The following is a 57,671-nucleotide window of genomic DNA, read 5'->3' on the forward strand; positions in this document are numbered from 1 at the left end:
TGTCCCTTCCTTTTTGCCCCGCGGCGGGCGCCGCACTCTCCCGCGCTCCGCAGAGCGCAACTCACCCTCTGGAGGACTTCCGATGCACCATAATATAAATGACGACCGGCGCACCAAACAGGGCTGTCACTGTGCTGATACTCAGCTCCGTCGGTGCAAACACCGTCCGCGCGATGAGATCGCACAGCAGGCAGAATCCCGCACCGCCGAGAAAGCACGCCGGTATCATCAGGATCGGTTTTGCCGTGCCGAACAGGCTTTTCGCAAGATGCGGAACCGCGATGCCGACGAACGAAATCGGTCCGGCAAACGCCGCTACACACGCCGAGAGCACGCTCGACAGCAGGATCAGCACCACGCGGAACGCGGTGATATTGACGCCCATACTGCGGGCATACCCCTCTCCGAGCTGGTACGCACCGATCGGCTTGGACAGCAGGAACACGCACACGAGCGACACCAGCACCACCGGCGTCATCACGCGGATATTGTCCCAGGAAATGCCCGAAAAGCTGCCCATCGACCAGTTATGCAGGTTGACAATATTGGAATCCTCGGCAAAGGTAATGACGAAATCCGTCACCGCTGAGCAGATATAACCGATCATCACGCCGCTCACGACTAGCAGCGGCATCTGCCGCACGCGCTGCGCGATGAGCAGCACAAAGCCCATCGAAAGCATGGCTCCCGCAAAGGCAGCTGTTATCATGACAGCAGAGCCGAGCACGCGCCCGCAGGACAGCGCGCCGATCATCGTCAGCGCAACCGTCAGCTTGGCGCCCGAGGAAATACCCAGCACGAACGGTCCCGCGATCGGGTTGGCGAAAAAGGTCTGCAGCAGAAAGCCGGAGACCGACAGCGCACCGCCGAGTAGAATGGCCGCGAAGATACGCGGCAGACGAATCTCCCACACGATGACCGCATTGTCGCCGCTGTGCGTCAGCAGAATCTGCGCGACCTCTCGTACTGACAGGTGCAGGCTGCCCGAGTTGACATTCCACACGAACAGCACGGCCAGCAGTGCCAGAAGCACGGCAAACGCGCCCGCATAACGCATTTTAGGCTGCGGTTTCATGGGAAATCCTCTCCTTTCAGGACAGCTTGTGTAAGTATTTCAGTGTGGACGGGTCGCCGTCTGCAATGACGGTATGGAAGTCGCGGATCAGCTCGTCCAGTTCCATTGTGGACTGGTACAGATTCTTCTCTGTACACCACACATTGCCGGTTTTCACGGCCTTGAAGTCCGCAAGCAGCGTACTTTTTTCCAACAGCTGGTCAAGCGTCTGCAGCTCACTGTCGATTGTGGCGTTGTAGATCATCACATCCGCGTCCCTGGCTCCGGCGTAAAAGCTTTCCATCTGCATATTGACGGTGGACTTTGCCGTATCGTCCGTCAGATCATCAAAAATGTATTTTCCTCCTGCCAGACTGAGCATCTCCGCGATATAATCCGTGGATTTGCGAACATTGACCGCACCGTTTGACGTAATGTAAAAGAACGAAACCGTCTTGCCGGCTGCCGGCTTCTGCAGGATGTCTACAATGCCGTCCACCTTATCCGCAAACAGCTTTTCCGCCTTGTCCTCGCAGCCGAGCAGCGTACCGTACACCTTGATCCACTCCATGCGGCCGAGTGCGTGCGGCTCGTAGCTGGAACGCTCGACAAACACCGGAATACCCAGCTTTTCGAGCTGCTCCTTGACCTCGGGCGTATGGTAGATCATGGTATTCTCAATGGCAAGATTGCAGTCAGCGGAGTAGATGGTCTCGTAATCCGGCGCGCTGTACTTGCCCGCATAGGTGATCTTGCCGTCCGCCATCGCCTGCTTGGCTTCGTCGATGTACCAGCCGTCCTGCCTGGTGCCGGACAGTGCAATACTGTCCAGCGCATCCAGTGCAACGAACTGGTCCATGACACTCGAGGAGACCAGATAAATGCTGTCCAGCGGCTGCTGCAGCACCACGATATCTGCGTCCAGACCGTCCGGCACGGACGCGTTTTCCGGAACGACCAGATAACGTGCGTCGTCCTTCACGGTAATGAGCGAATAGCCGCCGTCATAGTGATCGACCGAGAAGCACTCGGCATACTCCAAATCCACGCTGTCGGTCGGCTGCATGTCGCTCCACGAGACCGCCGCCTGCGTCTGTGCGGTCGATTGCCGGGCAGTTCCGCAGCCGGACAGACCGCCGAGCAGCAGTGCCGCACTCAGGCACCATGCTGTAATTCTTCTCATTTTGCTGCCGAAGCGATGGACGCAGAGTCAAAACGCAGCGTGTACTCGATCTCGTGCGGCTCACTCATTGCGGTAGTGTCGGCTACGACCGGCATCGCCCAGTCAAAGCCCGCAACCGGAATTTCAAACGTGGAGTGCTCATTTTCGATCACAGCATCGTACTTTTCGTCGTTCACCTTCATGTAATCGTAGTTTTTGCTGCTCCAGATAATCTTAGCCGTCACCTTGCCGCCCGAAACGGTCAGCGCTGCAGGAGATTCCACGCTTGCACGGCCGGAGCCGCCGGAAAGCGTTACGTCAGCGGTGTAGGTGCCGTCTGCGAGAGACAGGCTCTCAGCGGTGGTCATTACGCCGTCTGCCAGTGCGTCTGCCGGCAAAGAGTCCGCGCGGAACACCAGGGTGCGGTCGTACCACTTCTCCTTCTTCTTGCTGAAGGCTGCGCAGTCAATTCCCTCATCGAGCGCCTTAACCGGAACGGTAAAGCTGTGTGTGCCGTCGGCTTCCTCGGTGAACGGAATGTAGTCGGCCTCCTCGGCAGCGGCAGCCTCCTCGCCGGTGCCCATGTAGACGTACAGATAACCGGTACCGCCCATGTGCATCTTAGCGGTCATTTCGCCGTTCTTGACGGTCAGCTCGCATGCGGTAACGTTGAACATGTTGGAGCTGGAATCGACGGTTACATCGTAGGTGCCGTCCTTCACTTTGTCGCCGGTGATCGGCGTCATGCCGTCCTCAACAACGTCCTCGACACCGGCCATATCGGACGCAGAAGCGACCTGAGAGGTGGTGCTGCTGTCCTGCGCGGAGGTATCCTGCTGGGTGCTGCCGCCGCAGGCGGAAAGCAGCATGAATGCCGCAAATACGGCGCTTAACAGTGCTTTTTTGTTCTTCATTGTGGTTTCTCCTTTGTTTTGCGATATAAACGGGATTTTGATGAATGGCTGCCATTCGGGGCATTTGCGCTTGAGAAGCGAACGGAATCTTGCCTACCCGGCAGGGGCACAAGAGGGTAGACACCAAGGTTTCCACCCTCTTGTGAATCACCCCTTTCCTAAGAGAGCACAGTGGTTGTTCAGAACTGAGACTATAAAGGAACGGCAGAGGATTTTTTCTTCCACAGGACGCACGATGTGCGTTCATGTATCCGCATATTCGCAATGTCAGATACCGTACTGCTACACATGTGGGTTACTCTACGCAGCGTGCGGCATAACCGTGCCGCACAAATCGTTAATCTGGATATTACAGACGGCACCTGCGAATTACGCCTATCACGTTCTCTTCACTCTCAACGCTTCACTCTGGGTATAATTCTCCATTTTCAATTCTCAATTCTGCACACCGAAATAGACAATCAAAATTTCCACAAAAACAGGGTCCGTCCGCATTCCACGGTCCGGACCCTGCTGTTTACTTGATTTACTTCAGGGAATCAATCGCTGCCTGTGCGTGTGCAACAAACAGATCCTGGATTGCCTGCACAGAGCCAAGGCCCTCAACTACGGTGGTTACCTCGAAGCCTGCCTTCTCAAACTCGGTCTTCCAGGAGCCGTCCTCGTCGCCTGCCATATCGTTATTGGCGTGGTCGCCTGCAACGATCATCAGCGGACGCAGAACAACCTTCTTATAGCCACCTGCCTTAACGGCTGCGATTACGTCATCGAGGGACGGAGTTGCCTCAACAGTGCCGACAAAGTAGTTATCGTAGCCTGCGGCCTTGAGGGTCTCCTGCATCTTGGTGTAAACGCTGTTGGAATCCGCCTCGGTGCCGTGACCCATGAAGCAGATTGCGGTCTCGCCGTCGTCATACTCCTTGGTTGCGTCTACGATGGCATTCATAACCTTCTGGAAGTCATCGTCAGAGGTCAGCAGCGGATCACCGAGCACGATCTTCTCGAAGGAATCCGAATAGCCTGCCAGCTCATCCTTGAGGTCGTTGTACTCCAGACCGTTCATCAGATGGGTCGGCTGAACAACCAGGGTCTTTACCTTGTTAGCTACGGCGCGGTCCAGTGCCTCGGTTACGTTGTCGATCTTCTCGCCGTCACGCTTATTTACATGGTCGATGATGATCTGGCTAGTGAAGCCGCGGCGTACCGCGTAATCCGGGAACGCCTTCTGCATAGCCTTCTCGATGGCGCCGATGGTCTCACGGCGGCTGTCGTTATAGCTGGTGCCGAAGCTGACTACGAGCAGCTCGGTATCACCAATTTCATCCTGATTCAGCGGATCGTCCAAGGAAGCGTCACCCGTTTCATAGTTTTCGTCCGGATCGGTCTGATCCTGCGCATCGGTCTGTGCAGTGGTGTTATTGTCCTTCGTGTCGTCCGCAGCTGCGGTCTTGCTGCCGCCGCAAGCGGTCAGCATGGACATCAGCATGCCGGAAACGATCAGCATAATGCCGAGCTTCTTCAGTTTGCTTACTTTGCTCATGGTTTTCCTCCTTCGTTTTGCTTGCAAAGCGAAAGCGCACACTTTGAAAGAAAAAGGGTACGGAAAACACACAGTCCCCCCATCAATATATGATGAAAGGGACTGCTTGAATCAAAAATCATGCGGTATCAGTACAATCAATAACTCGTGACCCGGAAGCAGCTTCCCGTACCAACAGACCGGCAGGTTTCCTGACTTGCGGCTCTTAAGGCAATACCGCATAATTGCACAAGAGCGATTTGCGAGTAAATTCTGCGTACTGACGAGGCGTGGTTTTGCGGTAATACTTGATGTATTACCGTGAAATCACAACGAAGTCAGGACACAAAGTTTCCGCAAAGCGCCGCAGCTTTCATCATGCGATGTTGCCTTAGAACTGCCGCCTTCCCGATACCGCAATATCAGTGACGTAAATGGCAGTCCATTCCCCGCTTACAGTGACGAGATCGTGCAGGATTTGCACCTGCTTCCCTTTTACCCGCTGTCCTGTTCGAAAACATACAGCGGCACCGACTGTTCGCTTATTTACTTATTGCGCGGAAAATTCCCGCATTGCACGAGTATTATACTATATTTAACCGTCAATTACAACCGTTTTCCGGAGAAAAACGCGCGCTTATGTCTCCTGCGGCCGGAAAACCTTTTTCCGCACGATCAGGTAGCACACAAAGTGCGCCAGGATGGTCAGTATCCACGAGATCGGGTAGGACGCATACAGGATGAACAGCGTATGCTGCACGCGAAAGACCGTAAAAATCCAGATGATACGGAACACACATGCGCCAATCAGCGAGACGATCATTGGCAGCATGGAATAGCCCAGACCGCGTATTGTGCCCGCGAGCACATCCATCATGCCGCACAGGCAGTAGGTGACGCTGATGACCGACAGGCGCTGCATACCGAACGAGATGACCTCCAGATCATCCGAGTAGATGTGCAGCAGATGATTGCCGAGCAGATGTGCGCCGTTGCCGAGCACCAGACCGATCAGTGTGACGATGCACATGCAGCGCACGAGTGTCTGGTCGATGCGGTGATAATTCTTTGCACCGAGATTCTGACTGGTGAAGCTGATGGAGGTCTGATAGAGCGCGTTCATCGAAATGTACACAAACCCCTCAATGTTGGCGGCTGCCGTGTTGCCCGCAACCGTTACTGCGCCGAAGCTGTTGACCGAGGACTGAATGAGTACGTTCGAGATATTGAAGATAACGCTCTGCATACCGGCAGGCAGACCGACCTGCATGATTCTCAGGAACTTATCCATGTGGAAGTGCAGACGGCGTAAGTCGAGATGGCACATGCCGTCCGATTTTACAAGGCACAGCACGGTCAGCGCCGCAGAGACACACTGGCTGAGTACGGTGGCGATCGCAGTTCCGGCAACGCCCATGCCGAGCAGGCACACAAACAGCAGGTCGCCGAGGACGTTCATCACGCCTGCCGCCATCAGGAAGTACAGCGGACGCCGGGTATCGCCCACGGCACGCAGCACGGCTGCACCGAAGTTGTAGATCATGGTTGCCGGCATACCGATGAAGTACACTTGCATGTACAGCACGGCCTGGTCGATAACCTCGTCCGGTGTGGCCATCAGCGTTAGCATAGGACGTGCGAGCACAACGCCGAGCACGATCAGTATCGTGCCGCCGATTAAGCCGGTGAGCAGCGCCGTCTGGATGGTCTGCTGTACGCCGTCGTAATCCCGCTCGCCGTAATGCCGTGCGACAAGCACGTTCGCGCCGACCGAAATACCAATGAATGAGTTGACCAGCAGGTTGAACAGCGAGGTGGTCGAGCCGACCGCCGCCATTGCATTGCTGCCCGCAAATTTGCCGACTACGACAATGTCGGTCGCGTTGAACAGCAGCTGCAGCACACCCGAAAGAATCAGCGGCAGCGAAAACAGCAGGATTTTGCTCAGCAGCGGACCGCTGCACAGGTCCATCTCGTAGCTGCGTTTCATTCGTTGAAGCACTTCCCTTCTTGCGTAAAGTTTTCCTATTGCCTATATTATCTATCGGAATATCGGTGGTGTCAATGGGTGATTGTGCTTCGGGAGTATTCATGGTATAGTAAAGCCACAGTAGAATGATAAATCGGGATTTGTGGAGAGATTTCCTGAACTTTCCTTATTTTTCAAGGCTTACAGCCTCTTAGATAGTGAAATGATATGTATTTTCCCTTATCTTTGCCCTTATGCGGAATCCGCAAGGGAAATAAGGGAAATTTTTAGTTAAGCATTGCTCACTACTTTATCAAGAAGTCTTGCGGAATCCCGTTTTGCTTTTCTTGTTGAGTGAGCGTAAATATTCATTGTGGTACTGACATCAGAGTGTCCTAACAGTTCCTGTACATCTTTCGGTGCAGCCCCATTGGAAAGCAGATTGCTGGTGTAGGTGTGACGTAACTGGTGGAAATGGAAATCTTCAAATCCTTCCAGTTTCTTTGACACTGATCTGCATACAATGCTGAGTGTACTCGGCAGTTCCAAAGAGCCATCCGGTCTTAAGCAGACAAAGGAGATTTCTTTGTAATCTGCCGGGACTTCCTGCGTTCCGTCAAGGTGATAGTATTCATAATAGACTCTGTTTTTCACATGAACTTCTTTGTAGTAATTGCGGTGATATAATTCGCCATACTGCATCCGGTTTTTGAGTTGTTCCTTTCTGGCAGCTTTCAGTATTTCAGTCAGGGTATCGCCAAAATCAACAATCCTAACTTTTTTCCGCTTCGTTGGTCCAATAATGTTTTTGTGTTTCATGCCGTCGTAGCGGATACTGCGTTTTATGGTCAGGCATTGTTCCTCAAGGTTAATGTCCTGCCATGTAAGACCACAGGTTTCTCCGATACGGAGCCCGGCATAATACGCAATCTGAATCGGTAGAATGGCAGGTGGGTTTTTCTTTTCCAGATACTTGATAAGTTGCTCGTAATCATCATGCGAAATCGGTTGTGTGCCTTCTTCCACTTCATCATCGGAAAAGAGGTCAACTTCCTCTGCCTGTCGTTTCAGTTTGATATATTGCATCGGATTGAAACTGATTAGTTGTTTTGGAAATACTGCAAAACGGAATGACTGCTGTAACACTGCGGAAAAAGAATGGATATAATCTTTGCTGTATCCCTTTCTTACTTTCCCGTCTGGAAACTCACCACCGAATGTAAGCAGATCAAGAAATGCCTGTAAATGTTCGGCAGTAACTGTTTTCAGTTTGCGGTCTGCAATCGGGTGTTTTTTGATACAGCGGATTGCACCAAGATAATTTTCCACTGTGCCGTTGCTGAGTGTCCCGGTTTTCAGTTCTTCTTCCGCCCACATATCCAGAAGCTCTCCTACCGTAAGGCTGTCTGCCTTTGCGACAAACTTCTTATTTTCGTAATCTTCCAGTGCTTTGCGGAGAAGTTTTTCCGTCTCACTTTTACTTTCGGTTCCAGCATATTCTTTCTGAACCATTTTACCGCTTGCATCTTCTACATAGAAGCGATAGTACCATTTTTTTCCTTTTTTTCTAACAGATCCTTTTGCCATAATTGTATTTCTCCTTTCGATATCAGACAATCGGAACTGTTGAAATGCTTCTTGCGTGTAAGTATATCACAACTCCGGTTGTCTTACTATACCGATTCAGAATCCTCATACATAACTTCGGATAAAAGATTGGCAAGTCTTTGTTCGGCTGCTTCCGGTTTCTTTGAATAGAGCCTTATCACATCTGCCATATCGTTAAATGCGTTGACAGTATGTGTGATCTCTCTGAGAAACATAATCTCATTATATTCATCTTTCGATTCGAATCCCATTACTTTGGCAATGTCCGCATCTTTGGTACTGCCTTTGTAATTTTTACAGGCGAACTGAAACGAATCCAGAAACAGTTCATATTGCTTTAACATTAACAGCAGTAAGTCTTTAGAAAAAGCGTCTTCTGTTTTATTAAGATCAAGAGGTAACTGTTTGAGAATATCGCCCATCACATCACGAATCTGCAATTCCTTCTTATCCGTAATATCAGTTTCATATTCATCGGTTTCCCCTTTGAGCCATTCAATCGATACATGAAGTGCTTCCGAAAGGCCTTCCAGTACCATCTTTTTGGTATTGTCAATCGAACCATTCTCATAACGCAGGATTGTGGAAGCGGTAACTCCCATCTTCTCTGCGACATAAGGCTGTGTCAGATTTAATTCGAGACGGCGCTGTTTTGCCCTGCTGCCGATCAGCTTGCGTAGTTCTTTATCTTTCATGCTGATGTGCCTCCTTTTTCGGTATGTCATTACTATACCACGCAACAAAATATATTGCAATATGCAATTTATAGAAAACGAATGAAATTTCATAATGCTTGACAAAGCAATATAAACACGCTATACTGACAGCACAAATGAAATTGCATAATGCAATTTAAAAGGAGGTGGTCATATGACACAAAGAAAGATTGCCTTATCTATTGAAGAAGCTGCTGATTATACGGGAATCGGCAGGAACACCCTGAGAAAACTGGTGGAATGGAAGAAACTTCCGGTATTAAAGGTTGGGAGAAAAGTCCTGATCAAAACGGATATGCTGGAACTTTTTATGGAAGCCAACGAGGGCAGAGACTTGAGGGATAAGGGAAATGTGAAAGCAGTCACAAGAAACGGTTCAACTTAAAAAAGCGGTTCCCGAAGAAACCGCCAAAGGTTCTATCAGACCGGAGTCATGATATACCTACACGCAAACAGATTATACCATGTACTTCGTCTGACAGACAACAGGAAACTTATGTTTGGAAGAAAAAGAAAGGACGATGATATTTATGGCAAGATCAACAAAGAGTTATGAGGAGCGTATGCTCCAGTTGGAAAAGAAAGAACAGGAAAGCCTTGAGAAAGCAAAACAGTATGCAGCACAGAAACGGGAACTGAAGAAACGTCAGAAAGATGTGGAAACTAAAAAGCGGACACACAGGCTCTGCCAGATTGGTGGTGCGGTGGAATCGGTGCTGGGTTCTGCGATTGAGGAAGATGATATCCCAAAGCTGATCGGCTTCTTAAAAAGGCAGGAAGCAAATGGGAAATTCTTCTCAAAGGCAATGCAGAAAGAGCCAGTTGCGAATACGGAGGAAGTGTAATGCCGGAGGGAGTGGATTTTCCATTCCCTTCATTGCTTTTTCATGAAGGGCGCACTTATGGACAACCAGAGGTCGTCCGTATAAGTTTGCCACAGGTGGCAACCGGTCTGCGCTTATGCTTGCCGGGCTCGTTCCGTCGGCGGGGCTTTCAGCCAGACCTGCTCATGCCGCAGGAGGCACTCTTCGCCAGAGGGGCGCATTCCATGCAGGCTGTTATGCACAGGGCACTCTTACGCAGAGGGCGTTCCGGCAGATACCATTTTCTTTTTGGGAAAACGTTACCTGCCGGAAATCAAAGCCGGATACGGCAGAAAGGGGGAAACGGAGCATGGCGATTTTTCATTATACAGTAAAGATTGTTGGACGCAGCAAAGGGAAATCCATCATATCAGCATCTGCGTATCTCAATGGTGATGTGATGAAAAATGAAGAAACAGGCAGGATCAGCTACTACACTGCCAAAAAAGAAGTCGTTTATACCAGCCTGTTGATGTGTGAAAATGCACCACAGGAATGGCTGAACGTACCTGCTGAAAATATCAGACGGTTTCAGAAATCTGCCCGATATAAAAGAGCAGATAACAAAGATGCTGCACTGGGAAAATTTAAACTTACTTTTCAGAAACAGCGTTTATGGAATGAAGTTTTGAAGATTGAGAAGACCTCGGATGCACAACTCGGCAGGTCATTTGAATTTTCGCTTCCGAAAGAATGGAGCCGACAGGAACAGATTGATTATACAACTGAATATATTCAAAAGACCTTTGTAGATAAGGGAATGTGTGCGGACTGGAGTATCCACGATAAAGGAGATGGAAATCCCCATGTGCATTTACTTGTGACGATGCGACCATTCAATCCAGACCACTCATGGGGGAACAAAGAAATCAAGGATTGGGAGTTTGTCAGAGATGAAAATGGAAATATTGTGGTGGATGAATCCCATCCGGACTGGTGGCAGGATAAAAAGAACCCTGACCGTCATGGAATCCGAATCCCCGTACTTGATGAAAATGGAGTCCAGAAAGTCGGGACAAGGAACCGCAAACAGTGGAAACGTGTATTAACCGATGCTACCGGGTGGAACAATCCGAAAAATTGTGAGCTATGGCGGAGCGAATGGGCAAACGTCTGTAATGCACATTTGAAAACGGAAAATCACATTGACCATCGTTCTTATGCAAGGCAGGGAAAATTAGAGATACCGACGATCCATGAGGGCGCAGATGCCAGAAAAATTGACGAGAAATTTCAAAACGGACAGACATCCTCTACTTCATGGAAAGTAGAGGAAAACCAGATCATAAAAAGACAAAATGCACTGCTGGATAAAATACAGATTTCTTTTGGAAAAGTATCCAGTGCATTAACACAATGGAAGGAGCGATTGCGTGACATTAGAAGAAAGCCGGGAAGTCATTCCCATGATGGAGACAATGATAAACCAGATCGAGGAACAGCAGAATCTTATGGCAGAGATGGTACAGGAATTGCAGGAACGGGACAGGCAGCTCCTGTCTTTTCAGGAGCAGAACCAGAGTTTAAAAAGCTTAAACAGCGAATTATCCAGGCTGCTAAATCTTTTGCCAGATACAGAAGAACTGCTCTCACAGATCGAGCAACAGAAAACCAGAATCGAACAGTTGGAAAACGAGAATCAGCAATGGCAGGAATTAACGCAGAAGCTGAACAACGAGAACAGCTTATTGCAGAAACAGAACAGCGAATTGCTGACCTTAAACAGCAGATAGAGAAAGCGAGGGAGATCGATGAGCGAATGCAGAAACTTAGAGAACGTCGGGCAGGTGGAAGAACTTCTGCTGATGACCGAACAGATGCAGGACGAACTGGATCAGAAAGACCAGACAATCCAGGAACTAAACAGGCAGCTAAGCGAATCGCTGACCTTGAACGAGAAATTGAACAGCGAAAACAGAGCCGAGAATATCGAAGCATTGCGGACAAGATTAAGGCAAACAGAGGAACGATTGACCAGCGAGACAGACAGCAGGAAAAGAGCCGACGCAGAAGCCGTGGCATGGAAATTTAAGTATGAAAAAGCAGAGCAGGAAAAACTTTATGCACAGACACACCAAAAGACGGTAGAGGTAGCTGTTGAGAAAAAAGTGCCTTATGAGAAATGTGAAAAATGTGACCGTACTGCTTACCGGAAAGCAAAAGAAAAATGCGATAGCCGTAAAAGCCAGTTAGAAAAGAAATATAAAAATATGACGATTGGTTATGAAAGTATCTTGTTTCTACTGGCATGGTACAGCATAACAACAACACTGTTTACTGCGATTCTTTCGCCGGTTTTCCTTAACGACTGTATCGTCTTTTTCGGTGCGTTAGGAAAAGGAATGGGAAGTTTATTTCGGGAGTTTGTGACAGGTGCAGACTCTTTCGGACAGTTAAGCAGTGGAATACCTAACAGTATTCTTTCCGGGATTGTGTACTGGCTGATTGCCGGTACTGTCATGGCAATTTTATTCGTAATAACCGGGTGGCTGATAATCGGGATTGGTTATCAGGTAGGAAAAATCTACCGGAAATATTGTTGGGATATCATCAGTATCGTGGTAGCGATAACGAGTACAGCTGTTGTAATTTACTTTGGAGAATGGATTAAAAACGCTAATCCGATAAATCTTATTGTATTGCTATTACTGTCGCATATTATTTATATTGGAATCAGATGTTATGTGAAAGACTGGATGGAAGAACGAGGATATTATTAAAAGAGGACAGGGAAATTTCATAATCTTCCTGTCCTTAGTAAGGGACTATTGATTGTTTATATAAAGAAAAAGTATATAAATAAATCTTGACAATTAGTACGAACTCGGGCTATAATACAAAAGTCCGGATTCGTACTAATTTAAGGAGGAAAAAGATGAGAAAAGATAATAATATGATAATACAGTTGCAACGATATTATGCTTTATGGAAAGAATGTACAGCAATGTATGAGGAATGGTCAAAGGATCAGGGACTGTCTTCAAATGGAGTTTTTGCTTTGCATTCATTTTATGAAAGTAATGGAAGATGCACGCAGAAAATGATAAGTGAAAAATGGAATATACCTAAGCAAACGGTAAATACGATACTAAAAGATTTTCAGAAAAAAGGATACATCAATATGGTATCTGATGATTCAGACAAGAGAAATAAGCTGATATGCCTCACAGAATCAGGAATGGAATATACGAAAGATATCATAGAAAAACTGCACTCAAAAGAAATATATGTAATCGAAAAAATGGGATTAGAGAATATAGAAAGTCTTAATGATAATACAGAGCTGTTTATCAGACTTTTCAAGGAAGGAGATTGTAAGAAAAATGAATCATAAATCATTATTTTTTAAATATGTTATTCCATCTATTATAGCATTTGCATTATCAGGAATATATGCGATAGTGGATGGATATTTTGTAGGCAATACCATAGGAGATGCTGGACTTTCGGCTATTAATATTGCATATCCGATTGAGGCTTTGATTCAGGCTCTTGGAACAGGAATTGGTATGGGAGGAGCTGTTTATTACTCAATTAATGCAGCAGAAAAGAAAGGAAAACGGGCAGAAGAATTTATTGCTACAAGCTGGTGGCTTCTTGTAATAGTAAGTGTTATCAGTACCATAATTATTTACTCCTTTTCGTCTAAAATTTTAGGATTGCTTGGAGCAGATGGAATTATATTAACAAATGCGACAGATTATATCAAAATTATAGCACTTGGAGCAATATTGCAGATTCTTGGAACTGGAATGATGCCATTCATTAGAAATTATGGAAACTCTTTCTGGTCAATGTTTGCGATGGTTGGTGGATTCATAACCAATATTGTTCTGGATTTTATCTTTGTATGGATATATGAAATGGGCATGAAAGGTGCAGCCACAGCTACAATAGCCGGACAGGGTGTGACTGCAGCAATTGCAATCATATACGCATTATATAATAAAAAGTTTTATGTGTATGTATCCTTAAAAAATGTAAAAGAAATGTGTGGCGCTATATTCAGAGTAGGTCTTGCACCATTTGGGCTAGCATTGACTCCTAATATTTCATTGGTGTTTATAAACCGATTCTCCGCTTCTTATGGGGGAGAAAAAGCTATTGCAACTTATGCATGTGTATCCTATATTATCTGTATCATATATCTCATATTGCAGGGCGTAGGTGATGGAAGTCAACCTTTAATGAGCCGTTTTTATGGTGAGAAGGATCAAGAAAGCCTGAGAGGAGTTCAGAGAATGGCATACATTTTTGCAATAATTCTTGCTGTTTGTGGTGGAATTATCATGTATGTAAACAGAGCAAATATTGGAGGGGTTTTCGGAGCTTCTTATGAAGTAAGTATTGAGATTTCTAAAATTGTACCTATATTTTTAGTGTCATTACCATTTGTTGCGATTACCAGAATAGCGACAGCTGGATTTTATGCTACTGAAAAAAGTGGATTGTCATACATTCTTACATTCATTGAACCAGTATTGATGCTGATATTTATGCTTGTTTTACCACCTTTATTTGGTGGACAGATTATGATATGGTGGAGTACGGTATTGGCACGTGTTTTTTCAGCGATTCTGGCATTCATACTAATAAAATATTGCGAAAAGGGAGATTTGCAATATGGAATACAGAAAATTTAACAATCAGATAGTAGCAAGAATAATCTAGGTTTATCTATTGTATTTTTAAGGACAGCCTCATAGCAATAGGGCTGTCCTTTTAAAATTATGAAGCTAATTTTTAATAAATTCTAGTAGATTTTGATTGGAATAATCATAACTCTAATGAATCTTCAGCATCTACCCACATCTGTAAATTCCCATCAAGATATAACCTTGCATATTCTAATGGCTCATCGATTGCAAGCGATGTCAAAGCACAATCAGATCCAGGTGTGGTTCTTAAATTTTTTTCTGCTTCCCAACAATCAATACGGAGTATATAGCCCGTATTAGTATATACATCAATGCTGTTGCACTGTGGATTGTATTCTGCAAATATTGTTCTCATCGTATCCCATCTCCTTATCATTTAATCAATCAGTAGTAGCAAAAATTAAGAAGCATTTCAATCAGTTCACCATGTCACTTTTATTTTGTGTTATACTGTCTTATAGATTTTTCTTGCCCTTGTATTTGCCCTTATCAGAGTGCATAAACACTGATGGGACGATATAACACAAGGGAAATAATAAGGGAAAGCTCACCTGCGACAAATCCAGTGTTTTCAAGGGGGTGCGAAGAATTTAATAATAAAATATAACAGTTATTAAATTTCTTAAAACAGGTGAAATCTCAATCGGGATTTGTGGAGGAGAGTAATTTGCTGGTATTAAATAAATTAGAGCGGTTGCTAACGGTGTGCTTTAAACCCAAAGAAAATTATACGAGGAGCGAATTATTAAAAGTCAATGAAAAATAACAATAAAAAAACACTAAAGAAATTGGCAATCCTTGTAATAGGTTCTATAATTGCGGCTTATGGAATTACACTTGCACTGTATGCTGGATTTGGCGGAGCTACGCTTGCGGTGCTGTGGCAGGGGATTGCAAGAACATTTCACATAAGCATTGGCACAGCATCTTTTGTTGTAGCATTGGGAATGATTTTGTTTGCGCTCATTTACGATAAAAGTCAGATTCATATAGGAACTGTGTTGTACCAGATTGTATACAGTACCTGTGTAGATTTGTTTGCTAACTGCCATATTTACAGTACCTATAAGTGGATCAATTTTTTAATTATGTTGTTAGGAGTGGTTTTGTTTGCTGTCGGAACAGGACTATATGCGTCGGCATCCCTTGGTAGAGGCTCCTATGAGGCAGTCACTTTTGCTTTAGCAGAAAAAAATCACTGGCAGATTAAATTTGTCCGAATGGCATTGGATATTTTGGTTGTTGTTACAGGTGTTTTGTTTGGCGGAAAGTTTGGTGTATGCACGCTTATTACAGTTATCATTTCAGGCCCAATTATCCAATTTGTTAATGCGAAAGCAAAACAAGTTTTAAAGATATGATAGTAAAGAAACTTACAACTTCCAGTTTAATCAAACAAAGAAATTATCGGAGAGGAAAATAAGGAATTGGAAAGCGAAAAGAACGTGATTGCAGATAAAGCAGCATCCAAGGAGACGATTATATGAAAAAACGCCTGTTATCTGCCGTTTTGGCGCTGGTTCTATGTGCTTATCCCGCTATGGCTGCTGATTTCGGCACGCTGACGATCTCCTCTGTCCGCGAGGTCATAGATGATTCTGTACTGTATGAGCTTGCCGCAGCGGACGAACCCAGCACGCTCACCTTGCGCACACCGGACGGTGAAACCGGTTCTCTGACATTTGACGGCACAGAGTATCACTTGCAGCCGTGCGGACAGACCGACGAATTCACCTATTCGGTTTTGTTTTCCGCGGACGGCGAAAACGCCTATGGTCTCCCCTACACCGAATGGTTTATGGCCGATTCCGACATTGGGCAGCACATTTTTGATCCGGTGACCGAGTGGGACGCCCGGCATATCTGTTCTGTGCCGCGCTGGCGCGACTGCGGTACACTGCGCCTGACCGGACAGAACAAACTCAAGCCGCCGTATGCGCTGCTGACGCGCTTTTTTGCAATCCATCGAGACCAGACTTCCGCCATTTCTCTGAAAATGCAGCCTGCTCTGGGACAGCCCCTGTTCCTTGCATACCATAACGGAACTTACACGCTGACTGAGACCGATCCGGACCGGTTTATCCGCACCGAGTGGACACAGCTTGTGCCGCTGCCGACGAATGACCTGCGCACGCTGTCCCTCACGCTGATCAACGCCAGCGGCGAACAGCGCCCGCTGTTTACGTTTCCGCATCCGGTAACGTATCTGACATTACCTTCTATTGTGTAACAATCAAATTTGCAGGAGAGTCCCCCACTATGATTAGAGAATTACGAAAAGCAGATATCAATCAAGTTGCCGATATATGGCTGGATACCAATATAAAGGCACATTATTTTATCCCTGCCCAATATTGGAAAAGTAATTTGGAGCTTGTGAAAGAACTGCTGTTGCAGGCAACTGTCTATGTCTATGAGGACAATCAGAAGATACAAGGATTTATCGGGCTGAATGGCGAATATATTGAAGGCATTTTTGTTTCTGAAGCAATGCAGTCGCAGGGTATCGGTAAAATACTGCTGAATTATGTAAAGAATACAAAAAGCAAACTGATTTTGAATGTATATCAAAAAACACACCAGCAATATCTTTTTATCAAAGAGAAGGATTTGAAATTCAGTACAGCGGCCTGGATGAAGCTACCGGAGAAAAAGATTATAGAATGGCGTGGCAGCAGAAGTAAAATACAGTTTTTCAAACAGTTATAGAAACACAAACCCCCGTCAAAGACGGGGGCAGCTTGTCGAAAAAGTCAGATTTCTATTTTGTGCTTCGTGCGACAGCACGCATAAAATAGAATTTGCGCAGCAAATTCATAAAAACCGGGGGGCGTGGTCCAGACCACCCTCTCTTGCCGCTATGCGGCAATTCACCTTGTGTACCTCGGTTTTTATACAAGGGAAGAAAAATTGTGTCCGGAGGACGCGGTTTTTCTTCAGCATTCGATCGAAAGCGTGGTTTCGATCGAGAGGCTGCTCGAAAAACGATAGTTTTTCGACAGCCTCAACCCCCCGTCAAAGACGGGGGGTTGTTATACCTGAATCGCAAAAAGAAAGAGTGGAAAGCGCTTCACTCTCCACTCTTAACTCTATTAAAATTACTTGCTCTCCAGCAGACGAGTCGTCTCGGAAGAATCGATCAGATTGGTCATGCTGCGCAGGCTGATGCCCAGCGTAGACAGGTTGTGCATCATCGCAGATGTTGCGGGAGCCAGCACGCCGGCAACGCCCAGACCGATCAGCGAACCGTTAAAGCCGATTACGAAGCGGTAATTGGAGTTGATACGGCTCATCAGACCCCGTGCGATACGGCGCAGCGCAACCAGCTCAAACAGATTCTCGGCTGCGATGGTGATGTCCGCAATCTCACGGGCGATGGCAGCGCCGTCGCTGATGGCTACGCCAACGTTAGCCGCCGACAGCGCCGGAGAATCGTTGATACCGTCGCCGAGCATGATGACCGTATGGCCTGCCGCGCGTTCCTGCTCGACAAAGTTTGCCTTGTCCTCCGGCAGAACCTCAGCGCGGTAGTCGTCCACGCCGACCTCAGCCGCGATAGCCGCTGCCGTGCGCTCACTGTCGCCGGTCAGCATGACTGTACGCTTGATGCCGAGGGCGCGCAGCGCCTTCATCACATCGTGGGCCTCCGGACGAAGCGGGTCTGCGATGCAGATAACGGCCGCCAGCTCACCGCCGATGGCCAGATACAGGTGCGAGAACTCGGGCGGGAGTGCATCATACTTCTCCTGCTCACCGGCCGGAACCGTACACTTTTCATCCTCGAAGATAAAGTGTGCACTGCCGATAACGACCTTCTTGTTTTCAACCATGCTGGAAATGCCGTGCGCTACGATATACTCAACCTGCGAGTGCATTTCCTCGTGCGCCAGATTGCGCTCACGCGCAGCGCGGACAACGGCGTTCGCCATAGAGTGTGGGAAATGCTCCTCCAGGCAGGCTGCAACGCGCAGCATGTCGTCTTCGGAACGACCACCGAACGGAATAACCTTGGCAACCACCGGGCAGGCGTGCGTCAGCGTGCCGGTCTTGTCGAATACAATGGTATCCGCCTGCGCGACAGCCTCGAGGAACTTGCCGCCCTTGACCGTGATATGATACATGCTTGCCTCACGCATGGCGGACAGAACCGCCAGCGGCATAGCCAGCTTGAGCGCGCAGGAGAAGTCAACCATCAGCACGGACAGTGCACGGGTGACATTGCGGGTCAGTGCGTAGCTGAGCGCACTGCCGACCAGCGTGTACGGCACCAGCTTGTCCGCCAGATTGGCGGCATGGCTCTCAGCAGCACTCTTCAGCTGCTCGGACTGCTCGATCATGGAAACGATCTTGTCGTAGCGGCTCTCGCCGGAGGACTGTGTGACCTCGATCACGCAGTCGCCTTCCTCGATGACCGTGCCGGCGTAAACCTGCGTACCCGGACGCTTTGCAACCGGCATGGATTCTCCGGTAAGCGATGCCTGATTAACCATGACTTCGCCTTCAATAACCTCACCGTCCAGCGGGATGACGCTGCCCATGCGAACCAGAATGTGGTCACCGACAGCGATGTTGGACAGCGGTACAAGTACCTCTGCGTCATCGGTCTTGAGCCATACGCGTTTTACGTTGAGCGACATGCAGCGTGCCAGATCGTCAACCGACTTTTTATGCGTCCACTCCTCGAGCAGCTCGCCAATATCCAGCAGGAACATAACCGAGCCTGCCGTGGAGAAGTCCCGGCGTACCATCGAAACACCGATGGACAGCGCGTCGAGCAGCTCAACCTTCAGCTCTCTGTGAATCAGGCGCTTGAGACCGCGGCCGAGGAACGGCAGCGACAGCCAGATCGTGCGTGCAATCTGCAGCGGCGTTGGCAGGAACAGCGTGCAGGCAAACTTCGTAATAACCTTGCCAACCAGCTTTTCCTGATACTCACGGTTGAGCGCACGGCCGCTGTGGGTCGGCGTCAGCGCCGTGACAGACGGTGCAGTATAGTTAAACTGAGCGATCGCGCGGATGATATTCTCGCGGTCACCGATGTAGCGGATGACAGCACAGCAGGTGCGCTCGTGCACGGTTGCGCTGAGTACACCCGGCTGATTCTGCAGATACGCCTCCAGCAGATCAGCCTGCTCCAGCGTCATGCGGTACTGCTTCATGCGCACGCGAAGCCGTCCGCGGCTTTCGTGTTCAATGAATGCTTTCATAGTAAAATTACCTCCAGCTTACTTCCGGTAGATAGGAAAAGAGGGGCTCTGCCCCTCTTTGATATTCGTCCCATGAAAACCGGGAACATGTGCCTCGGTTTTCATTCCCTAAGAGGGAGAAAGCTTCCGAACGGGAACTTTCGGGCGACTTTGGAACGGCTCACAGTCCGTTCTTCCTGTCCGCCAAACCACGGTTTGGCAACAGGTTCTTATGCCTCAACCGGAGCAGCAGTCGGGTCCTCATCGGTCAGCTCAACCTCAATGTCTGCATCCTCAACAGCAGCAGCCTCTGCCTCAGCAGCGCGCTTCTCGTTGATCTCCTCTGCGGAAGCGAGGATGTCGCCGACGTTCTCCTTAACGCAGTCAACGGTATTCATAACAGTATCCTTCATGCGAAGAACCGCTGCGGTAGCATGGGTATATACGTTCTTAGCATCCTTGCTGCTCAGCAGCTTGATACCTGCGGAACCGAACAGAGTGCCACCAACAAATACGGCGATGTCCTTGTAAATCTTCTTCATAATATGTTCCTCCTATCAATCTCACTTGCGCTTACAGCCGGTAATCATCGTCATTACCATGCAGAACAACGCGGCCCATGCCCAAAAACGATGCTGCTTCATACAGTACACCTCCAAACATGGTGTGTTTTTTGTTTGCGATTATCATATCACAATTTTCCCTGCTTGTCGCACAGCTTTAGACATGAAACGCACGGAATCGGACATTTTCGCAGTTTGTTGCCGCTAATTTTTAGTTTTATCGTCAAAATAGTTGCATTTTGCTAACTTTTTCGAGCTTGTCGGCGGTACTGCGAGGGCGTCAGCTGATAGCGGCGCTTGAACGCCACACCGAACTGACTGGCGCTGTTATAGCCGACCGCCGCTGCAATATCCACGATGGAGAGCGGACTCCGATGCAGCAGTTCGGCAGCATGCTGCACCCGCTTTTCAAGCAGATACTGGTGGATCGGACGACCATAGGTCTGCCGAAATATATCCTTCAGGGCGGTTGGCGAAATGCGGAACCGTGCAGACAGCTGGTCGATCGTAAGCGGGTCGGACAGGTGCGATACCATATACTCTTGTACCTGCCTCACTGTATCGGTCAGATAGTGATCGCGGGAGACGGATTCCGGCGGTATCGTCAGCAGCGGACTGTCTGTACTGATGAGGTACAGCAGCTCAATGGCCTTGATTGCACTGTAGGCGGCTCTGTCCTGCTCCGGAACGGACTGCAGTGCCGCAGCCAGACTATCAATCCACACCGCGCTGCGCAGCACTACGCAGCCCATATGCGGAGTGACTCGTGCTTTGATTCGTGCTGCGTTGACCGTCAGACGGCACGGTGCCGCTGCGCTCTGCTCGATGAGCACCAGCTCACCGCTGAACAATCCGTCCGCGACCGAAAGGCTCTGCACACTTGCGCCGAGCAGCAGCAGTACCTCGTGCTCATGCAGAAACACTTGCCGCCCATTGGTCATGGTCAGCCGCAGACCGCCCTGCCGGCAGAATAGCACCTCGCACGGCACCTCGGATGGCTCCGCAGGCATGGCCGGCGGCACGCTCAGCGCGCAGTCAAAATCGCACACGCGCACGCCATCCATCGGCTGGGTCCAGCGTACGCAGCCGGACAGCGATGCGCCGGTATTCGGTTTGAGCAGAGTTTCCAGCACTGCGATTTCCTCCGTTGGTATATATCGGTTTATTAGGTTAGATTTTGCTAACCTATGTTGAAAAGCAAAGCCGCTGCAAAGCGGCCTTACTCTGCTCATTTATGCAGAAAGGAAAACAGTCCCTTTTTCTCATATCGCTCCTTGGAAAAGGACGTAACGGTGTAGCCGGTAGCGTTTACCGCATCGCGGACAGCCTGCTCATCGAGATCCTGCTCAGTGAGGATAACCGTCTGCCCCTTGCCGTGAGAGGAAGTGACCTTCTTCACAGGAAATGCCTTGCGAACCGCATCGTTGACATGGCTTTCGCACATGCCGCACATCATGCCGTCAACGCCGAGAGTAATTTTCAACATGGGTGTAATGCTCCTTTTGTACCCGAGCTGGTTAGCTTTTACTAACTAACAATATATCACGAAATATCGCAGATGCAAGGGGGAATCCTTAGTTTTGCGTAGGAGTTTGCTCATGCAGGATTCGCCGCACCCGCGGCAGGGGCAAGAGGGTAGACACCTGCGGTTTCTACCCTCTTAACTCCCGTTTCCCTTTATTTCTTAGTCTGGCGCAGACCAGAGACCGGCGACCGCTTCGATAATGGGGAACGGCAGAGGATTTTTTCTTCCGTATCTTTCTCAACCTGTTCGCAGGGTCAGATAGTATTCTGCTACACAGACCGGAAAGTCTGCGCAGGCGCGACATAACAGTGTCGCGCAACTCTTTGGCGCGTTGTACCGCACGGCACCTGCGGATTAGGCATTTGGTACAATTTATCCTCGTAGGTGCTGTCTATCATAACGCGCTAACGAGTTGCGCGGCACGGTTATGCCGCGCCTGCGTAGAGTAGCCCGTCTGTGTAGCAGAACGGTATCCAGCACTGCGTATAGGTTTCGGCATGGGAGCACACTGTGCTCCCCTACAGAAGAAAAAATCCTCTGCCGTTCCCCATATTTCGGAGCGGTCACATATCGGTAATCTGCGCCAGGCTATCCACGGGAAAGGGGTGATTCTCAAGAGGGTGGAAACCGCAGGTGTCTACCCTCTTGTGCGCCCGCGCGGCGTCAGCGCAGATTCCCTCGCTTCGCAAGTGCCCACTCCCGATGAGCATATCATCAAGATTGACAAATACCCGCAAAAAGGGTATACTAATCTTACCTGCGGGTATGGCGGAATTGGCAGACGCGCCAGATTTAGGTTCTGGTGTCCTCGACGTGCAGGTTCAAGTCCTGTTACCCGCACCATGACGAATGTTCTTACAGCATTTAGCTGTCAAAGAACATTCGCCATTTTTTATTTGCTAAATAGCGACATCACAGGGGGCGTAGTTCACAACTACGCCTTTTCTTGTATTCACCGACACATCAGGTGTCGGCAAAGGAAGTGCGCTTGGAATCTCGATGGTGCCCACGCAGTTGTAGTGAATGCGGAGCCGCTGCTCCCATACACCGTTGACCTTTTCTGCATTGAACACTTCGATTTTTTCCACCAGTTCATTCAGCATCCGGGGTGTCAGCTTTTTTGCTCTGGTGTACTTGCGAACCAGACTGATGAACATATCCGTTGTCATGGTACGGCTGCTCTGCTTTTCGATTTCGGAGCGGAGCTGTTTGATTTTCTCGGTCAGTTCCTTTTGCTCGTCCTCGTATCTCCGGGACATTCTGGAAAAGCGTTCGTCAGAGATTTTGCCGGAAACATTGTCCTCATAGATGCGCTCAAAGAGGCCGTCCAGTTCTTCATCACGGGCAAGGAGTGCTTTCAACTCTTTCTCTTTCAGCTTGCGGCCGGCTTCGTCCGCCTGCTGGGAGTGCCCGATAACAGCCTTCAAAAAGTCGTCCTCATAGAGGCTGGCAAACTTGGTCAGCCGCCGAATCTCGCCCAGCACCACTTCTTCCAGAAAGTCTACCCTGATGTAGTGGGTGGATTGGCAGGTGCCACGGTTGCCCTTGTAGTTGGAGCAGTTGAAATACTTGATTTCCGGGTTGCCCTGATTGAAGTGGAAGTGCAGATTGCAGCCGCAGTCTGCGCAGACAAGCAGGCCGGAGAACATATTGTGTTCTCCGTTGCTGGTACGGCGTTTGCGCATCTTTCCACGCTTCTGCTGTACCTGTTCAAACACGGCACGTTCAATAATGGGTTCGTGAACATCTTGGAACACCACCCAATTTTCTGGGTCGTTATGAATCCGCTTCTTGTTCTTGTAGGACTTGGAGTAGGTTTTGAAGTTCAGAACATCACCACAATACTCCTGCTGGTACAGAAGATGGGTAATCGTGGAGCCATTCCACTTGGTGGCGGGGCGCGTCTTGGTCTTTCCGGGACGGCCGATGCCTTTCTGAATCCAGTAGGCCTGTGGCGTCAGGATGCCTTCCTTTTCAAACTGGGTGGCAATCTGTTCCGTGCCAAAGCCTTCCAACGTCATATCAAAAATGCGCCGGACAACTTGTGCAGCCTCTTCATCAATGACCCAATGCTTGGGATTGTTCGGGTCCTTGATATACCCATAGGGAGGAAGTCCCATCGGTTCGCCGGAGTTGCCTTTGATTTTATTACTGATACGGCGTTTCTTGCTGATGTCGCGGGCATACCACTCATTGAACAGGTTTCGGATGGGTGCCAGTTCGTTTTCTCCCTCGGCCGTGTCGATGTTGTCCGAAACGGCAACAAGTCGGATGTCATGGTCTGGGAAAAATTCTTCTGTCAGCCGTCCGACCTCAATATAGTTTCGGCCCAGACGGGAAAGGTCTTTGACGAACACAGCAGAGGCTTTTCCTTGTTCAAGCTGCTGCATCATTTCAACGAAACCGGGACGGTTCATGGTCACGCCGGAAATGCCATCATCCAGAAAGTGAACCAGATTGGTATAGCCTTTTTCCTTTGCAACTTTGGTGAGCAGTTTCTTTTGGTTGCCGATGCTGTAACTCTCGCCCTCCAAATTATCATCACGGGAAAGACGCTCATAGAGAAAAGCGGTTGCTTCACGGGATTTCTTGTTACTCGACTGTTTCATACTCGCTCCTTTCTTGGGACAGTCGAATAGCAAATTCACTTGTACACCTATATTATAACACAATCCGCTTTCTCTGTCCGCTGCCTCCCGAAAGGTCATTATAATTTTTCGCTTTCGGATTTCATCAGCCGGAGAAGAACTTCTCCTAAGGTCTGGGAGCTTTCTTCTTTGAACACCGGCTCAACGATAAAGGAGCGATTGCCAATACGATAAGTCGAATCCAGAGTCAGTACCTCTGGATTTTTTGTTTTTTCAGGGTTTGTCTTTTTCGCTTGCATCGTAAAATCCCCTTTCTTAAAAATCAAAAAATGAGCCAACGGATGGCTGCTGGCAGCAGCCCACGGGAATCTCACCCCTGCATTCCTCATGCAGCCCTACTCATTGCCTGCGACGCTCTGAACGCTCGGACTTTGACGGTAAGGGAGTATCAGCCTGTCGGTATGTCATGGCCCGCAAGTAGCCGCGCTTGCATTGCGGCGTGGTGATGATCGCTCCACTTTTCAGAGAAAAGCATCATGGCGCACCCGCCGTCCGGCTCGATACAGACAGCAACGTATCCGTTTGCCCTATGATGCACCGCCGTTATCTTGCGGGCTTTCTTTATCAAGGAACAATAAGGCTTTGTCAGCCTGTAAAAGCATACCGTTTCCGATATGCTTTTACGGAACGACAAACAGCCCATAACGGGAAGCGTGGAAAGGGGTACACGCTCCCCGCATGGGCTTAAAGAGTTAGCCTACATGAAACGCAAGAGTGCGGGTAATAAGGCGCACTTGCAGCCTGTTACGCATTTCTTCGTCCACATAGGAGTAAGTATTGCCCGCGTCGTCTTTCAGTGTTCGGGTACAAAGTTTCGCTATGTAACCCTCGTAATGCTTCAAGATCGCGCACATGGCGTTTGTGTCGCCGTTTGCCGCTGCGGAAATGACAGGGAACGGCAACAGATTTTCAGATTTCCTAACGGTGTTCATCATCTGCTTTTCCCTCCAAATACTGTTTGATCTTCGCAAGCGCGGATTTCCTATGCCGGAAAACCGTCGTGCGTACAACATTCAGCAGTTCGCCAATTTCCGCGTCGCTCATATCCAAGAAGTAGGACAAGAGAACAATATCGCGTTTTCTTTCGGGCAAAGCGTTAAGGACTTCGGCAAGCAGTTCATTTTTGACGAGTACATCAAAGCCGGACACTTGAAAACGATAATAATCGCTTTCGTATTCGTCCGTCGTGAAAAGCTGCGCGAGTTCGCTTTCGCTCAAATCCGAAAAAGTTACTTCGCGGGCTGCGCGTTTCGCAAGGGTGCGGCGGTAGCTTTTCGCTTCGCCTACTAACGTTTTCTTTGCCAATGCGTCATACTGATGTTGTATTCTTTCCTTGTCGGAAGAAGATAGCTCCATAGAGTTCACCTCCTTCCCGCGTGGAGTAGAGGACGGGAGTTAAGGGCTTGTCCTCTCTGCCCCTTTCGCTCCGTACCCGTTCGGGAGATGGCTCTTGAGTGCGCTTTTCAGAAAAAAGTTGAAAAAAGCAAAATGCGCCCGTCCGCAAGACGCGGACGGGCGCAAAGGAAATGTAAGCAGTAGCTAAATGTATTGACAGTTCACATTCATAGCCGGAATATCCCGCTTGCGGAGCATAGCTTTTTTTGACCGCAAAGCATTAGGCGGGTTACAGTAAATAAAAATGGACACGGCGATACCTCCCCGATACCGCCGTATCCTTAAAAAAGGGCGACTTTAATACACTACCCGCAATCCATTCTATAATAGGGAACAGCGGCTTTTGCGCAATATTAAATAAAAAAGCCGATAACACATAGGTTTTTTGACCTAATGCGTTATCGGCTCTGCGTCTATGCGTCTGGCACTTTTAATCATTTTTTTTTGAATTTATTATATGTGTTAGCTAACTGTCCACAAGCCGCGTTAATCTCTCTGCCATGAGAAACTCTCATAGTAACTTCAAGTCCTGCTTGCTCTAATTGATGTTTGAATGCAACTATTTCCCGTTTCTGTGGTGCTTTAATTCTTGAATTGCTTGTTGGGTTGTATTGTAACACGTTAATCATAACTTTTTTGCCCCGAAACCATTTTGCAAGTTGTCTTACATCTGAGGGCCGGTCATTTATACCCGGTAAAAGCAAATACGCAAAGACAATTTTGCGATTATGCCTTTCAGAATAGGATAAGGCTTGCTTAACAACATCTTCAATAGCATATATGCGCATGTGAGGAATAATACGATTTCTTGCAGATTGTGTTGCTGCGTGTAAAGATATTGTCAACTGAATTTTAAGATGTTCCTCGCGCAATTTTTTTAATTGATCGACCGGACCAACTGTTGATATGGTAATGCCGTCGGTTGGAAAGTTGAGCCCATATCTATCTCGGAGAATATGGATTGCTTTTATCAAGTTGTCATAATTGAATAAAGGCTCTCCCATACCCATAAAAACGATACGGTTTACTTTTCGACGCAACAATATAATCTGTTGTACGATTTCTGACGATGTTAGATTACGAACAAAGCCATTTCGCCCGGACTCACAAAAAATACAACCAACAGGACAACCGACTTGTGTGCTCACGCAAACAGTTCCACCATCTCGCCGCTTGATAAAAACCGTTTCAATGTATTTGTTGTCTTTCAGTTCGTAAACATACTTTTCAGTATCACTGCTTTTGCAAATATTTTTTACCAACATTGATAGATTTTTTTTGCGTGGTAATTGCTTATATAATTCTTCATATAAGGCTTTTGCTTCATTCTCGCCAATAACTTCCGACATTTCTTTGTAAGTAAATCCGTATGGATCATTCCGTACTTCCGCAGGCGTATATTTAGGTAAACGTTTCATTTTTATATCCTTTCTTCTAAATAATAAAAGTTTGTTTTTCTGTATTTTTGATTACAATCTCTAATTTTTCTACATCAATGATATGCGTCAATTTGCATTTAGGGCAGAAAAGAGGAAAATCTTTTAATACAGTATTATGAAATACTTGAACTCTCGTCTTTCCGTTACAAATCGGACATTTTATCCAATATTTTTTAAGCATTATATTTCACTCGTCCTTTTTACACAAAAAAATGCAGGTCAATCCTCAACATGAGCATTGACCTGCATTTATAATGCACAGAGCAGTACAACAAAACTAAGGCATAGCTTGCACTATATCTATACGTCGTTAGTTTTTTGTATAGCATCCGCAAAATAAGCATGACAAAAAAGCCCATGTTGAAAATGGGAAAATCCTTTTTTTCAATGCTTATCTAATACGCATGCTATGCAACATAAACGCCGCCTCCTTTTACATAAATTTTATTTTATCAGAAAATCAGTCTACTGTCAATACACAACAGGAAGTATTTAACCTAATGATATGAATTGTGTGGACATATCCAAAAAGAAAGGTGAACTGTAAAATGTAACAGGGTGAATGAAAATGGCAAAAAGACCCGTACCATTGTACGACTTTAAGGCTTTCGGGGCAGCTATAAAAGCCGCGAGAAATGAATACGGCGAGAGCCGCAAAAAGGTAAGCGACGAGTTATATATTTCCCCGCGCTACCTTGCGAATATCGAGAACAAGGGACAACAGCCGAGTTTACAGGTATTCTATGACCTTGTAACCCGGTATCATATTTCGGTAGATCAATTTTTCTTCCCGAACAGCAATGCGGAGAAATCCACCGGGCGGCGGCAGCTTGACGCGCTGCTGGACGGTATGAGCGATAAAGGCATACGGATTGTAACCGCAACAGCAAGGGAGATAACGGAAGTCGAAAAAGCAGAGGATTAACCTCACAATATGAGAAACAGGAGATTGCAGCGAGCGCATGGCGGCTGCAATCTTTTTTTGCGTCCAAAATTAAAGGAACGCGCAACAAATACCGCCTTTCGGTGGGGGGTATGGAGTAGATAGCAAGCATAGGGAGTGTAGCCACTCCCGGCAAAAATGCTTGCTGGGGAGTACCCCAGACCCCCAAGAAACGAGGTGAAACTATGACGAACCGAACCCGAAAAATTGTTCTGCGTGTTCCCGTGACGCCGGAGGAACGGGAACTTATCCGGCAGAAGATGGCTCTGCTGCACACACGGAATTTTTCTGCATACGCCCGGAAGATGCTGATAGACGGTTATGTTGTCCACATCGACACCACCGACATCCGGGCGCAAACCGCCGAACTGCAAAAGATTGGTGTCAACGTCAATCAGATCGCGCGGCGGCTGAACAGCATGGGGCCGCTGTACACACAAGACGTTGCGGACATCAAGGGAGCATTGGCGCAGATATGGCAGTTACAAAGATACATCCTATCAAGTCAACGCTGAAAAAGGCATTGGACTACATCGAGAATCCGGCCAAGACGGACGAAAAAATGCTGGTGTCCTCCTTTGCCTGCTCCTACGAAACCGCCGACATCGAATTTGAACTGCTGCTGTCACAGGCCATGCAGAAAGGCAACAATCTGGCCCACCACTTGATACAGTCTTTTGCGCCGGGCGAAACCACGCCGGAGCAGGCCCACGAGATTGGTCGACAGCTTGCAGATGAAGTCCTGCAAGGAAAATATCCCTATGTACTGACCACGCACATTGACAAGGGGCACGTCCACAACCACATTATCTTTTGTGCAGTGGACATGGTGAATCAGCGCAAATATGTTTCTAACCGACAGAGTTATGCCTACATCCGGCGCACCAGCGACCGGCTGTGCAAGGAACATGGCCTGTCTGTGGTGATGCCCGGTCAAGACCGGGGCAAAAGCTATGCCGAGTGGGATGCACACCGCAAGGGCACGAGCTGGAAGGCGAAGCTGAAAACCGCCATAGATGCAGCCATCCCTCAGGCCAAGGATTTTGACGATTTTCTGCGGCTCCTGCAGGAGCAGGGCTATAAGGTCAAGCAGGGCAAGTACGTTTCGTTCCGTGCGCCCGGACAGGAACGGTTCACCCGCTGCAAAACGCTGGGCGAAGCCTACACCGAGGAAGCCATCATCGAACGCATCAAAGGGCGGTTCGTGGAGCGGAAGCCCAAAGAAAACCGCAAAATTTCGCTGCGGATTGATTTGGAGAACAGCATCAAGGCCCAGCAGTCCGCAGGGTATGAGAAGTGGGCAAAACTCCACAATCTGAAACAGGCGGCCCGGACGCTGAACTTCCTGACCGAGCATGAAATCGAAAGCTACCCGGATTTGGAAAGCCGGGTGGCCGAGATCACCGCCGCCAGCACCGAAGCTGCCGCCGCATTGAAAGCAGCAGAGCGCCGACTTGCTGAAATGGCCGTGCTGATAAAGGATGTCACCACCTGTAAAGAACTGCGCCCACTGTTGCAGGAGTATCAGCGGGCTGCTGACAAAAAGCAGTTCCGACGTAAACATGAAGGAACCTTGATTCTCTATGAAGCAGCGGCGAAAGCTCTAAAAGAGCAGGGCTTTCAAAAGCTGCCCGACCTCTACGCCCTGAAAGCCGAGTATAAGCAGCTGGCCGAGCAGAAAGACCAGATGCAGCGGCAGTACAATGATGCCAAACGCCAGATGCAGGAATATGGCATTATCAAGCAGAACGTGGACGGCATCCTGCGGACAGCACCGGGAAAGGAGCAGATGCAGGAACGGTAAATCTGCACAAAATATTGTTCGGATTTTTGAACCACAAACGCTTAGACCGGGTGGCGTTTCCACCCGAAATCATGTAAAATAGAACTAGACAACGAAAGCGAGGAACCCTCTATGGCAGAAGTGAACGATAACAGCTCTATCCAGCTTTTTGAAGATCAGAAAATCCGCACTGCATGGGATGCAGAAAAGGAAGAATGGTATTTTGCCATCGTTGATGTGATTGCTGTTCTGACTGACAGCGCAGACCCACAGAACTATTGGCGCGTTCTAAAAAAGCGTCTTAAAGACGAAGGAAATGAAACCATTACAAATTGTAATGGTTTGAAAATGACCGCTCCTGACGGCAAAAAGCGCAAAACGGATGTCGCTAACACTGAACAGCTCCTGCGCATCATCCAGTCTATCCCATCCCCAAAGGCTGAGCCGTTCAAGGCATGGCTGGCAATGGTAGGCAAAGAACGCATCGAGGAAACAATCGACCCGGAGCAAGCTATTGACCGTGCGCTTGATACCTATTTGAAGAAAGGCTACTCCGAAGAATGGATTCACCAGCGGCTTTTGGCAATCCGTATCCGAAACGAACTGACAGACGAATGGAAGAAGCGCGGGGTGCAAAAGGGCAAGGAGTACGCTATCCTGACCGACGAAATTTCCCGCGCATGGTCCGGCATGACCACAGGGCAGTACAAGCGGCTGAAAGGCCTGACAAAAGAAAATCTCCGGGATAACATGACTGATTTGGAACTTGTTTTGACGATGCTGGCCGAAGCCTCCACTACGGATATTTCCAAGACTGCAAAGCCGCAGACCTTTGAAGAAAACAAGCAGGTTGCCAAGCGTGGCGGCAAAGTGGCCGGCATTGCGCGGCAGGCTCTTGAAGCGGAAACCGGCAAGCCCGTTATCACAGAAAAGAATGCGTTTGACTTCCAGCAGCTTGTGACCGACATTGTAGAAGATGCCGCCGAACTGCCGGAAAATCCAACTGAGAAAAAAGATAAAGACTGATACATGAAAAATAGCCGGACACAGCAGCCACAAGACCACCGTGTCCGGCTATTTCTGTTCTGACAATGGCACATTACTTTTGCTGAAAATAATGTGCCATTGTCAAGATGGCGGTATCACTCACCCACAAAATCAAACCTCTGTCCGTCAAAGTCAGCGTCAGTCATACGCTCCAACTTTGCAATGGTACCGTTTGCCATCCGCCGCATTTCCGTGTTCATACCCGGCAGAGCGGTCAGCATTCGCGCCATCGTGCGGCGGCGGTCAGAGGTGTGGTACATACAGATCAAATTTTCTTCTTCCACGCTGAAATTCATGGTCAGACCTCCATTTCGTGTTGTTTGCTGCGGGCCGCTGCCTTTGTCGGGCTGGCAATCTGTTTCGTTTCGGAAAGCTGCTTGCAGACGGAAGCACGGGGCTTACGGATGCTCTTATCCCGATTCTCGTTTTTGTCAATCAGCGCGTAGATGCCAAAACGGTCTTTCACACTGGACAGGTGCAGGGATTTGTACGGCAGCATGGCAATCAGCTGGTTCGTGTCCCGACTGGATGCCAGCTTGGTAAAATAGGGCGATACCTCCACCATAAAATGATTCTTGTCCGGGCTGTTGGGAGCAGCCAGTCGCTTCATATCTGTTGCAATGCGCTGAGCCTCGGCCTCAATCAGCCAGTGTGCAGTTCCGCAAGGTGTTCTTTGAAATCACCGGGCCGTGCCGGTTCCCGGCTGCGCTGCTCCTGCCGGATGGCCGCTTGCAGAAGTTCCGGGTCACGGGGCTGCATTTCATACCGCACGAACTCTCCAAAATATTTGTCCGAGCGGCTGTTGAAATGCTCTTTGGGGCCAATTTCCCGCATCCCACTTTCGTAGATCAGGCGATTGGCACCCACAGGCAGAGCGGCATCCCGGATATGCTGGAAATGCTGCTGGTAGTCCAGTTCATACAGATTGCCTTGCACGGTTCCGTTGGCCGCACCGGTCAACTCCACTGCATAGGCAAGAATCCTGTCGTGGGTCTGTTCGCCGCAGAATTTCCATGTGTTGTAGGCTTGGGTATCTTTGAGCAGCACGTCTCGTTCCCGGAAACAGAATGTTCCAGAGGGCCGGGACAGCCACAACAGCAGTTTATCTTCCGGCTGGTCGCTGCGGGCAGCCTTCTGCAGCATCTTGATGTCAAAGGCAAAATCGCTCTGGTAGTATGCCGTATTCTGGTGCATAATAGCTTCCAGCGCAGCGATCACATCCATGTTTTCAAACTTCTGCACGGCTTACACCTCCAATTCCTTTGTCTTTTCTCGTGGCAGCGGTTGTTTGCTCTGCTCCTTTTTCGCGGCATCCAGCTGTGCCCGGATGGACGGCTTTTTCGGTTTGGCTGTGCGGGACTTCTTGGCTTTTGGTGCCTTTTCCTCGGCCTTGACTGCGGCGGCAAGGTCTGTCAGAGAAATTTGTTCTCCGGCTTTTGCTTTTGCCTCCAATTCGCCCAGAGATGGTGCGTTGTTCAACACACCATCAATCATATTTTCGTTTTGTTCCGTGGAAAGTTCTGCGGTGCGCAGCGGATTTTCCCGCAAGAACTCCGGCACCTGCTGGAAGCCCACACTGTCGCAGTAGTGGGCGGTGTCCTGCCCATTCTGGTGCAGCACCACCACATCCGAAACAGACAGCGAGTGTCCCTTAAAGTCTGCCGGATGGTCTACATTGAATGTACGGTAGATGTCCTCCAACGTGGTGCCAGCAGTCAGCGGTGCGGCGTATACTTCCGTATAGTTGGCCTTATCCACGGTCAAACCGGCAGCCTGCAGGCGGTCGTAGGGCTCAAAACGATACTCACGGGTGGAATCTTCATTGCGCAGCTGGTAGATGGAAAAGCTGTCCTGCTGCGGTGCTTCAAAGCCTGCCGCTGCGTATTCCTCTACGGTCATTCCGGCAGTCGCCGCTTCCTGCGCGATCTCGGCCTGCACCTGCGCCTTGTAGTTCTGCAAGCTCTGGTCAAAGTCAGCCAGCTTGGGCGGTTCCGGCAAGTTATACTGGCCTTGGTTGAGCAGCGGGCGGCAGTCCTGCACATAGGCCACAACAGTGTTGTAATAGGCAGCCTGTTCCGGCGAAATATTCTGTCCTTCCCGCAAAGCGGTGGTGGCCGTCTGCTCCATAGCCGAAAGATTGCAGTGCTGTTTGAGGTACGGAATAAACTCGGTCAGCACCATTTCCCGCTCTGCCTTGTCCTGCTCCCACGCTTCCGGGCCTTTGTTGTGCAGAACAAATTTTCCAGTTCTCGTCTTTGGCGTAGTATTCGTGGTAGCTCTGGATGTGCTGAATCAGAGAGCCGTCCCCGTCACCAAAATCCTGCCGCCCCTCGTAGTTATCGGGCTGGCCGTTCAGGGTAAAATCAATACGGAATGCGGTCTTGTCGTACCAGCCGCCCGTGTAGCCGTCCTTTTCCCGGTCCGTGTGCTGGGCGGTGTCCAGTTCTTCAAAAACACGATTCGCCACGGACAGCGGCATGATTTCGCCGTCCTGCAGCTTGTCGCTTTCGCTCCAAAGAATTGTGACCGTAGGTTCTGCGGCTGGGTCTGGAATTTTAACAGGTTCGGGAATTTCATTCGCTTTTTCTGCCGCCTCTTGGAACACCGCCAGCTTGTCACCCAACAAAACTTCCGACACCTTGGCTGTCTGCCCCAGCAGAGCAAGAGCTTCCGCTCCGGCATCCGGCAGGGTCAGACCGGGCGCGTCCAGCTGCCCACCGTCCAGAGCCGTGTGGTCCGGGCCATACAGAGTGTAGTCATAGCCGGAATCGCAGGTCTGGATGAACAGCGTATTGCCATTATCCAGTGCAAATGCGGCCTCCTGTGTAGCGGAAAGGTCTGCTTCCCGCTGCTGGCGAAGTTCTGCCAGATGTTCGTCCAGTGCGGAGATCAGCTCATGGGCCGCGCTGCGGATAATTTCCAGAGAGGCTTTCAGTTCGGCCAGTTCCCGGCCAGAACTCCACCCGGCCACATAGCCAAAGGAATACTCGGATGTGTCCAGCCCGTAGTACTGGCAAACAGCATAGGCCACACTTTCGGCCTGTACCTCGCGGGTGCGGCTGTCCGGGCGGTTAGTCTGTTCTGGGTCGTTCGGGTCGATGGCGTGCAGCTTTGCATGGGCAATCTCGTGGATGGCCGTTTTGATGGTTTGCAGCTGGCTCATGCCCTCTTGGATGGCAATGCGGTTGTCGAGCAGATGAAAGTACCCATGCGCGCCACCCTTGATGCCCTCAAACCCGATGGGCACGGGGGATGACTGCTCCAATGCCTTGAAAAGATCTTGGTAGTCCTGCACGCTGCCGGACAATTCATTCACCGCGATAGAGGGCAGAGGTTCGCCCTCGGTCTGGCTGACATCGAACACGGAAACCACCTTAAAGGCCGGAATCTGTACCGTCTTTTCCTCGGTCAGTGGCTTGCCGTCCTTGTCCAGAATCGGCTTGCCCTGTTCGTCCCGCTTTTCCATCTTCTGCTTGACCTTGTACGGCGCAGGAGCAAGGATTTTGATGCCTTTTTCGCCTTTCTTTACGGTGCGGTGGAACGTGTCTTTCCACTTGTTGAAGCCCGCCACCAGCTGGCCGCCCTGCATGGCGATCAGCAAGGTGTTGTTGAAGCTGTAATTGTGAAACTTCGCCATCGTGGTGAGGTAGGCTTTGTAGCGGTCGCTGTCGAACAGCTCTTGAATCCCTGTTTCCAGCCGGTCCGTAATTTCTTTCATCCGTTCCGCGCTGTCTTTGCCGTTCAGGATGATGGGGATAACTTTCTGCGGTTCCGTTTCAGGCTGAACAGGCGGCGGGATGTTGGCCGCATCCCGCAGGATTTCCGATGCAGGAAAAGACAGCACCCGGTATTCCTCTGGCACAGGCTGGCCTTCGTGGACTTTCTGCCACTCGTCCCCGCTTTTGACAAGGTAGCCGTACTGGGTAAATGCACCCTGCTCCTGCTGGGCCACATAGCGGCCAAACTGCGCCGTGTCGATGCCGCCTTTCCATTCTTCCGGCATATCCACCATGCCGGAACGGTTCAAGTAGTAGTCTCCCAGCTGGGCAGGGCCGCGCACATCCGGCAGATGCACATAATAGTCCACGTTTTCGGGAAAGTCGATGATTCTCCCGATGCTGGAAAGCTCACTCTGCGGGGCTTGCAGGGCGGCGTTCAGCTCTGCGCGTTCCCCGGCAGAGAGTGTTTCCAGTCGTGATGCAAGAAAGTTTAGTTCATCCACATTGGATGCCAGCACCATGTTGTAGGGGATGGCAAAACGCTTTTCTTCCTCGGCAAAATAGCCGGAAATGAAAAGGCCCTGCGGATTATCGGACGAAATGCCGATTTGCCGCAGGGCCGCTTGTACCTGTTCGGTTGTAGTGGGCAGGTCCAGCCAGACGCCATCTCCGCCTTGTTGCTGACGATTTTGCAGCTGGATGGAAAATAGTTCGCTCATTATCGCACGCTCCTTTCAAAGAACTGTCCCTATCCTACGGATAGAGAGAACCGGTTATGGCAAAATGAATGCTTCACCTTACCATAACCGGCCCTCGTATTTTTGCCTTACTCTTTGCGCTCTACCCGGTAATTGACGTACTTGCCTCCCGTATCTGCCAGAAGCACCGTTGCATCATAGGTTTTGCCTGTCTTTTCGGAGTAGAGGCCCTTGACCTTTGCCTTACCGTTTTTGAGCAGAGCAGCGGCGATCTTCGGCGTGAACGCCTTTTTGCGCTGCTCAAAGAAGCGGTCATTCTTCCACATCACGAACTGACAGCTACGATTCCCGCAGTAGAAGTTTTTCTTGCCCTCGTAGACGTTTTCACCACACCGGGGACACTTGCCGATAATAACCCGTTCCGACTGGAACAGGTTTTGTTTGTCCGCACTGATGCAGGAGTAGGTCTTGACCAGCCGACGCACCTGCGCTTCAATTTCGGCCATGAACTCGTCCGCGTCTGCATTGCCCTTGGCAATCTCGGTCAGGCGGTTTTCCCATTCAGCAGTCAGAGCGGGAGAGGTCAAACTTTCCGGCAGAACCACCGCCAGATTGATGCCGTCCTTGGTGGGCACCAGTTGCTTGCCCTTGCGCTGCACAAAGCCCATTTGCACCAATTTTTCCAGAATCGCGGCGCGGGTGGCGGGCGTACCCAGCCCCTTGCGTTCTGCGTTTTCCGGCATATCCTCGGCTCCGGCCCGCTCCATTGCTGACAGGAGTGTATCTTCCGTGTAGGCTTTCGGCGGGGACGTGAAATGTTCCGAAATATCAGATACAACAGAATAACTTTGTCCCTCGGTCAGTTCCGGCAGGGTGTTCAGGGTTTCTGTTTCTTCTTCGCCGTCTGCTTTCAGGGTGGAGCGGAACCTCTGGTCGATCTCTTTCCAACCGGGGACAAGCACGGTCTTTCCCTTGGCGGTGAACTCGTTCCCGGCGCAGGAGAACACAGCAGTCACAGTTTCGTACTCATGGGGCGCGGCTATCGCGCAGAGCAGTTTGGAGCAGACAAGGTTCAGCAGCTTGCATTCACTCTCGGCAAGACCGGTGAAACCCTGTTTTGCAAATTCGGACGTGGGAATGATGGCGTGGTGGTCCGATACCTTTTTGCTGTTCAGCACCCGGCCCACATCCGGGGTCAAGTCAAGCCCTTGGGCAAAGGGCAGCAGCCCCAGCAGGTCAGACACAAGATGTTGTGCTGTCTGGCCCATATCCTCGGTCAGATATTGGCTGTCGGTGCGGGGATAGGTCAGCAGTTTCTTTTCGTAAAGCTGCTGGGCATAGTCAAGGGTCTGCTTTGCCGTGAAGCCAAATAGACGGTTCGCCTCCCGCTGCAAGGTGGTCAGGTCATAGAGCTTGGGCGGCTGTTCTGTCTTTTTCTCCCGCTTGACAGAAGTACAGACGGCAACTGCACCCGTGCATTTTTCTTTGAGAAAATTTGCGGTTTCTGCATCCGAAATGCGTCCGCTGCCCGCTTTCAGGCTGCCGGACTGGATGCCGACCGTGTAATACTTTTCTTTCTGGAAGCGCAGGATTTTTGCATCCCGGTCCACCAGCATTTTCAGTGTCGGGGTCTGCACCCGGCCTACCGTCAGGGTTTTGTGGTACAGCACCGAAAACAGCCGTGTTGCATTGATGCCCACCAGCCAATCTGCTTTTGCACGGCAGAGGGCCGATTGGTACAGCGCATCGTAATCCGAATCCGGGCGCAGGTTTGCAAAGCCCTCCCGGATGGCGGCATCCTCCATGCTGGAAACCCAGAGCCGCTTCACAGGTTTCGTGCAGCCGGCCATTTGGTAGACAAAGCGGAAGATAAGTTCTCCCTCCCGGCCTGCGTCGGTCGCGGCGGTCACACTGTCCACATCCGGGCGGTTGAGCAGAGAGCGCACAATTTCAAACTGCTGTTTCTTTTCGTCCGGGACAATGAACTGCCACGGCTGGGGCAGGATGGGCAAATCCTCATACCGCCACTTACAGTATTTTTCATCGTACTGGCCCGCCTCGGCAAAGGACACCAGATGCCCGATGCACCAGCTGACAAGATACCCGCCGCCCTGCCAGTAGCCGTTTTGCTTTTCATCGGCCCCGATCACGGCGGCAATGCTGCGGGCAACACTGGGCTTTTCGGCGATCACCAGCTGAAAGCTCATGTTTCGTCCTCCTGTCCGTCCTCTGAGTGAATTTCGATTTCAGCCGGTTCCTCGTCTGCATCCTCGTCCTCGCCAAAATCGTATTCGTCCAGATCATCGTGCCCGGTGGTGTCGGCCTTGGGTTTGCGGAACTTGAAATAATAGAGGGCCGCGCCGCCGCCCGCCAGAGCCAGCACCAGCAGGATCATCAGACTGCCCATGTTGGACTTGGGCTTTTCCTCCGGCGTTTCGGTGTCAGTTTTCACAGCTTCCGGGGCCGTGCAGTTGCGCAGGCTCTTTTCACACAAGGGGCAGTTTTCGTTGACGTTTCCGGCCTCACATTTCACGGTGCAGGTGCAGAACTCGGTGTCCTGCGGTTCTTCATCCAGCAGGGCCAGCAAGTCGGCATCGTCCACTTGGTTCAGGAAGTGGACAGAGGTTTCCTTATCCTCATTGGCACGGTCAATGAGGATGTAAAATAATTCCCGGCTTTGGTGGTCACGGTGATAAGCTGTTTGTCCCCGTAGAAATCATCCACCAGTGTTGCGTTGCCTTTGGGCGTGATAGGTACACCCTCCGGCTCCATGCCGCCAGTGGTAGTTTTCTCGTCCAGAATTTCTGGCAGAGGTTCCGGGGCTGGGTCAGAGCCGCTTGCGAAAGCGGGCATAGAAAAGGAGCAGAGGCAGAGCAGGATAGCCAGCAGCCCAGCTGCAAAACGGCGGTTCCAATCAGGTTTCATCGGCGGCATCCTCCTGTTTGTGGTACGGGGTGACAGTGGGTGCAGCGTTCAGCGCACCGCTGCGCAGAAAAGCCGCAAACTCGTCCGGCTTCATGTTCATGCTGCGCACCAGCTGAATGATCTGCAAATTTTCCTGTTCAGTTTTTGCAGCCTCCAGTTCTTTCAACTGCTGCTGGTATTCAGAGATCTTTTCTTTGAGCCGTTCAATGTCGCGCTCAATGCGGGAAAGTCTTTTTGCCATACAAAATCCTTTCTGGCGTCACGGTAAACGCCCATAGCTGTAAAAATGTTCCTGCCAATATTTTGAGTTGAGGTTTGTGTAAGAGATAGGGTCGCCGCAGTGCAGCATGATGGAATTGCCTACATAGATACCGCAATGGCTCACGCCGGGGGTATCGTAGGTCCCCTTGAAAAATACAAGGTCGCCCGGTTTGACCTGCGCCGTCGAAACAGGGGTGCAGAGATTGTAAAGGCCTTGTGCGGTCTGGCGGCCCACGTTCCAGCCGGAGTGATTCAGCACCCACGAAATGTAGCCGCTGCAATCAAAGCTGGTGCTGGGGGAGCTGCCACCCCACACATACGGGTAGCCGATGTACTTCGTGGCTTCCTCCATCATGGCGGCAAACCTATCATCCTTTAGTGCTTCCGGGGGAATATCGTAGTAGGTGGGCTGCTTGATGGTGGACGCATTGGGGTACTGCGCTTTGCCAAACAAATCCGGCCGGTTGCCCAGTGTGCGCATATAGAGCGAATAGGCACTGAGCTGTTCTTCGGTCAGTACTTCCACGGGTAGGTGGGACAAATCTTTGTTCTTCAGCTTGACCGTGCAGATGTAGTATTCATACGGTTCTTGATAGGTGATAACCTGCGGCACACCATACGGGCCAATAATGACCATCATTTTTGTGCGGTAACGTATCTGCATGGTCACAGTCTCGGTCAGGATATATTGCTTTTCAAAGAGCATTTCAAGTTCACTCTGCACCTCGGCCAATGTAAAAACGCCATCATGGAGCGCGGACAAAATCGAGATCAGCACATAGGGGTCATGCTCGATTTCGTCCAGATAAAAATGGTATTCATCGTAGTTGTGGGTGGCCTCGTAGGTGTCGAGATACCGTTGCAGTTTTTGTTCCAGCTTGGCGTAGGCTTTCTCTGCACCCAGCATATCCTTGTCCTTGGAAAAGTAAGAGGATGCCGTCACGCCGGTTCCAGCGGTGCCCGCCATCACGGTGCAGGACTGCAAACCCGTTATCAGGAGCAGAGCCAGCAGACCGAACACCGCCACGATCAGAATGGTTTTCCAGTTCTGGGCCGCAAATTCGGCCACCCGTTCGCCGCCCTCGGCCGCCAGCTTTGTTACCCGGAAACCGTTCTCTGCGGTGGCGGCTGCACCCTGCGCGGCGGCTTGTCCGGCCTGCCGTGCAGCTTTGGCATACTGCTGTTTGATACGCCGTTTCTGCCACATCCGGGAAATGGGGTTGCTGGCCGCCTGTGCAATTTGCGGATTGTCCCGCAAGGATTTCTGGTAAAAGTATTCTGCATTGGCAGACATGAGCTGACGCTCTGCCTTTTCCACGGCCTTGTAGGGCTTCATCTTGTGGTGCCGGATGCCGCTGCGGATGACCTTGGCGGTCTGATGCTCCACCAGTTCTTCACCCTTGTGGCCACCCTCCACACCCACATTTTCGTGTTCGACTTCATGGATTTTTCCGTGAGCGAACAGCAACGCTTCCGATAGCGGGCGGCTGGCCGGGTTTGGTTTCAGGCTTGGTGGGCCTTTGTCCTGCTGCTCAAAGCGCAGGGTGGATTTTGCCTTGCCGTTGGCAGCATCATAGACTCTTTCCTTGACCGGGACACGCTTTTTCGGCAGAGCGGCGCGGGCTGAATCCAGCTTGTCAGCCTTTGCATCCGCTTTTTGAATAAACGGCTGCAACGCCGGGTCTGCCCGTTCTTCCTCGGTCAATTCCAAACGGGCAGCGGAACGGTGCAGGCCATCTTCGCTTTCGGCGGTGGCCGCTGTTTCTGCTGCCTTTTTCGCTTTCTTTTTATTTTTATGCCCGTCCTTGATGTCCTCGGCCCGTTCCAGAATTTTTTCGGCCTTGCCCTCGGCATCCGTGGAGTAGTCCTGTTCCGCTTCCCGACTGGAAACATTCTCTACAGTGCCGTCCGCTTGATTTTCCACCACCAGACCGTCACGGGTCATGGTCTGGGTGACTTTGGCTTTTGCCTGCAATTCTTTCAAAGTTCTTCACCTCCCATCGGACAGCGGCCCGTTTCGATGTCTGCAATGTATTTGAGAATCGGGAACACCTGCGGCGGCGAAACCGCATTGCCCAGCGTTTTCATCCGCTTGCTGCGGTTCGGCACCTCTTCGGTCAAACGCGGGATGTCGGCGGGTTCTTCGGCCCAAAGGGAATGTCCGTCCATTTGCGCGGGAAACCCATCAGCCACTCTACCCAGTCCGGGTTGAGGTAGGGCTTTTCCAGCGTGGTGGGGGTCATCCGGTAGACCACATGGGAAAGCCGCGCCGTCCACGCTTTGCCATCCTTGTTCATCTTGCGATAGCTGCCATTCGCAGAGATTTGGATGTCCAGCCCCTTGCCCACATCCCCGGTGTCGCTGGCAAGGGGTGTGGGAAGCAGCGGAGCCGATGATGAATACCCGTTTCCGTTCGTGCCACGCGCCAACGGCAGCAGCAGGTAATACGAAAACCCGAACATCGTAACCTGCCTGCTCCAAGTCAATGAGCGTTTTGTCGACCCCCATACGGAGGAAGCCAGCAACATTTTCTCCAAGCACCCAACGGGGCTGCAATTCCCGGATAACCCGCAGCATTTCGGGCCAGAGGTAGCGTTCATCGTGGAAGCCGCGCTGCCTCCCTGCGGTGGAGAACGGCTGGCACGGGAAACCACCTGAAATGAGGGTGACGGTGCGAAGTCCTGTTTTTTCAAAGAAAGCCTCCTTTGTTACGGTGGTGATGTCCTGAAATCGGGGCACCTCCGGCCAGTGGCTTGCCAGCACAGCGGCGGGGAAGGCTGCCCACTCGCATTGACAGACAGAGGTGAAACCCGCTGCTTCTGCGGCTAGGTCGATGCCGCCGATGCCGGAAAACAAGCTGAAATGTGTTAGGCTCATAGCTCCACCACCTCGTTGAGCCGGGTGGTCATGATCTTATAGAGCTGGGTGTTTTTCGGGATGGGGTTTGAGAACGGCAACACCATGTTCTCAAAAATCAGCAGTCCTTCGCCCGGTTCGGAATTGTCGATGTACTTCTGCTGGTCTGCGGAGAGGTTCAGCCGTTCCGAAAGGATTTTGCGGTCGCCGGATGCCTGATTCAGCAGCGTGATGAAGTCGCTGTTTTCCAGAATGTTTTCAATCTCCGGGGAAGAAAGAAGGTCTTTCACATTCTGGGTGGCGCCCGTGGGCACACCGCCCCATTTGCGGAAGCGTTTCCAGATTTCTGCGGAATACGCAGCGGTCTGTTCCTCTTTCAAGAGCAAGTGGAACTCGTCTGCAAAATACCATGTAGCCCGGCCTTGGCTGCGGTTCTGGGTGACGCGGCCCCATATCTGGTCCTGAATAATGAGCATCCCCAATTTTTTTAACTGCTTGCCTAACTCTTTGATGTCAAAGGCCACGAGCCGGTTGTGGATGTCCACATTCGTTTTGTGGTTGAAAACGTTCAGCGAGCCGGATACATACAGGTCGAGTGCCTGCGCCACCCGGTCCGCTTCCGGCAAGTGCTGGTCGAGCAGGGCTTGGTGGAGGTCAGACAAAATCGGCATATTCTCCGGGCTGGGATTCGCCAGATAGGGGCGGTAGATGGCTTTCACGGCACGGTCTATCACGGTGCGTTCAATCGCTTCCAGACCTGTTTTGCCGCCCATGACCAGCTCACAGAACGACAGCACAAAATCCGACTTCAAGGCCAGCGGGCTGTCATCTTCGGAATAATTCAGGTTGATGTCCAGAGGATTCACGTAGTCCTTGCTGGTGGGCGAAAGTTTGATGACCTGCCCATGCAGCCGCTTGACCAGCGGATAATACTCGGCCTCTGGGTCTGAAATAAAAATATCGTCAGCAGTCGTTAAAAACACACTGACGATTTCAGACTTGCAGCTCATGGATTTGCCGCTGCCGGGCGTGCCCAGCTTCAAGCCGTTGGGACACCGGGCCTGCTTGCGGTCCAGCATGATCATGTTGTGGGATTTTGCGTTGATTCCGTAGTACATGGCCGCACCGCTCTGGAAAAGCTCCTGCGTGACAAAGGGCACGAACACCGCCACGTTGGAGGTGGTAAGGCTGCGCTGAATCTTTATCTGGTTGATACCCAGCGGAAGGCTGGATACAAGGCCCTGTTCCTGCTGGTAGTCCAGCCGGACAAGAGAGCAGTTGTACTTCTGCGCCACGCCCGCCGCTTGGAACACATCGTTGCCCAGCTTTTGCTTGGTGTCGGCCACGTTCAGCACTAAAAAGGTCAGCATGAACAATCGCTCATTTCTTGTTTGCAGCTTGTTCAGCAGCTTTTTGGCGTCCTCGCCGTAGGTGGCAAGGTCGCTGGGGAGGATGTCCATGTCGTACCCGGAACGGACAGCCTTTTTCTGCTCCTGAATCTTCATGGCATCAAGGTCTGTTATCTTCCGCTTGATGGTTTTGATGGCCTCGGTCTGGTCGATGGCCTGCACATGGAGATTGACGAGAATCCCGCTTTCGGTTTTGAGGAAGTCGGCCAGCATTTCGTCCGAAAGTTCCGGCGCAAGGATTTGTAAAAAGCTCACAGCTCCATACTTGCCGCCCAAACCAAAGGTTTTGGCCGTACCGAAACAGAGGGAGGACGGGGCCACAAAATCCTTGGTAGACAGGCCGGAGGGTGCCAGCCAGTCCCATTCAAAGCGGAACGGTTCGCAGTCCGGGTGGAAGATGCCGTGCAGCACCTCCAAACGCTCCTGCCCGTCCATAACGTGTGCCACACAGCCCATGGTCTTGAAGTAGCCCAGCAGGTCAAGGCCAATGCGGGTCAGCCGAGCCCGCGCCGTTTTCAGGCTGTCGGCCTCGATGGTGAACGTCAGGTACTTGGTTTTGACAATGCCGTTGTTTCCGCTGGCAAGCTGCTTTTGCAGGATGGCGGTGTACTCGGCGCGGATGTCGTCAAAATCATCCCTCTGCGGTGCAATCTCAAAACTTTTTGCGTACTGCACCGGGTCAACTTTGCGATTCAAAAACGAAAGCTGCACATGGATGGAGGCATCCACATAGTTGTAGAGGTCGCACAGGTGTTCAAAGATGGCAGTTCGGGCCTCCGGCTGGGCCAGCTGATAGCTGATGTCCTCAAAGGTAATGCACTTGGAGAACGTGCGGCGGTCAATGCGGCACACACCGTCCGGGTAGATGGCCTCATACGGGATGGTGGCCTGTGCCGTGCGGAGCTTGCCGTCACCCTTGTACTTGCGGATGACGGCATCAATTTCTTTTTTCTGGGCGCGGGTGAGCTTTTTGGGCTTTTCGGTTTCGCGGGGTATCGTTTTTCTGGACAATGGCCTTTACCTCCTGTTCCATTTGGTATTGCCGCACAAGGGCGGCGTAAGCATTGTTGGTCTGATAGGGCCTTTCCTTGGGACGGATAAAGCAGCACTGAATCATTTGCTGAATCACTACTTCAAGGGGCTGGCCGTGCCGCTCGAACAGAGCGAACAGCAGCCCCGGCAGCATGGCAAAAATCATCAGCAGGGCCGCTGCACTGTTGGAAAGATAGTTCCGGGCCAAAAAATAAAGCGGTCCGCCCGTTAAAAGCGCACCGCCGAAGCAGACCAGCTGCCGCTTGGTCAGCCCGAATAAGACTTTGGATTTTACGTGGGTCAAATCTTTGGGAACGGTCACATACGCCATTCAAACGCTCCTTTCTCAATGGGCACCAAACACCGACTTGCTGATGCTGCCGGTCTTGAACAGACAGAAACAGAGCAGAACGGTATAGCCCATGCAGCCCCAGATAGCCCCGGCAATGTCCGCTGCACCTGAAATGTTGCGTATCAGCACCGCATAGATGCCCACGACAATCATAATCAGGAACGCTTGGAAGCCTAACGCCAAAAGCGATTTCAAATAGTTCTGCCCGGTGCTGCGCCACTCGCTGCTGCCCATGGTCGCCAGCGGGATAGGCCCCAGTGCGGTCACAACGTAAATCTCAATCATGCGGCCGTAGGTCACAAGGAAGATGCAGATGGAAAGGATGTTCATGGTCAGGCCCACCACAAGGGTCTGGAACCACAGGCTGAGCAGACTGCCAATGGTCATGCTTTCCAGCTGAAATTCCAGTCCGGGTATCAGGCGGTCAAAGTGGATGGATGTTTCACCGATGATAACGCCGGAACTTTGATTGACAACGCTCTGGGTGGCATCGAACACGCCCATGACGATGTTCCATGTGTTGCTGACAATGAGGATGGCAAAGGCAGACTTGAAAATCCAGCGGAAGAACATGGAGGTGTCAAAGTCGTGCATATTGTTCTTTTCGGTAATCATCTGGATAAGCTCATGGCACATCACAAGGGCAAGGATGGCCGCTGCAATGGGTAGCACTACCGTTTCGGAAAGACTGCGCAGCATATTGAAAATGCCGCTATTCCATGCCTGCGGGGTAGAACCGACATCCGAAGCGATTTCGCCCACCTTGGCGTTCACGTTATCGAACAGGCCGGAGAGGTTGCCCGTGATGCCATCTATCAAAATGCCTTTTATCCATTTCTCGATGATCTCACTAATCAAGCAAAGATACCTCCTTTCCCGCGCCCTCCCATGTGAGCGGGAGAGCGCGGTGGGGTCTCAAAGGTGGATGTACGGATAAGTTGAGGTTAGCCCAGCAGCCCGGACAGCAGCGGGACAAGGGTCACGCCGATCAGGCAACGCCGCCGCCCGCGACCAGCTGCTTCACGCCCTGGCTCTTGCTGCCGGGGTTATCCTGTCCATAGCCCTCCAACAGGTTGATGCCACCCCAGACACACAGGGCACCGCCCAGACCGACCACAATCGTCTGCAAAGTATCAACTGCGCTGTTGAAAAATTCCATAAGGTCCTCACTTTCTGCCGCTTGTTCTGCGGCACTCAAAAATTTTTCAAAAAATGCCGCCTCATTCGGCGGCTGCATCTTCATCCGACAGGTCGATTTCGTACAGGTCAAAACTTTCGTCCTGTGCGACTACCTGCTGCCGTTTCCGGCGCAGGGTGGATAAGAACCTGTCCACCTCAAAGGTATTCTTTTTGTCCGCGTCTGCAAGGTACTTGTAGTGCGGGTGCTTTGTAATGTCGAACTTCTCCGAGAAGAACGGCCTCACGCCCCGCAGCTGCAAAATGCACCTGCCGCCGTCCATGATTGCGATTTCGTCCTCTGACATCAACGCCTTTCCTAATTTTTGATAGTTCAGTCCGTGGGAGGTTTGAGAACCCCGGTTCTCGCTGGTGTTGAAACTGTCGATGGTCTCTTTCCCCAGCGCATCGGAGATCTCTTTGGCATTCTTGCCCCGCCCACTCAAAAAGAGAACAGAATCGCAGTTGTCCGAAATGATTTCGGCCGCATCCTTGTAGATGGCTTTTAGCTGCGACTGGCTCTGCAAAATGATGGATGCCGAGATTTCCCGGCTGCGGATGGTGGCGATCAGCTTGTCGAAGTTGGGAATCTGCCAATGTTGGCGAACTCGTCCAGAATCAGCCGTACATGGACAGGCAGTCGGCCACCGTATTTATCATCCGCACGGTCACACAGCAGGTTGATAAGCTGGCTTTGAAGCATGGCAAGAATGAAGTTGAAGGTGGTGTCCGTGTCGCTCATAATCAGGAACAATACCGTCTTTTCATCCCCGATGGTGTCCAGCTCCATTTCATCGTCCTCCATCAGTTCACGCACTTCCCGGATGTCAAACGGGGCTAAACGGGCACCGCAGCTTATCAGGATGGAGGAACGGGTCTTGCCTGCCGACAGCAAAAACTTTTTGTATTGCCGGACGGCGAAGTGGTCCGGGTCTTTCTGTTCCAGCCGTTCAAACATGAGGTCCACTGGGCTTTGAAACTCCGGGTCGTCCTCGCGGGCTTCACTGGCATTTATCATTTCCAGCAGGGTGGTGAAGTTCATTTCTTCTGCCGGGGCCTCATACCAGATGTAGCCGATAAGCGCGGTGTAGAACAGCCGTTCCGACTTCACCCAAAAATCTTCTGCTGATTTTTCACCCTCGCCCTTGGTGTTGGCGATAAGGGTATTCACCAGTTTCAGCACGTCCTTTTCCGAGTGGATGTAAACAAAGGGGTTGTACTTCATAGACTTGGAAAAGTTTATCGTGTTCAGGATTTTCACCCGGTAACCCGCCCGCTGGAACATTTGGCCTGTTTCGAGAACCAGTGTGCCTTTCGGGTCTGTGACTACGAATGAGGTGGGATAATCAGACGTGGGAAAGCATTGCATGAGGTTGGGCTTGACGTAAAACCGCGTCTTGCCGCTGCCGGAGCCGCCAATCACCAGCACATTCTTGTTCCGGGCCGTCTTGGGGTCTTTGGGCCGCCCGGTCATGGTCAGGCGTTCGGTCTGGGTCAGCAGGATGTTGTTTTCAAACTTGGGGTCGATGTAGGGGGCAATATCCTTGGCGGTGCCCCACCGGGCAGAGCCGTATTCTTCACCCTTGCGGTACTTCTTGGCGTTCTTGCCCTTGCTGTACACAATGAGACGGACAGCCACCGCCCCAACAACGCCCACACACAGGTCAAACGGGTGCAGGCTGGGCAGCGGGCTTGCAAAGGCGGCGGAGATGCCGCTCGTTAGGTGCAGCAGCTTGGCCGAAGCATCCGCGCCCGCCGACAGACGGTACGTCTGCCCGCATTTGGCAAACAGGTACACGAACAGCAGATATGGCAGATTCAGCACCAGCAGTTTTTTTAGTTCAGGCTTCATCGTTCCAGCTCCCTTTGCTTGATTTTTTCTTTCGCACGTTTCGGCTGCTGGGCCGCTTTCTGCTTGGCTGCGGTCAGCACCTTGCGGATGGAGGGCCGCTGCTCCTTGGAGAGCGTTTTGGCTGTGAACTCCCGGAACGCCTGTTCCAGATTGTCCGTATCCTTGGCCTTGAAGATCACGATGTAGTGGGGCGGCTGGGTGGTCTTGTCCTTACGCAAGGTGAAGTCCACGCCGTACTTCTTGGCGCAGGGCTTGAACGCCCCGATGTTCGCTTCCGTGACTTCAATGTTGGTCAGGGCCGCGCCGTGGGCTTTCAGCTGTTTCAGGCTTTGCTTGCCGTGGTGCAGCTTTGGCCCCTTGGCCCGGTGCTGCAAATATTTTTTCAGGGCAGCTTGCAACGCTTGGGCGGTGAGCTTGCCCGTTTTCATGGACAGGGCAATAGTTTTCTGGGTGACTTCTTCCTGCAATATGAATCCCTCCTTGTTGCAGAAAATTCAGAGCGGCAGCTAGGGTGGAACCACCAGCCGCCGCAGGTAAAGTGTTCTCATGGATGGGTACTCCTTTCGGTCAGGTGTTGGGCGGGCGTCCCCAATCGGGCTGTGCCATGTCGTGCGCCACAAGGGACGCATAGTAGCTGTTGATGGTGCTGGGGGCGTTGAACAGCATGGCCCGCAGGTATTGCTTGATGTTGCGGACTTTGGTGGTGTTGTCCCGCAGGCAGTCCATGACGAACTCGATGTGATGGCTGTCCAGCTTCAGGAATTTCGCCTTGACCAACTCTGCCGGGTAATCGTCCCCGGCCACCCGGATGGACTTGCGGGAAGTGCAGACCGTTTCCAGCAGGATGTCCACGATCTCGTCCAGCTGTTCCCGGTCTATCCGGGGATTCTGGGTGAGGGTGTCATACTCGATGTTCTCCAAAATCAGGTCCCGGTAGATTTGATAGGCCGCTTCCTTTCGGCTTCCTGTCCGTTCCGGCGGCGATGCCACTGTCTCGTCCTCGTCCAAAGGCAAGGGGTTTGGGGAATGGATAGGAATGGAATCGGTATTTAATCCCTCTTTCTTTTGTTTTTCTGTAATTAGTTTATCTTTATTTAATTGCATTGGATTTTCCAACGTAGGGTTTTCCTGCGTGGGATTCTCCAACGTTGGATTTTCCAATGTAGGTGAAACCGATGCAGGAACGGGCTGCGGCAGCTCGAAAATCACATAGTCTGCACCGCGCAGCCGCCCTTTCTCGTCCCGTTCTCTGGAACGCTGGATGTATCCTGCCTGTTCCAGTTCCCGGATGGCCTGCCGTATCGCGTCTATGCTTTCCCGGTTGATACGGGCCAGTCCTTGCAGGGTGTAGTCCCAATCTTCCGGCAGGGAGAGCATTTGGGAGAGTAAGCCTTTGGCTTTCAGGGACAAGGCCCGGTTCCGCAGATGATGGTTCGACATGACCGTATAGCCGCTGTTCTTTTCTACCCGAAATACTGCCATTTCACGGATGCCTCCTTTCGTTGCAAACAAAAAAAGCAGCGTCCATTTGCTCCCGGTGATGGGAGAAGTGAACGCTGCGCGTACTTGATAATTTTTAGGTTGTGTGGTATATAAAAGGCAACTGGATTTCAAACACAGCTACCCATCGGGGTGCGATACAAGCAAGTTGCTATCCGATGACCTCAAAAACAAATTGTAATACGATGGTTTTCAAAAAATGCTGTATCACTACTCGCACCAACAAAAAACGCTGTGGAATCTCTCCACAGCGTTTTTCTTTTGCTTATTTTTACTTGGACAGCTTGCTCTGTGCCTTCTGCTCAAAGCGCTCCTTCGCTACGATAGCGCGCTGATGCGTGCCCTCACCGATCAGGCCTGCCTCATCATATGCGGCAACCTTGAAGGTGAGCATCTTGCCGTTCGGCGCGATCTCGGTCAGCTCGGTCTCGATGCGGACTTCCATGCCCTCCGGCGTAGCGGCAACGTGGCTTACGTTTACCAGCGTGCCGACCGTGGTCTTACCCTCTTCCAGCTCACTGGCTACGCTGCCTGCTGCAGTGTTCTCGATAGCTGCGATCATCATCGGGGTGGCAAACACGGATACCAGACCGCTGCCTACATTGCATGCCAGCTGATCCTTGGTTACGGTGAACTTCTTCTCGCCCTTAATACCAACCTGCATTGGAATCTCTCCTTTTTTCTATAGTAAGATAAATTACTTTCTGCGGATCTCAGTCATGCCGCCCATATACGGCTGAAGCGGCTTCGGGATTGCAACCGAGCCGTCCTCACGCAGGTTGTTCTCGAGGAATGCGATCAGCATACGCGGAGGTGCAACAACGGTGTTGTTCAGCGTGTGTGCGAAGTACAGCTCCTTCGGATTCTCCTTGCTGCGGACACGGATGCCCAGACGGCGAGCCTGTGCGTCGCCAAGGTTGGAGCAGGAGCCTACCTCGAAGTACTTCTTCTGGCGCGGCGACCATGCCTCTACGTCGCAGGACTTAACCTTCAGGTCAGCCAGGTCGCCGGAGCAGCACTCGAGCGTACGAACCGGAATGTCCATCGAACGGAAGAAGTCAACCGTGTTCTGCCACAGTTTGTCATACCACATCTTGCTCTCTTCCGGCTTGCAGACAACAACCATTTCCTGCTTCTCAAACTGGTGAATACGGTATACGCCGCGCTCCTCGATGCCGTGTGCGCCGACTTCCTTACGGAAGCACGGAGAGTAGCTGGTCAGGGTCTGCGGAAGGGTTTCCTCATCGTTGATGGTGTCGATGAACTTGCCGATCATGGAGTGCTCGGAGGTACCGATCAGGTACAGGTCCTCGCCCTCGATCTTGTACATCATGTTCTCCATTTCCTTAAAGGACATAACGCCCTTAACGACATCACCGTGAATCATGAACGGCGGAATGTAGTAGGTGAAGCCGCGGTCGATCATGAAGTCGCGTGCGTAGGACAGGATGGAGGAATGCAGACGGGCAATATCACCCTTCAGGTAGTAGAAGCCGTTGCCGGAGGTGCGGCGTGCAGCATCGAGGTCGATGCCGTCGAAGGACTCCATAATATCAACGTGATACGGAACCTCGAAATCCGGAACGACCGGATCGCCAAACTTCTCAATCTCAACGTTCTCGGAATCGTCCTTGCCGATCGGAACGGACGGGTCAATGATGTTCGGGATGACCATCATACGGTTCTTGACTTCCTCAGCGAAGGTCTTTTCGTCCTCCTCGAGCTTGGTCATCTCGTCGGCCATTGCCTTAACCTCGGCCTTGATCTTCTCAGCCTCTTCCTTCTGACCCTTAGCCATCAGACCGCCGATTTCCTTGGACTTCTTGTTGCGCTGTGCACGCAGCTCGTCACAGCGGGTCTTGGCTGCACGGTACTTCGCGTCAAACTCGATGACCTCGTCAACCATCGGGAGCTTCTCGTCCTGGAACTTCTTCTTGATGTTTTCCTTTACCGCATCCGGATTGGTGCGGACAAATTTGATATCCAGCATTGTATCTATATCTCCTTTTACATTATATACGTGTTATTCTTCCGTGTCGTTCGGCTCTGCATCCTGCGCTTGCTCAGCCTGCTCCAGTGCAGCTTTGACCGACTGGAACAGTTTGCTGATGTTCTCATCAAAGCCATCCTCGCTGCTGCCCAACAAACGCTCCTCGCTGTATTTCGTCAGCATTTCGTCGCAGGTCTTGCGGGCATCCGCGGTCTGCTTAGCCGCCAGAGAAACGCCGATCTGCGCAAGGTACTGATACACCTCACGCTCCTCCATACGCTGCTCGGTCGCGCCGACTACATCGGTTGCCGCCTGCTCGCTGTCCAGCGTCTTGCGGACCTTATCCAGTGCAGTGTTCTGTATGTCATACTGCTTCTGCAAATCTTCCACTTTCTGGGTTGCGCCCTGTGCCACGGTCTGCTGCTGTGTCAGCTGTGAGCTCAGATTTTCGACCTGCTTATCCGCACGCGACTGCGCCACATAGCTGATCAGGATCAGCGCAATCGCTACAGAAAACAGTCCGACGATATAAAAGGTCAGCGTGGTGCGGCTGAGCTTTTTCTCCGGCTTGTTCTGTTCCGGCTGCTTATTCTGCTCGTCCATTGCTTGCCTCCTTTATACACGCAGGTTTCGGAGTGCTTCACTGAGCCGCTCCAAATCCTCTGCGCCGTAATATTCCAGCGTCAGCTGGCCGCTGTGCTTTCCCTGCTGGATGCTGATCTTGCGTCCGAGGGCGCCCTCCAGCTCCTTCTCCAGCTCGGCAATGTAGTCCACGGAAACCTCGGGCGACTGCTCAGGCTTTTCGACCGGTTTTTTGTTCATGCGCTTGGCCAGCGCCTCCGACTGACGGACCGACAGGCCGACCATCTGTCTGGCTGCCTCTACGCGCTTATCCGCTTCGTTTACTGCAAGGACTGCCCGCGCGTGACCGCCGGAGATTTCGCCTTCGCTGACCATCGTCCGCACCTCGGTCGGCAAAGCCAGCAGACGCAGTGCGTTCGCCACTGCCGAACGGGACTTGACCACGCGCTTGGCAACCTGCTCCTGCGTCAGTCCGAACTGCTTCATCAGACGCTCATAACCTTCGGCTTCTTCGATCGGGTTCAGGTCCTGCCGCTGCAGATTTTCGATCAGTGCCAGCTCCATGACCTCGTTTTCCTCAGCCTCAAGCACCATCGCAGGAATGTCTTCCAAACCTGCCTGACGTGCTGCACGCCAGCGGCGCTCACCTGCAATGATCTGGTAGTAGCCGTCCTTCTCGCTCTTGCGCACCGTGATTGGTGTGATGACACCGTGCAGGCGAATGCTCTCTGCCAGCTCGTCCAGAGATACCTGATCAAAGACCTTCCTCGGCTGATCGGGATTCGGCTCGATTTTTGCCAAAGGCAGGTTTTTTGTGCCGTTATCCAGACTTTCTTCCATTAAATCGCTGGTATCACTGCCGAAAAGGTTGGACAAGCCGCCGCCCAGACCCATTTTTGCGCCTGCCATCAGCTTCTCCCCTTTCGGTCATTTTTCTTCAGAATCTCGTCCGCGAGAGCCAGATAAGCCTCTGCGCCGCGGCACATTCTGTCGTATGCCGTTATGGGCTTGCCGTGGCTCGGCGCTTCACTCAAACGCACGTTGCGCGGCACAACAGCCGAAAACACCTCGCCCGGGAAGTGCTTTTTCACTTCCTCAACCACCTGAATCGACAGATTGGTGCGTCCGTCAAACATGGTCAACAGCACGCCTTCCATCACCAGCTTGCGGTTGAGCGCCTTCTTTACCATGCGCACGGTCGTCATCAACTGACTCAGACCTTCGAGCGCGTAATACTCGCACTGCAGCGGCACCAGAAAGCTGTCGGCTGCACACAGGCAGTTGAGAGTCAGCAGACCGAGTGACGGCGGACAGTCGATAAATACATAGTCGTAATCGTCCTTCACCTGATCGAGTACGTTTTTCAGACGATACTCTCGGTCGGACATTCCAATCAAATCCAACTCAGCGCCCGCCAGATTAACATTCGCGCCCAGCAGATCAACCCACTTAGTCGATACGATGGCGCTCTTGACATCCGGTTGGTCGGCTACGATCAGGTCGTAAATCGAGGTTTCCAGTGAGCGCGGATCCACGCCAAAACCGGAGGTTGCATTGCCCTGTGGATCGAAATCACACAGCAGAACGCGCTTTTCGCGCTCCGACAACGCTGCCGCGAGGTTGATAGCGGTTGTAGTTTTTCCCACGCCGCCCTTTTGATTGGCAAACGCGATAATCTTCCCCATAGTCATTTCCTCTCGTCCATGGTTTTTTTCTACGGATTTCATTATATCACATTGCACTTTTAATTGCAAAGCAATCGCAGTATTTTTACAGCTGTTTCACGTGAAACATCAAGTATTTTGCCGTTTTACAGGATACAACTGGTAAATTAACCGGCTTTTGTTTCACGTGAAACAAAAGAGAGCCGTTCGGCTCTCTTACCTTATTATATATACTTCTACACGCTTTCCGACTTTCTCCAACTTTACCCAGAAGTGCTGTCCGTAACAGCACGTAAAAAGATCGCGCGACACTGTCATGTCGCGCCTGCGTAGAGTAGCTGACATGTGTAGCAGTACATTATCTGTGAACTGCGAATAGTCTACGAAAGTCATACAAGAGTAATCCAACTGCCGTTCCCCTTTTTCGCAGCAGTTGCCGCTCTCCGATTTTCGCCGTGCTTCCTAAAGGGAAAGGGGTGCTTCACAAGAGGGTGGAAACCGTAGGTGTCTACCCTCTTGTGCCCCTGCCGGGCAGGCAAGTCAGGTTCGCTTCACAAGCGACCATTAAATGTTTCACGTGAAACAAAATCCGCCCTCCTGTGGAACAAAAGTGTTCACGTGAAACATCAGCTTTTTGCGTGCGGAATATTGATTGTCAGCGTAATCCCATCCTCGTTTTCCTGCCGGTCTACGGTTGCACCGATTCCGGCGTCCACCATCACGCCGACCGCCCGATTGAGCGTATTCAGGAAAAAACGCACATCCTTAATAAGCCGCACAACATTATCCTTATGCGGCGGCTCGGTCAACTCCGGATGCTTTTTCTGCTCCAGCAGGTTCTCGATATACTCCTCCGATCGGCTGACGTTTAATTCGTTCTCGATAATATAGTGTGTGGCGTTCATCCGTTCCTCGTCATCACGCAGACGCAGCAGACAGCGCGCGTGCCGCTCTGTAAGGTTCGCACTGCGAATCAATTCCATATTTTGCGGAGAAAGCCGCAGCAGACGCAGCTTATTTGCCACCGCAGACTGTGTTTTCCCCACTTTGCGCGCGGCTTCCTCCTGCGTCAGTCCGTACTGATCAATCAGACGCTTGAAGCCATAGGCTTCCTCGAAAAAATCCAGATCACGCCTTTGCAGGTTCTCCACGAGCGCAATCGCCGAGGAATCTTCGTTATCCGCCGCAATCAGCAGACACGGTACATCGTTAAGCCCCGCAACACGCGCAGCGCGCAGCCTTCTCTCCCCTGCCACCAGCTCGTAACCGCCTCCGGGCGCACGCCGTACGGTCAGCGGATTGAGTACGCCGTACTGCCGAATGCTCTCTGCCAACTGCGCAATTGCCTCCGGATCAAAGTATTTCCTCGGCTGATTGGGATTGCGCGCAATCTCACTCACGCGAATACGCCGCAGCGTGCGATCCTCTTTTCCGGAAACCAGTGTTAATACAGACATCATGGTCAACCACTCTCCAATTCGTCTTATCGTTCATTTTATTCGCGTTTATCTCTGCCGCACCACCAGCAGAAATGTCGCCCTTGGTAATAGATTACCATATAATTACATATTGACAAGTAAAATCGACCGCGCAATCTGCAAAATTCGACGAAAACATGACAAATTCTACCTGATATCTATATTTTCCCCTATTTTCGGACAAAAAATACCCTCTGTAATTTTCCGTACAGAGGGGTACTTTCCGTATATTTCTCGCCTGATTTACAGCGGCGAAGTCTGTATTTTCTTGAAGCGGCGCGGATACTTTTCCGGTGTTTCCTGCGTTTTCTGCAGGCGCACGATGGCGCGGGAAACCTCACCGAACGGCACAGTGTAGTGCAGCACTTCAGCGTCCGGCGCACCGAGAACCGTGCGGGCGTTTGCCGCTGTTTCAACTTCCTCTGTGCAGTCTTCGGCCTTCATGGCGAGGAACGCACCCCCGACCTTGACCATCGGCAGCGCCAGTTCACTCAGCACGCGCAGATCGGCTACCGCACGCGACACCGCAAGATCAAACGTGCCGCGGTTGTCTCTGGCGTAATCCTCCGCACGGGCATGCACCGCCGTAACGTTGGTCAGGCCCAGTTCGGCGATGACTTCATTTAGAAAATCAATGCGCTTGCGCAGTGCGTCGAGCAGCACAAACTCGGTCTGCGGGCACAGAATCGCCAGCGGCATGCCCGGAAAACCGGCTCCCGTTCCCACATCGAGCACGCGTCCATCCTGCGGCATATACGGTGCAAGTGCCGCGCAATCGAGGAAATGCCGGGTCACGATTTCGGTCGGATCGGTAATGGCAGTCAGATTCATAACCTTGTTTTTCTCGCGCAGAATCTCGGAATAACGCAGTAAGTTGTCCGCTGCAGACGGACACTCTGCGACGCCCAGCTCGCGCAGACCGGCGGTCAAAAGCTCGCGTTCGGTCATGCCTTTTCCTCCTTTTTATGGGTCTCGATGTAGATCATCAGTGCCGTGATATCCGCCGGTGAAACGCCCGAAATACGAGCCGCCTGACCGAAATTCAGCGGCTTGACGGCGTTCAGTTTCTGACGTGCTTCCAGTCGCAGCGAGTCCACCTCGTTGTAGTCCAGATCGAGCGGCAGCGGGCGGCTCTGCAGCTTGCGGTACTGCTCCACATCGCGCATCTGGCGCTCGATATAGCCCGCGTATTTGACGCGGATTTCCACCTGCTCACGGATAACAGCGGGCAGCTCCGGACGCTCAGGATCGAACATTGCAAGGTCCGCATAGCTGAGTTCCGGGCGGCGCAGCAGGTCGATCAGCTTGCAGCCCGCCTTGAGCGGTGTGGAGTTTTTACCCGCAAGAAAGCCGTTCAATTTATCGCTCGGCGCCACGCCGACCGAGGCTGTGCGGTCGATCTCTGCCTGCACTGCTTCGTACTTTTTACGCACCTTTTCGCCGCGTTCCGGCGAATTCAAGCCAACTCGAACACCGATCGGCACCAGACGTTCATCTGCGTTATCCTGCCGCAGAAGCAGGCGGTATTCCGAGCGTGAGGTCATCATGCGGTAGGGTTCGCTCGTGCCGCGCGTCACCAGATCGTCGATCAGCGTACCGATGTAGCCGTCCGCACGGTCGAGTACAAGCGGCTCCTCACCCTTGATTTTGAGCGCAGCATTGATGCCCGCAACCAGTCCCTGCGCGGCCGCCTCCTCATAGCCGGACGAGCCGCAGAACTGGCCTGCGCCGTACAGTCCGGGCACCTTTTTAGTCTCGAGCGTCGGCCGCAGCTCCAACGGATCAATGCAGTCATACTCGATGGCATACGCCGGCCGCATAATCTCCGCGTTCTCCAATCCCTTGACCGAGCGCAGCATCTCCCGCTGCACGTCGAACGGCATGGACGACGAGAAGCCCTGCACATAGACCTCCTCGGTGTCCAGACCCATCGGCTCAAGGAACAGCTGGTGGCGCGGCTTATCCGCAAAGCGCACCACTTTGTCCTCGATAGACGGACAATAGCGCGGTCCCACGCCCTCAATCTGGCCGCCGTACAGCGGCGAACGGCTCAGATTTGCGCGGATGATTTCATGTGTTTTCGCGGTCGTATAGGTCAGATAACACACCGCGCGGTTGTCCGGCGGGTGGTCGGTCTCGAACGAAAACGGGATGATCTCATCCTCACCGGCCTGCTCCGCCAGATCGGTATAATTGATTGAACGGCGATTGATGCGCGGCGGCGTACCCGTCTTAAACCGCTGCAGCCGCAGTCCCAGACCGCGCAGCGACTCGGTGAGCGGCTTGGCTGCCGCCATGCCGTCCGGACCGGATTCACGGGTATACTCGCCGATGATCACACGTCCGCCGAGGAATGTGCCGGACGCAATGACAGCCGCCTTGACCGGATGTCGTGCGCCGATGGCGGTAACAACCGCGGAAACGGCACCGTTCTCCACCTCAACGGAAACGATCTCGTCCTGCATGAGGAACAGGTTTTCCTGCCGCTCAAGCGTGTGCTTCATATACTCTCTGTATTTAATGCGGTCGGCCTGTGCACGCAGCGAGTGCACTGCCGGTCCCTTGCCGCGGTTGAGCATGCGGTACTGGATGCAGGCCGCGTCAGCCGCACGCGCCATCTCACCGCCGAGCGCATCTATCTCGCGTACAAGGTGTCCCTTAGCTGTGCCGCCGATCGCCGGATTGCACGGCATATTGCCTACGGCGTCCAAATTGATCGAAAAACACGCTGTTTTTGCACCCAAACGTGCTGCAGCCAGTGCCGCCTCAATACCGGCATGACCGGCGCCGATCACCGCTACATCAAAACTCTCCGCCGGAAAAACCGTCATTGGCGCTCTCTCCCCTTTCAAAAAATTCCTGTGATTTCGGTTGTGTGAAACCTGTGCGTAACTGTTGATAACTCTGTGGATACTGTTGATAACTTGTGAGTTTTTGACCATATTTTTATACGCACAGTTTTATTTCCGTTTTATTATTACAATAAGTAGTTAAATATAGGGCAATTTTCCGGGTTGTCCACTATATCTCGTATACCGCCGGATAGAAGTTGTGCACAAGTGGTTTTTACCTCATTTTTACCTGCGGACATACAGTATATATCATACACGATTTCAGCATAAAATAAAAGAGGACGTTTGCACAGATTGCAAACGTCCTCTCTGAATTTTAAGTGCAATTTCTCT

At 51.3% G+C, this 57,671-nt stretch carries 51 protein-coding genes, 1 tRNA gene, 4 pseudogenes and 1 riboswitch; of the genes and pseudogenes, 14 read left to right on the forward strand and 42 right to left on the reverse strand.

Going from position 1 to position 57,671, the window contains the following annotated elements:
• Positions 1-61 precede the first annotated feature (61 nt).
• The 7 genes from DXB00_RS07325 to DXB00_RS07355 form a co-directional block, all read right to left on the reverse strand.
• Complete coding sequence (locus DXB00_RS07325; protein ID WP_110435734.1) at positions 62-1,075, reverse strand: FecCD family ABC transporter permease; 1,014 nt, start codon at positions 1,073-1,075, stop codon at positions 62-64.
• Positions 1,076-1,091: 16 nt separating this feature from the next.
• Entirely contained in the window at positions 1,092-2,237 is a 1,146-nt protein-coding gene (locus tag DXB00_RS07330) for an ABC transporter substrate-binding protein (protein ID WP_118729247.1), read from the reverse strand.
• Positions 2,234-3,130, reverse strand: coding sequence for a hypothetical protein (locus DXB00_RS07335; RefSeq protein ID WP_118729248.1), 897 nt, complete (start codon positions 3,128-3,130; stop codon positions 2,234-2,236). The genes DXB00_RS07330 and DXB00_RS07335 overlap by 4 nt, the downstream gene beginning before the upstream one ends.
• A 526-nt stretch (positions 3,131-3,656) precedes the next feature.
• Entirely contained in the window at positions 3,657-4,670 is a 1,014-nt protein-coding gene (locus DXB00_RS07340; protein WP_442861141.1) for a sirohydrochlorin cobaltochelatase, read from the reverse strand.
• Between the two features lie 164 nt (positions 4,671-4,834).
• Positions 4,835-5,199: riboswitch (cobalamin riboswitch) on the reverse strand.
• An 87-nt stretch (positions 5,200-5,286) separates the two neighbouring features.
• Positions 5,287-6,639: an MATE family efflux transporter gene (locus DXB00_RS07345; RefSeq protein WP_118729249.1), complete on the reverse strand. Its 1,353-nt coding sequence runs from the start codon at positions 6,637-6,639 to the stop codon at positions 5,287-5,289.
• A gap of 270 nt (positions 6,640-6,909) precedes the next feature.
• A complete protein-coding gene (locus tag DXB00_RS07350) occupies positions 6,910-8,205 on the reverse strand; it encodes a tyrosine-type recombinase/integrase (protein ID WP_117347818.1) in 1,296 nt (431 codons plus the stop codon).
• Positions 8,206-8,291: 86 nt separating this feature from the next.
• On the reverse strand, positions 8,292-8,921 hold the full coding sequence (locus tag DXB00_RS07355; protein ID WP_117347817.1) for a helix-turn-helix domain-containing protein: 630 nt from the start codon (positions 8,919-8,921) through the stop codon (positions 8,292-8,294).
• 175 nt (positions 8,922-9,096) lie between these two features.
• Between DXB00_RS07355 and DXB00_RS07360 the strand changes: the two genes are divergently transcribed.
• The 6 genes from DXB00_RS07360 (at position 9,097) to DXB00_RS07390 (ending at position 14,448) form a co-directional block, all read left to right on the forward strand.
• Positions 9,097-9,327: a helix-turn-helix domain-containing protein gene (locus DXB00_RS07360; protein ID WP_002578307.1), complete on the forward strand. Its 231-nt coding sequence runs from the start codon at positions 9,097-9,099 to the stop codon at positions 9,325-9,327.
• Positions 9,328-9,442: 115 nt separating this feature from the next.
• Positions 9,443-9,787 carry a hypothetical protein gene (locus tag DXB00_RS07365; protein WP_431733225.1) on the forward strand — a complete coding sequence of 115 codons (345 nt, stop codon included), beginning with the start codon at positions 9,443-9,445 and terminating at the stop codon, positions 9,785-9,787.
• 328 nt (positions 9,788-10,115) lie between these two features.
• Positions 10,116-11,837 carry a MobA/MobL family protein gene (locus DXB00_RS07375; protein ID WP_009243741.1) on the forward strand — a complete coding sequence of 574 codons (1,722 nt, stop codon included), beginning with the start codon at positions 10,116-10,118 and terminating at the stop codon, positions 11,835-11,837.
• A complete protein-coding gene (locus DXB00_RS07380) occupies positions 11,821-12,525 on the forward strand; it encodes a DUF6040 family protein (RefSeq protein ID WP_021369328.1) in 705 nt (234 codons plus the stop codon). Before DXB00_RS07375 ends, DXB00_RS07380 begins: the two co-directional genes overlap by 17 nt.
• Positions 12,526-12,680: 155 nt before the next feature.
• Positions 12,681-13,139, forward strand: a complete 459-nt coding sequence (locus DXB00_RS07385; protein WP_009243743.1) for a MarR family transcriptional regulator — start codon at positions 12,681-12,683, stop codon at positions 13,137-13,139.
• Positions 13,129-14,448 carry an MATE family efflux transporter gene (locus DXB00_RS07390; RefSeq protein WP_002595210.1) on the forward strand — a complete coding sequence of 440 codons (1,320 nt, stop codon included), beginning with the start codon at positions 13,129-13,131 and terminating at the stop codon, positions 14,446-14,448. The genes DXB00_RS07385 and DXB00_RS07390 overlap by 11 nt, the downstream gene beginning before the upstream one ends.
• Before the next feature lie 133 nt (positions 14,449-14,581).
• On the opposite strand, the gene DXB00_RS07395 is transcribed toward DXB00_RS07390, so the two are convergent.
• Positions 14,582-14,839 carry a DUF6061 family protein gene (locus tag DXB00_RS07395; protein WP_009321643.1) on the reverse strand — a complete coding sequence of 86 codons (258 nt, stop codon included), beginning with the start codon at positions 14,837-14,839 and terminating at the stop codon, positions 14,582-14,584.
• Between the two features lie 379 nt (positions 14,840-15,218).
• Here DXB00_RS07395 and DXB00_RS07400 point away from each other — a divergent pair, with 379 nt between their 5' ends.
• From DXB00_RS07400 to DXB00_RS07410, 3 genes are all read left to right on the forward strand, one after another.
• On the forward strand, positions 15,219-15,824 hold the full coding sequence (locus DXB00_RS07400) for a YczE/YyaS/YitT family protein (RefSeq protein WP_021885137.1): 606 nt from the start codon (positions 15,219-15,221) through the stop codon (positions 15,822-15,824).
• Positions 15,825-15,946: 122 nt separating this feature from the next.
• The gene (locus tag DXB00_RS07405; RefSeq protein ID WP_118729250.1) at positions 15,947-16,693 is read left to right on the forward strand and encodes a hypothetical protein; all 747 of its coding nucleotides are present in this window, start codon (positions 15,947-15,949) and stop codon (positions 16,691-16,693) included.
• Between the two features lie 29 nt (positions 16,694-16,722).
• Complete coding sequence (locus DXB00_RS07410; RefSeq protein ID WP_442861142.1) at positions 16,723-17,172, forward strand: GNAT family N-acetyltransferase; 450 nt, start codon at positions 16,723-16,725, stop codon at positions 17,170-17,172.
• Between the two features lie 389 nt (positions 17,173-17,561).
• Here DXB00_RS07410 and DXB00_RS07415 read toward each other — a convergent pair whose 3' ends face one another.
• The 4 genes from DXB00_RS07415 to DXB00_RS07430 form a co-directional block, all read right to left on the reverse strand.
• The gene (locus tag DXB00_RS07415) at positions 17,562-19,670 is read right to left on the reverse strand and encodes a heavy metal translocating P-type ATPase (protein WP_118729251.1); all 2,109 of its coding nucleotides are present in this window, start codon (positions 19,668-19,670) and stop codon (positions 17,562-17,564) included.
• Between the two features lie 209 nt (positions 19,671-19,879).
• On the reverse strand, positions 19,880-20,191 hold the full coding sequence (locus DXB00_RS07420) for a DUF6110 family protein (RefSeq protein WP_116705070.1): 312 nt from the start codon (positions 20,189-20,191) through the stop codon (positions 19,880-19,882).
• Positions 20,192-20,454: 263 nt separating this feature from the next.
• Positions 20,455-21,345, reverse strand: a complete 891-nt coding sequence (locus DXB00_RS07425) for a helix-turn-helix domain-containing protein (protein WP_158578289.1) — start codon at positions 21,343-21,345, stop codon at positions 20,455-20,457.
• 95 nt (positions 21,346-21,440) lie between these two features.
• Entirely contained in the window at positions 21,441-21,698 is a 258-nt protein-coding gene (locus tag DXB00_RS07430; protein ID WP_116705072.1) for a heavy-metal-associated domain-containing protein, read from the reverse strand.
• A gap of 798 nt (positions 21,699-22,496) precedes the next feature.
• On the opposite strand from DXB00_RS07430, the gene DXB00_RS07435 reads away from it, so the two are divergent.
• Positions 22,497-22,580 (forward strand) — tRNA-Leu (locus tag DXB00_RS07435).
• 56 nt (positions 22,581-22,636) lie between these two features.
• On the opposite strand, the gene DXB00_RS07440 is transcribed toward DXB00_RS07435, so the two are convergent.
• The 6 genes from DXB00_RS07440 to DXB00_RS07470 form a co-directional block, all read right to left on the reverse strand.
• On the reverse strand, positions 22,637-24,346 hold the full coding sequence (locus DXB00_RS07440; RefSeq protein WP_119214707.1) for a recombinase family protein: 1,710 nt from the start codon (positions 24,344-24,346) through the stop codon (positions 22,637-22,639).
• A 98-nt stretch (positions 24,347-24,444) separates the two neighbouring features.
• A complete protein-coding gene (locus DXB00_RS07445; RefSeq protein WP_119214708.1) occupies positions 24,445-24,714 on the reverse strand; it encodes a hypothetical protein in 270 nt (89 codons plus the stop codon).
• 363 nt (positions 24,715-25,077) lie between these two features.
• Entirely contained in the window at positions 25,078-25,320 is a 243-nt protein-coding gene (locus DXB00_RS07455; RefSeq protein WP_003431293.1) for a helix-turn-helix domain-containing protein, read from the reverse strand.
• A complete protein-coding gene (locus tag DXB00_RS07460; RefSeq protein ID WP_097769850.1) occupies positions 25,304-25,741 on the reverse strand; it encodes a sigma-70 family RNA polymerase sigma factor in 438 nt (145 codons plus the stop codon). The genes DXB00_RS07455 and DXB00_RS07460 overlap by 17 nt, the downstream gene beginning before the upstream one ends.
• A gap of 473 nt (positions 25,742-26,214) precedes the next feature.
• Complete coding sequence (rlmN, locus tag DXB00_RS07465; protein WP_002584956.1) at positions 26,215-27,198, reverse strand: 23S rRNA (adenine(2503)-C(2))-methyltransferase RlmN; 984 nt, start codon at positions 27,196-27,198, stop codon at positions 26,215-26,217.
• Between the two features lie 16 nt (positions 27,199-27,214).
• Positions 27,215-27,400, reverse strand: coding sequence for a cysteine-rich KTR domain-containing protein (locus DXB00_RS07470; protein WP_003431289.1), 186 nt, complete (start codon positions 27,398-27,400; stop codon positions 27,215-27,217).
• Between the two features lie 387 nt (positions 27,401-27,787).
• On the opposite strand from DXB00_RS07470, the gene DXB00_RS07475 reads away from it, so the two are divergent.
• The 4 genes from DXB00_RS07475 to DXB00_RS07490 all read left to right on the forward strand — a co-directional run bounded on the left by DXB00_RS07475 (position 27,788) and on the right by DXB00_RS07490 (position 30,971).
• Positions 27,788-28,144, forward strand: coding sequence for a helix-turn-helix transcriptional regulator (locus tag DXB00_RS07475; protein WP_002584957.1), 357 nt, complete (start codon positions 27,788-27,790; stop codon positions 28,142-28,144).
• 203 nt (positions 28,145-28,347) lie between these two features.
• A complete protein-coding gene (locus DXB00_RS07480; protein ID WP_097793304.1) occupies positions 28,348-28,677 on the forward strand; it encodes a plasmid mobilization protein in 330 nt (109 codons plus the stop codon).
• Complete coding sequence (locus tag DXB00_RS07485; protein ID WP_119214709.1) at positions 28,638-29,966, forward strand: relaxase/mobilization nuclease domain-containing protein; 1,329 nt, start codon at positions 28,638-28,640, stop codon at positions 29,964-29,966. Before DXB00_RS07480 ends, DXB00_RS07485 begins: the two co-directional genes overlap by 40 nt.
• 111 nt (positions 29,967-30,077) lie before the next feature.
• Positions 30,078-30,971 (forward strand): BRO-N domain-containing protein, encoded by an 894-nt coding sequence (locus tag DXB00_RS07490; RefSeq protein WP_005938463.1) that lies wholly within the window; start codon positions 30,078-30,080, stop codon positions 30,969-30,971.
• A 116-nt stretch (positions 30,972-31,087) separates the two neighbouring features.
• Here the strand turns inward: DXB00_RS07490 and DXB00_RS07495 are convergent, their stop codons facing one another.
• The 24 genes and pseudogenes from DXB00_RS07495 to mnmG form a co-directional block, all read right to left on the reverse strand.
• Positions 31,088-31,288, reverse strand: a complete 201-nt coding sequence (locus DXB00_RS07495) for a transposon-transfer assisting family protein (protein ID WP_119214710.1) — start codon at positions 31,286-31,288, stop codon at positions 31,088-31,090.
• 2 nt (positions 31,289-31,290) lie between these two features.
• Complete coding sequence (locus tag DXB00_RS18160; protein ID WP_442861364.1) at positions 31,291-31,602, reverse strand: hypothetical protein; 312 nt, start codon at positions 31,600-31,602, stop codon at positions 31,291-31,293.
• A gap of 32 nt (positions 31,603-31,634) precedes the next feature.
• Positions 31,635-32,234, reverse strand: coding sequence for a hypothetical protein (locus DXB00_RS18165; RefSeq protein WP_442861365.1), 600 nt, complete (start codon positions 32,232-32,234; stop codon positions 31,635-31,637).
• A 3-nt stretch (positions 32,235-32,237) separates the two neighbouring features.
• Positions 32,238-35,430, reverse strand: a pseudogene (locus tag DXB00_RS07505) (YodL domain-containing protein).
• Between the two features lie 107 nt (positions 35,431-35,537).
• Positions 35,538-37,616: a DNA topoisomerase 3 gene (locus DXB00_RS07510; protein ID WP_119214711.1), complete on the reverse strand. Its 2,079-nt coding sequence runs from the start codon at positions 37,614-37,616 to the stop codon at positions 35,538-35,540.
• A pseudogene (locus DXB00_RS07515) lies at positions 37,613-38,334 on the reverse strand (DUF4366 domain-containing protein). The gene DXB00_RS07510 and the pseudogene DXB00_RS07515 overlap by 4 nt, the downstream one beginning before the upstream one ends.
• Positions 38,324-38,575, reverse strand: coding sequence for a DUF4315 family protein (locus DXB00_RS07520; RefSeq protein WP_097777297.1), 252 nt, complete (start codon positions 38,573-38,575; stop codon positions 38,324-38,326). The pseudogene DXB00_RS07515 and the gene DXB00_RS07520 overlap by 11 nt, the downstream one beginning before the upstream one ends.
• Before the next feature lie 18 nt (positions 38,576-38,593).
• Positions 38,594-40,579, reverse strand: coding sequence for a C40 family peptidase (locus DXB00_RS07525; RefSeq protein ID WP_119214712.1), 1,986 nt, complete (start codon positions 40,577-40,579; stop codon positions 38,594-38,596).
• Positions 40,576-41,472 carry a DNA cytosine methyltransferase gene (locus DXB00_RS07530; RefSeq protein ID WP_119214713.1) on the reverse strand — a complete coding sequence of 299 codons (897 nt, stop codon included), beginning with the start codon at positions 41,470-41,472 and terminating at the stop codon, positions 40,576-40,578. Before DXB00_RS07530 ends, DXB00_RS07525 begins: the two co-directional genes overlap by 4 nt.
• Positions 41,469-43,871: a VirB4-like conjugal transfer ATPase, CD1110 family gene (locus tag DXB00_RS07535; protein ID WP_119214714.1), complete on the reverse strand. Its 2,403-nt coding sequence runs from the start codon at positions 43,869-43,871 to the stop codon at positions 41,469-41,471. The genes DXB00_RS07530 and DXB00_RS07535 overlap by 4 nt, the downstream gene beginning before the upstream one ends.
• A complete protein-coding gene (locus tag DXB00_RS07540) occupies positions 43,798-44,223 on the reverse strand; it encodes a PrgI family protein (RefSeq protein WP_008982752.1) in 426 nt (141 codons plus the stop codon). The genes DXB00_RS07535 and DXB00_RS07540 overlap by 74 nt, the downstream gene beginning before the upstream one ends.
• Positions 44,224-44,238: 15 nt before the next feature.
• A complete protein-coding gene (locus DXB00_RS07545; RefSeq protein ID WP_005927770.1) occupies positions 44,239-45,102 on the reverse strand; it encodes a VirB6/TrbL-like conjugal transfer protein, CD1112 family in 864 nt (287 codons plus the stop codon).
• Between the two features lie 86 nt (positions 45,103-45,188).
• Positions 45,189-45,403: pseudogene (locus DXB00_RS07550) on the reverse strand (Maff2 family mobile element protein).
• 61 nt (positions 45,404-45,464) lie between these two features.
• Positions 45,465-47,272, reverse strand: a pseudogene (locus tag DXB00_RS07555) (VirD4-like conjugal transfer protein, CD1115 family).
• Entirely contained in the window at positions 47,269-47,739 is a 471-nt protein-coding gene (locus tag DXB00_RS07560) for a PcfB family protein (RefSeq protein ID WP_008982755.1), read from the reverse strand. The pseudogene DXB00_RS07555 and the gene DXB00_RS07560 overlap by 4 nt, the downstream one beginning before the upstream one ends.
• A 100-nt stretch (positions 47,740-47,839) precedes the next feature.
• Positions 47,840-48,754: a DUF6017 domain-containing protein gene (locus tag DXB00_RS07565; RefSeq protein WP_119214715.1), complete on the reverse strand. Its 915-nt coding sequence runs from the start codon at positions 48,752-48,754 to the stop codon at positions 47,840-47,842.
• A gap of 289 nt (positions 48,755-49,043) precedes the next feature.
• Positions 49,044-49,436: a thioesterase family protein gene (locus DXB00_RS07570; protein WP_118729253.1), complete on the reverse strand. Its 393-nt coding sequence runs from the start codon at positions 49,434-49,436 to the stop codon at positions 49,044-49,046.
• 33 nt (positions 49,437-49,469) lie between these two features.
• On the reverse strand, positions 49,470-50,762 hold the full coding sequence (gene serS / locus DXB00_RS07575; RefSeq protein ID WP_118729254.1) for a serine--tRNA ligase: 1,293 nt from the start codon (positions 50,760-50,762) through the stop codon (positions 49,470-49,472).
• 33 nt (positions 50,763-50,795) lie between these two features.
• Complete coding sequence (locus tag DXB00_RS07580; protein WP_110435747.1) at positions 50,796-51,365, reverse strand: hypothetical protein; 570 nt, start codon at positions 51,363-51,365, stop codon at positions 50,796-50,798.
• Between the two features lie 12 nt (positions 51,366-51,377).
• Positions 51,378-52,253 carry a ParB/RepB/Spo0J family partition protein gene (locus tag DXB00_RS07585; protein WP_119214716.1) on the reverse strand — a complete coding sequence of 292 codons (876 nt, stop codon included), beginning with the start codon at positions 52,251-52,253 and terminating at the stop codon, positions 51,378-51,380.
• Positions 52,253-53,029: a ParA family protein gene (locus DXB00_RS07590; protein ID WP_110435749.1), complete on the reverse strand. Its 777-nt coding sequence runs from the start codon at positions 53,027-53,029 to the stop codon at positions 52,253-52,255. The genes DXB00_RS07585 and DXB00_RS07590 overlap by 1 nt, the downstream gene beginning before the upstream one ends.
• A gap of 605 nt (positions 53,030-53,634) precedes the next feature.
• Positions 53,635-54,468, reverse strand: a complete 834-nt coding sequence (locus DXB00_RS07595) for a ParB/RepB/Spo0J family partition protein (RefSeq protein ID WP_243022631.1) — start codon at positions 54,466-54,468, stop codon at positions 53,635-53,637.
• A 261-nt stretch (positions 54,469-54,729) separates the two neighbouring features.
• On the reverse strand, positions 54,730-55,434 hold the full coding sequence (gene rsmG, locus DXB00_RS07600; protein ID WP_119214717.1) for a 16S rRNA (guanine(527)-N(7))-methyltransferase RsmG: 705 nt from the start codon (positions 55,432-55,434) through the stop codon (positions 54,730-54,732).
• Positions 55,431-57,317 carry a tRNA uridine-5-carboxymethylaminomethyl(34) synthesis enzyme MnmG gene (gene mnmG / locus DXB00_RS07605; protein ID WP_119214718.1) on the reverse strand — a complete coding sequence of 629 codons (1,887 nt, stop codon included), beginning with the start codon at positions 57,315-57,317 and terminating at the stop codon, positions 55,431-55,433. The genes rsmG and mnmG overlap by 4 nt, the downstream gene beginning before the upstream one ends.
• Between the last annotated feature and the right edge of the window lie 354 nt (positions 57,318-57,671).

The sequence above is a fragment of the Butyricicoccus sp. OF10-2 genome (assembly GCF_003481925.1).
GTDB classification, from domain to species: Bacteria; Bacillota; Clostridia; order Oscillospirales; family Butyricicoccaceae; genus Agathobaculum; species Agathobaculum butyriciproducens.

What these genes read in the sequence shown, in the direction of transcription:
- DXB00_RS07325 (WP_110435734.1), bottom strand. Translation starts at nt 1,075, where the DNA reads ATGAAACCGCAGCCTAAAATGCGTTATGCGGGCGCGTTTGCCGTGCTT.
- DXB00_RS07330 (WP_118729247.1), bottom strand. Translation starts at nt 2,237, where the DNA reads ATGAGAAGAATTACAGCATGGTGCCTGAGTGCGGCACTGCTGCTCGGC.
- DXB00_RS07335 (WP_118729248.1), bottom strand. Translation starts at nt 3,130, where the DNA reads ATGAAGAACAAAAAAGCACTGTTAAGCGCCGTATTTGCGGCATTCATG.
- DXB00_RS07340 (WP_442861141.1), bottom strand. Translation starts at nt 4,670, where the DNA reads ATGAGCAAAGTAAGCAAACTGAAGAAGCTCGGCATTATGCTGATCGTT.
- DXB00_RS07345 (WP_118729249.1), bottom strand. Translation starts at nt 6,639, where the DNA reads ATGAAACGCAGCTACGAGATGGACCTGTGCAGCGGTCCGCTGCTGAGC.
- DXB00_RS07350 (WP_117347818.1), bottom strand. Translation starts at nt 8,205, where the DNA reads ATGGCAAAAGGATCTGTTAGAAAAAAAGGAAAAAAATGGTACTATCGC.
- DXB00_RS07355 (WP_117347817.1), bottom strand. Translation starts at nt 8,921, where the DNA reads ATGAAAGATAAAGAACTACGCAAGCTGATCGGCAGCAGGGCAAAACAG.
- DXB00_RS07360 (WP_002578307.1), top strand. Translation starts at nt 9,097, where the DNA reads ATGACACAAAGAAAGATTGCCTTATCTATTGAAGAAGCTGCTGATTAT.
- DXB00_RS07375 (WP_009243741.1), top strand. Translation starts at nt 10,116, where the DNA reads ATGGCGATTTTTCATTATACAGTAAAGATTGTTGGACGCAGCAAAGGG.
- DXB00_RS07385 (WP_009243743.1), top strand. Translation starts at nt 12,681, where the DNA reads ATGAGAAAAGATAATAATATGATAATACAGTTGCAACGATATTATGCT.
- DXB00_RS07390 (WP_002595210.1), top strand. Translation starts at nt 13,129, where the DNA reads ATGAATCATAAATCATTATTTTTTAAATATGTTATTCCATCTATTATA.
- DXB00_RS07395 (WP_009321643.1), bottom strand. Translation starts at nt 14,839, where the DNA reads ATGATAAGGAGATGGGATACGATGAGAACAATATTTGCAGAATACAAT.
- DXB00_RS07400 (WP_021885137.1), top strand. Translation starts at nt 15,219, where the DNA reads ATGAAAAATAACAATAAAAAAACACTAAAGAAATTGGCAATCCTTGTA.
- DXB00_RS07405 (WP_118729250.1), top strand. Translation starts at nt 15,947, where the DNA reads ATGAAAAAACGCCTGTTATCTGCCGTTTTGGCGCTGGTTCTATGTGCT.
- DXB00_RS07410 (WP_442861142.1), top strand. Translation starts at nt 16,723, where the DNA reads ATGATTAGAGAATTACGAAAAGCAGATATCAATCAAGTTGCCGATATA.
- DXB00_RS07415 (WP_118729251.1), bottom strand. Translation starts at nt 19,670, where the DNA reads ATGAAAGCATTCATTGAACACGAAAGCCGCGGACGGCTTCGCGTGCGC.
- DXB00_RS07420 (WP_116705070.1), bottom strand. Translation starts at nt 20,191, where the DNA reads ATGAAGAAGATTTACAAGGACATCGCCGTATTTGTTGGTGGCACTCTG.
- DXB00_RS07430 (WP_116705072.1), bottom strand. Translation starts at nt 21,698, where the DNA reads ATGTTGAAAATTACTCTCGGCGTTGACGGCATGATGTGCGGCATGTGC.
- DXB00_RS07440 (WP_119214707.1), bottom strand. Translation starts at nt 24,346, where the DNA reads ATGAAACAGTCGAGTAACAAGAAATCCCGTGAAGCAACCGCTTTTCTC.
- DXB00_RS07445 (WP_119214708.1), bottom strand. Translation starts at nt 24,714, where the DNA reads ATGAGGAATGCAGGGGTGAGATTCCCGTGGGCTGCTGCCAGCAGCCAT.
- DXB00_RS07455 (WP_003431293.1), bottom strand. Translation starts at nt 25,320, where the DNA reads ATGATGAACACCGTTAGGAAATCTGAAAATCTGTTGCCGTTCCCTGTC.
- DXB00_RS07460 (WP_097769850.1), bottom strand. Translation starts at nt 25,741, where the DNA reads ATGGAGCTATCTTCTTCCGACAAGGAAAGAATACAACATCAGTATGAC.
- rlmN (WP_002584956.1), bottom strand. Translation starts at nt 27,198, where the DNA reads ATGAAACGTTTACCTAAATATACGCCTGCGGAAGTACGGAATGATCCA.
- DXB00_RS07470 (WP_003431289.1), bottom strand. Translation starts at nt 27,400, where the DNA reads ATGCTTAAAAAATATTGGATAAAATGTCCGATTTGTAACGGAAAGACG.
- DXB00_RS07475 (WP_002584957.1), top strand. Translation starts at nt 27,788, where the DNA reads ATGGCAAAAAGACCCGTACCATTGTACGACTTTAAGGCTTTCGGGGCA.
- DXB00_RS07480 (WP_097793304.1), top strand. Translation starts at nt 28,348, where the DNA reads ATGACGAACCGAACCCGAAAAATTGTTCTGCGTGTTCCCGTGACGCCG.
- DXB00_RS07485 (WP_119214709.1), top strand. Translation starts at nt 28,638, where the DNA reads ATGGCAGTTACAAAGATACATCCTATCAAGTCAACGCTGAAAAAGGCA.
- DXB00_RS07490 (WP_005938463.1), top strand. Translation starts at nt 30,078, where the DNA reads ATGGCAGAAGTGAACGATAACAGCTCTATCCAGCTTTTTGAAGATCAG.
- DXB00_RS07495 (WP_119214710.1), bottom strand. Translation starts at nt 31,288, where the DNA reads ATGAATTTCAGCGTGGAAGAAGAAAATTTGATCTGTATGTACCACACC.
- DXB00_RS18160 (WP_442861364.1), bottom strand. Translation starts at nt 31,602, where the DNA reads ATGAAGCGACTGGCTGCTCCCAACAGCCCGGACAAGAATCATTTTATG.
- DXB00_RS07510 (WP_119214711.1), bottom strand. Translation starts at nt 37,616, where the DNA reads ATGAGCTTTCAGCTGGTGATCGCCGAAAAGCCCAGTGTTGCCCGCAGC.
- DXB00_RS07520 (WP_097777297.1), bottom strand. Translation starts at nt 38,575, where the DNA reads ATGGCAAAAAGACTTTCCCGCATTGAGCGCGACATTGAACGGCTCAAA.
- DXB00_RS07530 (WP_119214713.1), bottom strand. Translation starts at nt 41,472, where the DNA reads ATGAGCCTAACACATTTCAGCTTGTTTTCCGGCATCGGCGGCATCGAC.
- DXB00_RS07540 (WP_008982752.1), bottom strand. Translation starts at nt 44,223, where the DNA reads ATGGCGTATGTGACCGTTCCCAAAGATTTGACCCACGTAAAATCCAAA.
- DXB00_RS07565 (WP_119214715.1), bottom strand. Translation starts at nt 48,754, where the DNA reads ATGGCAGTATTTCGGGTAGAAAAGAACAGCGGCTATACGGTCATGTCG.
- DXB00_RS07570 (WP_118729253.1), bottom strand. Translation starts at nt 49,436, where the DNA reads ATGCAGGTTGGTATTAAGGGCGAGAAGAAGTTCACCGTAACCAAGGAT.
- serS (WP_118729254.1), bottom strand. Translation starts at nt 50,762, where the DNA reads ATGCTGGATATCAAATTTGTCCGCACCAATCCGGATGCGGTAAAGGAA.
- DXB00_RS07580 (WP_110435747.1), bottom strand. Translation starts at nt 51,365, where the DNA reads ATGGACGAGCAGAATAAGCAGCCGGAACAGAACAAGCCGGAGAAAAAG.
- DXB00_RS07585 (WP_119214716.1), bottom strand. Translation starts at nt 52,253, where the DNA reads ATGGCAGGCGCAAAAATGGGTCTGGGCGGCGGCTTGTCCAACCTTTTC.
- DXB00_RS07590 (WP_110435749.1), bottom strand. Translation starts at nt 53,029, where the DNA reads ATGGGGAAGATTATCGCGTTTGCCAATCAAAAGGGCGGCGTGGGAAAA.
- DXB00_RS07595 (WP_243022631.1), bottom strand. Translation starts at nt 54,468, where the DNA reads ATGATGTCTGTATTAACACTGGTTTCCGGAAAAGAGGATCGCACGCTG.
- rsmG (WP_119214717.1), bottom strand. Translation starts at nt 55,434, where the DNA reads ATGACCGAACGCGAGCTTTTGACCGCCGGTCTGCGCGAGCTGGGCGTC.
- mnmG (WP_119214718.1), bottom strand. Translation starts at nt 57,317, where the DNA reads ATGACGGTTTTTCCGGCGGAGAGTTTTGATGTAGCGGTGATCGGCGCC.